Raw genomic sequence first — 57,671 nt, forward strand, 5'->3', positions numbered from 1 at the left:
CGTAGACCGGCGTCACCAGATGCGCGGGAAGAAGCCACGACTTCCGGGTGGCGCTGATGTACAGGCCGTCACGGGAATCGTTGATGCCCGTGGTGCTGCCGAGCAGCGTGCCGTTGTCGGACTCCAGGCGCAGCGCGCCGGGGCGGCGCAGCCAGGCGCGGACGGTACCGCTGCCGGGAGTTTCGGTGTATTCGAAGCGCAGGGACTGCCATTTCCACGGGGACGAGCGGCACAGGTTGCGAAAGGAGGCGGCCGACGTGGGCGTCGCACCGCCGCCGTGTTCCTGCCGGTGTTTGGCGTCCCAGGTCCCCATATCCACAGTTTACGCGCGGCCCCGGGCGGCCGGCGGGCCAATCCAGTAGCATCCGAGAGTGATCCAACGACTTGACGGACTATGGGAAGCGGCACCACTCGCGTTCTGGCTGCTGCTGGCCGCGTGCGCCTACTTCGCCGTGATGGCGGTGCGGCTCACGGTCATCGACGTGCGGCACCATCTCCTGCCGAACCGGATTGTCTTTCCCTCCTATGGCATTGCCGGTGTGCTGCTGCTGGGGGCGGTGCTCACCCTCGCGACGGTGGAACCGTCCGGACTGCCCGACGGCGCGGCCCGCCTTTTCGGGGTGCCCGCGCTGAGGATTGCGGCCGGGGGAGCGGTACTGTGGCTCTTCTACTTCGTGCTGCGGCTGGTGTATCCGCCCGGCATGGGCTTCGGGGACGTGAAACTCGCCGGCGTCCTGGGGCTGTACCTGGGCTACCTCGGCTGGCCGCATGTCTTTGCCGGGACGTTCGCAGCGTTCCTGCTCGGCGGCCTTTGGAGCATCGGCCTGCTGGTACTGCGGCGCGGGACGCTCAAATCGGCCATTCCGTTCGGGCCGTTCATGCTGGCGGGGGCCGCGGCGGCGATGGTCCTGCTGCCCGCGGGTTAGCTGCGGGCAGGGGCATTGGACGCGGTGCGGCGCGGGCACCGGTCCGGCTAGGCTAAACCTATGCCGGCACCCGAATTTGTCCTGAAGCTCCGGGAAAAAATCGGCCACGACCCGCTGTGGGTTCCTGCTGTGCGGGGTGTGGTGTTTAACGACGACGGCCACATCCTGCTGGGCCAGAGGTCCGACAACGGCAGGTGGACCTTGATTACAGGGATGCTGGAGCCCGGTGAGCATCCCGCGCCCGGACTGCTGCGGGAGATCTTCGAAGAGACCGCCGTCGTGGCCGAAACGGAGCGGATGGTGTCCGTCGGTGTAGTAGGGCCGGTGACGTTCCCTAACGGCGACGTCTGCGATTTCCTGGACATCGTGTTCCGCTGCCGCCACGTCTCCGGTGAGGCGCGGGTGAACGACGACGAGTCCCTGGCCGTGGGCTGGTTTGCGTTGGACGGGTTACCGGATCTGCAGCCTGGAGACCGGGAATGCATCCGCCGTGCACTGCTGCCGGGGGACTCAGTCCACTACGAGCCCTGAGTTCCCCGGCAGCTCTTCTAAACCGTGGCGGATTGCCGCTGTGCCTCGAGAAGCTCGGCCTCCTCGCCGCCCACCGCCTCGCCGCGGGCCACCATGCCGGCGGTGTCCGAGAGCGGGATCTGCTTCAGCGTGATGGCCAGGAGCAGTGCAACGGCGATGAACGGGACGAGGTACCAGAACACCGGTGCCAGGGAATCGGCGTAGGCGTTGACGATCGCGTCGCGGAGCTGCCCGGGAAGCTGGCCCAGGGTCTGCGGATCCAGCGTCTTGGTTGACTGGGAGGCCTGGCCGGCCGACGCTCCGGCGCCAGTGAAGGCGTTCGTCAGGGACTCCGCCAGCCGGTTGGTGAAGATCGAGCCGAACACCGCCACGCCCAGGGCAGCCCCCACTTCGCGGAAGTAGTTGTTGGTGCTGGTGGCCGTGCCGATCTGGTCCGCCGGAACGGAGTTCTGCACCACGAGGACGATGACCTGCATGATCAGGCCGAGGCCGGACCCGAACAGGAACAGCTGGACGCAGATGATCCAGATGGGCGTCTCGGCCGACAATCTGGTGAACCACAGCATGGCGGCGATGGTCAGGCTGGCGCCAAAAATCGGGAACATCTTGTACTTGCCGGTCTTGGAGATGCGTACACCGGAGTAGATGGACGTTCCCATCAGGCCGGCCATCATCGGGAGCATGAGGAGCCCGGACTGCGCGGCGGAGGTGCCCGACGACATCTGCAGGAACGTGGGCACGAAGGCAATGGCGGCGAACATGCCCAGGCCCAAGGTGAAGCCGATGGCCGTGGAGTTCACGAAGATTCGGTTCCGGAACAGGCTCAGCGGGATGATCGGATCTTCCGCGCGGCGTTCGACGGCGACGAAGGCCGCTGCGGCGAGGACCAGACCGGCGCCGAAGGCCCAAGTCAGGGGCGAATCCCAGCCCTCGTCCTTCTTGCCCCCGAAGTCCGTGAAGAAGATCAGGCAGGTGGTGGCAACAGAGAGGAACAGGACGCCCAGGAAGTCGATCCGCTTTTCGGCTTTCTTGTTGGGAAGCGTCAGGGTGAACCAGGCGATGGTGAAGGCGGCGATGCCGATGGGAATGTTGATGTAGAAAGCCCACTCCCAGGTGAGGTGGTCAACGAAGAAGCCGCCCAGCAGCGGTCCGGCCACGGCCGAGAGGCCAAAGATGGCGCCCAGCGGTCCCATGTACTTGCCGCGCTCCTTGGCGGGAACGATGTCCGCGATGATGGCCTGCGAGAGGATCATCAGGCCGCCGCCGCCCAGGCCTTGGATACCCCGGAAGACGACAAAGCCCCAGAAATCCGTGGCGAAGGCACAGCCTACGGACGCAAGCGTGAACAGTGCGATGGCGACGAGGAAGAGGTTCCTGCGGCCGAGGATGTCGCCGAACTTGCCGTAGACCGGCATGACGATGGTGGTGGCGAGGAGGTACGCGGTGGTGATCCAGGCCTGGTGCTCGACGCCGCCGAGCTTGCCGACAATGGTGGGCATGGCCGTGGAGACGATGGTCTGGTCGAGGCTGGAGAGGAGCATGCCGGCGATCAGCGCGGAGAAGATGATCCAGATGCGTTTCTGGGTCAGCAGCAGCGGTCCGGCTGCGGCTTTGGAACTGACGGCGGTGCTCATGGCTGTCCTTCTGCGGAAGATGATTCAGGGAATTTGAGGGGCTGTGAGAAGAGCAGGCACGCGGAGGAGATGTTTTCCTTCAGCAGGTCCTTGTAGGAGCGGGTGTTGCCTTCGGAGAAATAGGCCATGCTGGTGTGCCGGGCAATGCTGCCCATGGCGACAACGGCCATGCGGACGACCGGGTGGTCCGGGGACACGCCTTCGCGGGCGGCGAGCACGCGGCCAAAGTGGGCTTCGCGTTCTTCGGTGGCGCCGATGATCTTGAGCATCAGCTGTGGTTCTTTTTTGATGACGCCGATCAGCTGGCGGGTTTCCTCTTCGGAAGAACTCATCCGTTCCGACATCCTCAGCGCCAGCGTCACCAGGTCCTGCAGCAAGGTGTTGGAGATCCCGCCGGGCGTGGAGGTGGATCCGGCGCCGCCGCGGATGAAATCGGTGAAGATTTCCTCGGGCATCTCGTCGTCCACGTGCCCCAGGATGGCGTCTTCCTTGGTGGGGAAGTAGTTGAAGAAGGTTCGCCGGGAGATGCCCGCCTGTTCACAGACATCCTCCACGGTGTAGCCGCTGAGGCCGCGCTCGGACGTCAGGGAACGGGCGACGGCGGTAATCGCTGCCCGCGTTGCGGCCCGCTTGCGCTCGCGGAGTCCCACGCCAATAATTGCACTGTCATTCACATAGTGAAGTTTTGCACTAATACTGGTTTAGTGCAATTTGGTCGACGGGTTCTCCCGCCGACGCAGTCGCAGCCATTCCCTAGGGGATGAGTTTTTGTCCACATATCGCGACTTCGGGAGCCTCTAAGTGGCGATATCTGGACAAAAACTCCAAGCAGAACGACGACGGCCGCCCGCCTTCGCTGGAAGGTGGGCGGCCGCCGTCGTACCTAAGGGAGGCGGTGGGGACTTATGCCTTGTGGGCCGGAGCCGTCATCGTGGTGACATCCAGTGCCTTGTCCAGGTCGGCTTCGGAAACCTTGCCTTCGCCTTCACCGACGAAGCCGAGCTTCTCGGTGGCCTGTCGGACGGTCAGGCCCTCCTTGACAGCGGTCTTGGCGATCTTGGCGGCGTTTTCGTATCCGATGAACTTGTTCAGCGGGGTAACGATCGACGGCGAAGCCTCGGCGAGGAAGCGGGCACGCTCGACGTTGGCGGTGATGCCGTCGATCATCTTGTCTGCCATGACGCGGCTGGTGTTGGCCAGCAGGCGGACGGACTCGAGCAGGTTCGCGGCCATGACCGGGATGCCGACGTTCAGTTCGAAGGCGCCGTTGGTGCCGGACCAGGCGATGGCGGTGTCGTTCCCGATGACCTGGGCGCAGACCATGATGGAGGCTTCGCAGATGACCGGGTTGACCTTGCCCGGCATGATCGACGAGCCCGGCTGCAGGTCCGGGATGGCGATTTCGCCGAGGCCCGTGTTGGGGCCAGAGCCCATCCAGCGCAGATCATTGTTGATCTTCATGAAGGAGATGGCAATGTTGCGCAGCTGGCTGGAGGCTTCGATGAGGCCGTCGCGGTTGGCCTGTGCCTCGAAGTGGTCGCGGGCCTCGGTCAGCGGCAGGCCGGTGTCGGTGGCGAGCAGCTCGATGACGCGCTCCGGGAAGCCGGCCGGGGTGTTGATGCCGGTGCCCACGGCGGTGCCGCCCAGCGGCACTTCGGCCACGCGGGGGAGCGCGGCGTTGATGCGTTCGATGCCGTAGCGGACCTGCGCTGCGTAGCCGCCGAATTCCTGGCCCAGGGTGACCGGGGTGGCGTCCATGAGGTGGGTGCGGCCGGACTTGACGACGTCCTTGAACTCAACGGCCTTGCGCTCCAGCGATTCGGCGAGGTAGCCGAGGGCCGGAATGAGGTCGTTGATCAGGGCCGAAGTGGCTGCAACGTGGACGGAGGTGGGGAACACGTCGTTCGAGGACTGCGAGGCGTTGACATGGTCGTTGGGGTGGACCACCTTGTCGCTGCCGGCTGCCTTCAGGGCGCGCGTAGCCAGTTCAGCGAGGACCTCGTTGGTGTTCATGTTCGAGGACGTGCCGGAGCCGGTCTGGAAAACGTCGATGGGGAAGTCGCCGTCGTACTTGCCCGTAGCCACCTCGTCGGCAGCTTCCGCGATCGCCTTGGCCAGCTCGCCGTCGAGCACACCCAGTTCAGCGTTGGCCTGGGCAGCGGCCTTCTTGACCCGGGCCAGCGCCTCAATGTGCGCACGTTCCAAGGTTTTTCCGGAGATCGGGAAGTTCTCGACTGCACGTTGCGTCTGCGCGCGGTACAGGGCGTTCACGGGGACGCGGACTTCGCCCATCGTGTCATGTTCAATGCGGAACTCTTCAGTGGAAGTCATGGGGCTAGCTTAGGACGCCCGGGCGCCGCACCGAAAACCGTGAACGGCTTGCTACAGGCGGCCCGCCCGGGCGCTTTGCGGAAGCTTTTAGAGGTCTCCGATTCCGGAAACAAGCTCCGCGCGGCCGTCGGCGAGGCTGTAGGACAGGCCGATCACCGCTGCCCGGCCCGACTCGATTGCGTCCGAAATCACACGCGAGCTGTCCACGAGGCGCTGTGAGGTCTGCTTGACGTGCTCCACCACCATCTCATTGACCTCAGTTTGGTCGTTCCGCAGGGAGGTGAGGACCGACGGTGTGATGCGCTCGACGAGGTCCCGGATAAAGCCCGTCGGCATCTGGCCGGTCTCGACGGCGGACTTCGTAGCGGTGACCGCGCCGCAGCTGTCATGGCCGAGCACCACGATCAGCGGCACGCCCAGCACGCCGATGCTGTACTCGAGCGAGCCGAGGACGGCGTCGTCAATGACCTGGCCCGCGGTCCGGACGACGAAGACGTCGCCGAGTCCGACGTCGAAAATGATCTCGGCGGCGAGCCGCGAGTCGGAGCAGCCGAAGATCACCGCGAAGGGATGCTGGGTCTCCACCAGGGATGAGCGCCGGGAAGCGTCCTGGTTCGGGTGCGAGGATTCACTGTTAACGAAGCGTTCGTTGCCTTCGCGCAGACGGCGCCAGGCCAGGGCAGGGGTCAGGTAAGTGGTCACGGCCCCACTTTACGGCGCGAGGCTCGCCGAGGGGGAAACGGTGACAGCGGGGTTACTTTCCAGGGATTTGACGACTGCGGCAGCCAGGACTGCGAATTCCTCCAGGTTAGCGTCGCCGGCCAGGACCACGGTGGTTCCGCGGTAGGCGAGCACCATGCTCTTCTCGCCCTTGCCCGTGTCATGGAGTTCCCACTCCCTGCCGCCGGCGTCGCGCGTGCCGGTGACCGGGGCGTTCTTGGTCTGCTGCACGAGCCAGCTGGGGTTGGCCTTGCTGGTCTGGGTCAGGCCGATGAATTTTTCCTTCGGGGTCACGTATCCGACCTCCCAGGCCGCAACGCCCGTGCCGCCGGCCGCCGCCCAGCGGGCGTAATTCGGGTGGAATGTGTCGCCCGCCGCGGGGGCCACCGGTGTGAATCCCGCCACACCCGCGGCGTTCTGGGCCACGGCGCTGACGTCGATGTTGGGGCGGAAGCCGTCCGACTTCGGGGACGGATTCATCAGGACGATGGGCAGGAACGCCGCGATGCTCACCAGCAGGGCGATGATCATTCCGATCACCGAGGCATTGGCCCGTTTCGCGGCTGCCGCGGGGATTACGGGCTTGATGGGCTGGCCGGCCGGCGAGGGGGAGGGGGCGGAAGCCTGCACGCGGCTCGAGGGGGCGGACTGGTCCTGCGTATCACTCACCCTTCTATAGTCGCCCATGCGGGGCCCGAACTCACATTCGAGCCGACGGCGGTGAGGCCCGCCGTCCGTTACGCGGCGTGGTCATCCCACCCCCGGGCCCCGCGGTGGCGACTATGATCAGTTACAGGGAATCACCGCGATGGTCGGCTCAGGCCTCGCGGGTCCAATGATCGCCACTCGAAGAAGAGGTTCACGTGTCACCAGCGTCCATGACCCAGAAGTACTCAACGCTTTCCCCGTCGCTCGCCGTCGGAATAGACGAGCCGGACCGCAACCTCGCCCTTGAACTTGTCCGCGTGACCGAAGCCGCGGCGATCGCCGGCGGCCACTGGGTTGGATTCGGCGACAAGAACAAGGCCGACGGCGCCGCCGTCGATGCCATGCGCTCCTTCCTCCAGACCGTCCACTTCAACGGCGTCGTGGTCATCGGTGAAGGCGAAAAGGACGAAGCCCCAATGCTGTTCAACGGCGAACAGGTTGGTGACGGCACCGGTCCTGAGTGCGACGTCGCCGTCGACCCCATCGACGGAACCCGCCTGACCGCGCTGGGCATCAACAACGCCCTGGCCGTCCTGGCCGTCGCCGAACGCGGCTCCATGTTTGACCCCTCCGCCGTGTTCTACATGGAGAAGCTGGTCACCGGACCTGAAGCCGCCGACATGGTTGATCTGCGTTTACCCGTCAAGCAGAACCTGCACCTGATCGCCAAGGCCAAGGGCGTGAAGGTCAACCAGCTCAACGTCATGATCCTGGACCGTGACCGCCACCGCCCGCTGGTCGAGGAGATCCGCGATGCTGGCGCGCGCACCAAATTCATCATGGACGGCGACGTTGCAGGTGCCATCGCGGCTGCCCGCTCCGGCACCGGCGTGGACGCCCTCATGGGCATCGGCGGAACCCCGGAGGGCATCGTGGCGGCCTGCGCCATCAAGTCCCTCGGCGGCGTGATCCAGGGTCGGCTGTGGCCGACCAGCGACGACGAGAAGCAGAAGGCGATCGACGCCGGCCACGACCTCGAGCGGGTCCTGTCCACCAACGACCTCGTCACCAGCGACAACTGCTACTTCGCCGCCACCGGCATCACCGACGGCGACCTCCTCAAGGGCGTGCGCTACTCCAAGGACAAGGTCCTGACGCAGTCGATCGTCATGCGCTCCAAGTCTGGCACCATCCGTTTTGTGGACGGCGAGCACCAGGCCAGCAAGTGGGAAGGCTACGCCCGCAAGAGCTAGCCTTTAGGGCTTTCCCAGCGCCTTTTAGCGCGAACGTACACTTGTGGCCCCGAATCCGACTGGATCCGGGGCCACAACTGTCCGTTCGCACAGGTCTTCAACGGATGGGGTTTGGGTTCCCGATGCCTGGCGCCGCAGCCGCACCTGCAACGTTGCCCTGACCTTCTCGAGAACGAAGGGCTTCTCGCCGTCAAGATCGTCCTTGAATATTCTGAGCTCCGTCCAGCCGAGGCGCTCCGTGGCTTCCTTGCGCTTCCTGTCACGTACGGCCTGGACCGGATCCGAATGGTGCCCGCCGTCGTATTGCAGCGCGAGGCGGTGTTCCGGATAGGCGGCGTCCGGCCACACCGCCGGTTGCCCGAACGCCCGCAGGCGGCAGCGTCCGAAGAAGTGAACGATCCTGCTACGGGATCCTGGGGCAGGGGTTTGAGAACCATGCTCCAGGGTTCGGGCTTAAGGATCCGTTCGCGCTCAGCGGGCGGGGCGCTTAATGAGGGCCTTGATGCCGTCGCGGAGTTTGCGCGCCACCTGGTAGGCCGCGTAGCGGGGCCGGTTGACGGGCAAGTCCCAGGTGCCGGGGTAGGCGATTTCGCGCCCGCCGAACGACTTCTTGAACGCGGTGAACCCTGCCCACTTGTGGTCGGGCTCCTCGGCCGGGGCCACGCCCCACAGGTCCACGTGCTTCAGGCCCTTCTCCTGGGCATCGGCCATGAGCGTCACCAGGAGGGGGATGCCTGCGCTGAGCTTGCGGTGGGTGTCATCCATGGCGGCGTGGGCGTACGTCCGGGTGTCCGCCGAATCGTAGGCCAGCGCTGCCGCCACCGGGCCGCCGTGCAGGTCGGCGATGAACAGCGTCGCCGCGCCCGCGGGCATGAGGGACGCGGCCACCTGCGTCAGGTACTCGTCGCTTTGCGGTTTGAAGCCGTTCCGGCGCGCCGTCATATGGAGGAAGTTCAGGAGCACGCGGATGTCTTCGGGGTCCTGCGTGGCGCGGAACGTAACGCCCTTCTTGTGGATGTTCCGATACAGGTTGCGATTGACCGGCTTCATCTCCGCCAGGACCTCTTTGAAGTCCCGGTCCAGGTCCACGATCCAGCTGAGTTCGGGCTGCTGGTTGACCGGGGCAGGCCGCAGGCCACGGCGCCGCAGAGCGTCCGCCGCCGAATCCGCATCCAGGCCGGCAGTGACCGGCTCGATCCGGATGAAGACGGCGCCGCAGGACGCCGCCAGGCCCCGGAGAGCCGTCAGCGCGGCGTCGAACGCCTCGACTGATTCCGCCACCGGGCCGTAGGGCGCATACAGGACCTTGCCCGCAGGATTCTTTTCCTCGATGGCCAGGAAGCTCCAGCCGGGTCCGGATTGCCGGTGCACGCGGCGTCCCAGCGACTTCTGGAAATCCTCCCAGGCCTTCGTTTGCAGGAAGTACTCCACAGGGATCAGGCCTTCATCGAGGTGGTCACGGCGAAGGCCACGGCGTTCTCCAGGGCCCCGGACATGGGATGGACGTTGACGGGCGCGTCGGCGGCCGGCAGGAAGGCACTCGCGCCGCGGTCCAGCTGCAGGTCGCCCTTCGGCGAGTCAAGGATCACGGACCCGGCCACGACAATAACCACCGCGGCGCCAGACTGTGCCAGCGGAACGGGTTCGCCGTCCGGCAGCAGTTCGATCCGCTGGAGCTGGAACTCGCGGAACGGCGGGCAGTACAGTTCCTGCCCGAGTCCGGAGGTCTCCGCCCGGAGCATGGGCACCGCCACCGATTCGAAGGCGATGGTGTTCAGCAGCTCGGGAATATCGATGAACTTGGGCGTCAGTCCGCCGCGGAGCACGTTGTCCGAGGACGCCATCACCTCGACGCCGAGGCCGTGCAGGTATGCGTGCACGTTTCCGGCGGGCAGGTACACCGCTTCGCCCGGCTCCAGTGACAGCCGGTTCAGCAGCAGGGAGATCAGGACGCCCGGGTCGCCGGGGTACTCGCCGTGAAGGCTCAGCACCGTGGAAAGCTCCTGCTGGTAGGGCGCCATGGGCGCACCCGAGGACAGCACATCCACCACCCGGGACGTAGCTTCCTGGATTGCCCGGCCCCCGGCGATCAGCCGTTCGAACGCCGACCTCAGCGCCGTGGCCTCCTCGGGTTGTGAGAGGTCCTCGATGACGTCCTTCAAGAGCTGCGGCACACCGTTGCCCGGGAGCTCCAGACAGCCTGCCAGGTGGAGGAAGATGTCGCGGGACTTCTCCGGTGCACGGAAACCGCACAGTGCATCGAACGGGGTCAACGCGAAGATCATCTCCGGTTTGTGGTTGTCGTCACGGTAATTGCGGTGCGCAGCGTCGGCCGGCACGCCGTCGGCATTCTCGCGCGCGAAACCGGCTTTCGCCTGGTCAAGGCTCGGGTGCACTTGAAGCGACAGCGGCTTGGCCGCGGCGAGGATCTTGGCCAGGAACGGCAGGCGCGGTCCGAATTCGGCCACCGACTCAGATCCCAGGAAATGTTCCGGGTCTTCGCCGATGAGTACGTTCAGCGGTGCCGTCGTGCCGTCCGGCCGGCTGGCCACCGACGGCGAGTCAGGGTGCGCGCCGATCCACAGCTCAGCTTCCGGTCCGCCTGACGCCGGCCGGCCAAGCAGGCCGGCGATCGCCGTCGTCGATCCCCAGGCATACGGCCGGAGGACGTTGTCGATTTCGTACAAAGCCAGGTGTCCTTCTCTCTTGCAGCAGGTGGGGCTTAAGGCTTAAAGGGCAGCGCACTGGCCGTTGGTGGCCACGAGGTCGCGGATGGCCTGCTCGTTGCCCTCGCGCTTGAACTGGTTCAGCATCTCCTCCGTGATCGGTTCCCCCTCAGGGGTGGTGGTCACCGGGGTGAAGTCCGACGACGACGATGGTGCCGGTGAGGGGGTGGTGGCCGGAAGGCCCGCCAGGGGACCTGCTGCCCGACCCGCCGCGGAGAGACCGCTGCCAGGCACGGAATTGGGCTGCAGCACAGTGTCCTGGAGCCCGGTGTCGTTCGCCGAGGCGGACGGCGACGTTTCGGAGCTGGCTGAAGCGAGCAGCTTCTTGACGCGGTCATGGATCTGGTTGAAGTCGGGCACCGTGGAGAAGGACGCATCGAAGTCCGGCGGCCCGATGGTGAGCCTCTTGACTTCCGTGCCCTTGGCCTTCATGGCCAAGTCGACGAAACTACCGAGCTGGCTGGAGGAGATGTTGGAATCAACCACCTTGGTGCCGGCGTTGGCGATGTCCTCGAACTTTGCCAGCAGGGTTGCCGGGTCCAGCTGTTTCAGCATGGCCTGCTGAACGCATTGCTGCCGCGCGATCCGGGCGTAATCGTCCACGAACTCGCGGGACCGGCCGTACCAGAGGGCGTGATATCCGTCCAGCTTCTGGTCGCCGGCCGGAATCCAGCCCAGGGGCATGCCGTGGATGCCATTGGCCTCGTCGATCATGTCGCCGCTGATGGGTACCCAGCCGCCGGCCTTGATCCGGATGCCGCCCATCGCGTCGATCAGCTTCGCGAAGCCGTCCATGTCCACCAGCACATAGGCCTGCACCGTGATGCCGAGGGTGCCGGACACCGCTTCCAGGGTTGCCTGCGCTCCGGGGTCGGCAACGCCGGGGTAGAGGTCCTTGTGCTCGTTGGTGACCTCTGTGTTGATGGCGTTGATGAGGCATTCGTCGCCGCAGTTGTAGCCTTCGGGATAGATCTGCCGCATGGGCGAACCTTCGCTGAACTGGGCGTTCTGCAGGTTTCGCGGCACCGAGATGATGGCGGTCTGGCCGGACTTGGCATCGACGCTGAGCACGGACAGGCTGTCCGGGCGGCGTCCGGTGCGGTCTGCACCCGCATCGCCGCCCATCATGAGGAAGTTGTAGCGGCCGTCGACGGGCTCAATGGCCGGTCCGGCGTTGAAGATGCTTCCGATCGCATTCCGGCTGACATTGAGCAGGTAGGCGGCGTAGCCCAGTGATCCGCTGCTCACCACCATGGCCAGAACAAGCGCAATCACGACGGCGGGCCGCATCCGGGCGGGCAGCAGCACCGGCCGGATGAGACGCAGGGTGTTGACGAACAGCACCAGCCAGCCCACCGCCAGCGCGGCAAGGATCAGGACGATGAGCAGCGAGGCCACCGGATTGGTGATGATGTTGATCAGCAGGGTCCGGTTGGTGAACAGCAGTACCAGGGCAATGACCGCGAGCAGCCAGGCGCCCAGCGTCACGCGCAGGGCGATCCGGCCGATCTTGCGGTCCCCGGCCACGATCTGCGCGCTGCCGGGCACCAGCAGCGTGAGCAGGATCAGCAGGAACGCGCGCTTGGTCCGCACAGGTTCGGCGGCACTCGACGGGTTACGGACGGGATCCGTCAGGAGGCCTTGGGACGGCAGTTCGGTATTGGACATGGCAGATCCCTATCGGCTGCTCCGGAGAGCCACGTTTGCCTCGGAGAAGACTTCGTTGACTTTCTGGCGGAGGTTGGCACCTTTCCGGCTCGCGACGTCGTTGAGTTCCTGGGCGAAGTCCAGGAGTTCGGTGCGGAGACGGGCGGAGAGGTCGTCGGTGCCGGAAGCCAGCATGCGGACGGCGAGCAGGCCTGCGTTCCGGGCCCCGGCGATGGAGACGGTGGCCACCGGAACCCCGGCGGGCATCTGCACGATGGAGAGCAGGGAATCCATGCCGTCCAGCGTCTTTAGGGGGACCGGAACACCGATCACGGGCAGGGGAGTGACGGAAGCCAGCATGCCCGGCAGGTGCGCGGCACCGCCTGCGCCGGCAATGATCACGCGGAGGCCGCGCTCGTGCGCCGTCTGTCCGTAGCGGATCATCTCGGTGGGCATGCGGTGGGCGGAGACAACATCCGCCTCGAACGGAATGCCGAACTCGGCCAGGGCATCAGCCGCCGCCTCCATGATGGGCCAGTCTGAATCCGAGCCCATGACGAGGCCTACCAGGGGAGAGGGGGCGCCGGTTTCCGGTGCTGCAGCGGATTCGGGGCTCATGGGGTCTCCTCGGTGGTGCCTGCCGCGGCCGGCAGTCTGCCGTCACGGATGATGTTTGCCACGGTGGTGGCGCGCTGCCGGAGGGAGTCGACGTCCGCGGCAGACGCGCTCACCAGGTTAACGTGGCCGATTTTCCGGCCGGGACGCACGGACTTGCCGTAGCAGTGGACCTTGGCGGCCGGTTCCGCCGCCAGCGCGACGGGGAACGCGGAGAAGAGGTCCTGGTTGTCGCCACCCAGGAAGTTCTTCATCACGGCAACCTGGCCCAGGACGTCAGTAGCGCCGAGCGGCAAGTTCAGGACAGCCCGCAAGTGCTGTTCGAACTGGCTGGTGACGGAACCGTCCTGTGTCCAGTGTCCGGTGTTGTGGGGGCGCATCGCCAATTCATTGATCAGGAAGCCGGCGCCGGTGCCGGGCGTCTCGAACATCTCCACGGCCATGACGCCGGTAACGCCGAGTTCATTGGCGATCCGGAGGGCAGCCTCTTCGGCGGCTGCAGCCACCTCAATGGAAATGTTCTGTGCCGGTGCGATCACTTCGTCGCAGACGCCGTCCACCTGGATGGTGTGGACCACCGGCCAGGCACGGGATGCCCCGTCCGGGGTACGGGCCACGAGCGCAGAGAGCTCGCGGCTGAACTCCACCTTGGCCTCGGCGAGGAGCGGGCTCATGGCCTCGAACCAGTCGGCGGTTTCCGCGGCTTCCTCCGGCGAGCCGACGATGCGGACGCCCTTTCCGTCGTAGCCGCCCCGCGGGGTCTTGAGCACCACGGGCCAGCCGATCCGGTCCCCGAAGCTGATCAGGCCGGCGACGTCGTCCACTGCGGCCCACTCGGGGTTGGGCAGTTCGAGGCGGTCGATGGCCGCGCGCATGACCAGCTTGTCCTGGGCGTTGACCAGCGCGTCGGGGCCGGGCTGGACGTTCACTCCGGCTTCGATCAGGGCATAGAGGTGATCGCCCGGAACGTGCTCGTGGTCAAAGGTCATCACGTCCAGGCCCTTGGAGAATTCCATCAGGGCCGCGAGATCCTTGTAGTCGCCCACGGGGGCGTTAGGGACAGCGGAGACCGCGGATACGTCTTCGCCCTCAGCCAAAACACGGAGTTCAAAGCCCAGGGCAGTGGCGGCAGGGGCCATCATGCGCGCAAGCTGGCCGCCGCCAACCACGCCGATTACTGGAAAAGTCACATCTTCCAGCCTACAGAAAAGGAGCGCGGTTGCCGTCTTTCATGGCTGGGAAGGTCCAGGAGTCGCCCAAATTTGGTGGCACGTCTGCTGATAGGACCGTCCGGTGCAGGGTCGCTTTGAGGTTACTCCCGGCAAACGGGGCTAAAATGGGAGCTTGGCCCATCGGCCCCCACTATTCAGACGGCCACGGAGGGTCATGATTTACACACTTGCAGAGCGCATCCGGGGACTCGCCTCGCTTTTCTGGCGCGAGGTGGCGAAGTTCGGTGCCGTGGGCGGTGTGGCGTTTATCATTGACAACGGGCTGACTTACTACCTGATGCACGGGCCCATGACGGACAGCGAGGCCAAGGCCCGCTTTGTGGGTGCCACCGTCGCCACCGTATTTTCCTGGATTGCCAACCGTCTCTGGACGTTCCGGCACCGCCGCCAGGCCAACGTCGTGCGTGAATTCCTGATGTTCATCCTCATCAACGGCATCGGCATCGGCATCTCCACCGGGTTTACGGCCCTGGCGAAGTATTCGCTGGGCGTCACGGACAAGAACATGCTCTTCGCTGCGGGCGTGGTGGGCATTCTGGTCGCAACGGTGGTCCGCTTCTTTGCCTACCGGTTCCTCGTGTTCAACCAGGAACTGGACCAGGAGCCGGAGTTCTCGCACGACCACGAGATCATCGAGGTCCACCACCACTCCGCCCAGCCGGCGGAGCGCGTCCTGGAACCGGACGTGGACGACCCCGAGCGGCCCGTCCGGCCAAACTAGTCCCGGCAGCCCGACCCAGGGCGCCCAGGCGTCACTCAGTCGCCGTGGATCCGCTCGGCAGTCAGAAGCTTCTCCGTCAGCTCCACGTCGCCATGGACCAGGACCACTGAGCCGTCGCTCTTCCACGCGCCCAGCGCGTTGGCCAGCGCCGCCTCGAGGCCGTCGGCGGCGCGCACCAGGAGCCGCGCGCTCGGCTCGTGTCCCGCGGCAAACTCGGACAGGAGGGCTTCGTGCCGGACTGCACCGTCCGAGTTCCGAACCGCGGGAGCCCCCGGATCGGGGTCGTTGTGGGCCATGAACACGTCACCGTGTGACCTGACCTCCGCGGCATAGTCGAGAACTCCGGCGGGCAAGTCGCCGGGCCACCGCATCGCCAAGGCCGGCAGCGGAACGGCGATGACGGCGTCGAATCCGCCCTCTGCGGTGTCCGGCTCGGACGTGGCGAGCAGGTCCGCCTCACCGGATCCGAGGACCACCTCCATGCCCAGCTGCCAGGCGGCGAGGGCCCAGATCATGGATTTCCAGTGCGCGGGCAGGTCCAGCCGCAGCCGCATGCCCGGTTCGGCGTCGAGCTCGTCCTGGAGCAAGTTGCTGGTCTTTGCGACCCAGTTGTCCAGTACGCGGCCGGAGAGTTCCACGCGCTCCGCGTCGGGGCCGTACCAGGTCAAGCGCGGTGAGGTGGAGTGGCCCGAGCGCAGGGCAGTCAACAGGTCAGTGGCCGGGATGTTCATGGCTTCATCTTGCCACGCCTTCTTGCGTGATCTCCGGCACAAGAGTTTATAACATCGTTTGCCTTGACGCCCCGGCTGACGGCAGAATTGCCGGAATTGCGCGCGCGCCCGGCAGGATACTAAGGTTGCTGTCAATTTCCGGGCGAGCGCCGGGCGGCGCGGGCAAAAAATTCCCGGGCGTGGCGCGCCTGCTGATTGGCCCGGACATTGATTATTATTCCGTCCCGGCTTGACTCCCCACTACTTACACGCGTGTAATTAGATATCGAAAAGCCGCGGCGAACTCTAAGGGACACCACGTAGTGTCCCTGAACGTCGGGCCGGGGGCCGCACTACTCAGGAGGGGACGCCATGGGGCAAGCGGAGCGTATGCATGATGATGCTCATGTGGCCGGCCAGGCCACAGCAAAGTACAGGTCTCGGGGGGTACCCAGTGACTGGTACGTAGATCCGGCTGATCCGGACGCCGCAGAGCGGTACAACCTGGACACGTCTGCCTCTTTGCAGGACCAGGCCACAGCCTTCCTGGCCCAGCATGACGCCCTCCAGAATGAATCCCTGCTGGCCGGGCAGCCGGGGCAGGACGAAGACGATCTCGATCCCCCCATGGAAATCCGGAACCCGGCATCCTCCACGTTGGCCCAGCCGGTGTGGATCGGCTTGCCGCTGCAGCAGGATTTCGACGACGAAGGCGAGCTCGGGTGGCAGACTGATGCCCTCTGCGCCCAGACCGATCCGGAGGCTTTTTTCCCGGAAAAGGGCGGTTCCACACGGGACGCCAAGAAAGTCTGCGGAGCGTGCAGCGTGCGGTCGCAGTGCCTGGAGTACGCCCTGGCCAATGATGAACGGTTCGGGATTTGGGGTGGCCTCTCCGAGCGTGAGCGCCGACGGCTGAGGAAGCGAGCAGTCTAATTCTTCAGGAAGTACACGTCACTGCCGTTGTGGTAGCCCACAACGGCAGTGACTATCTGCCCAGGACACTTTCAGCGCTGGCCGCACAGACCCGGCCTGCGGACACCGTGATCGGGGTGGATACCGGCTCACAGGACAATTCGGCTGCCCTCCTGCAGCGCGCCGTCGGCGATGCCAATGTCATCACCGTCAATGGCGGCAAGGCAGGGATGGGTGCTGCAGTGCGGGCCGGACTCGCCGCCTTGGCTCCATGGAGCCGGCAGGGCAGACGAGACCGGTCCGAATGGATCTGGCTGCTGCACGACGATGCGGCACCTGCCCCGGAAGCGCTGGCCGAACTGCTGTATGCAGTGGAGCGCGCCCCGTCCGTTACTGTCGCGGGCTGCAAGCAGCTGGACTGGAACGCCAGGCGGCGCCTGATCGACGTCGGGCTTTCCACCAGCCGCTGGGCTGAGCGGCTCACGCTCATCGAGGCGGACGAACTCGACCAGGGCCAATACGACGGACGTTCCGACACCTTCGCGGTCAACTCCGCCGGCATGCTGGTCCGGCGCGACATTTGGGAGCACCTCAAAGGGTTTGACCCGGCTCTCCCCGGCACGGGCGACGACGTCGACTTCTGCTGGCGGAACCGGCTGGCCGGACACCGGGTGGTGGTGGTTCCCAGCGCGAGGATGTTCCATGTGTCCCACCGGCCGCATGCCCTTGGCACGGCCTCGGCCGCGCGCAGGGCGCAGGTGCACCTGCGGCTCAAGCACGCCCCGCTGTGGGCGCTGCCGCTGCACGCTGTCGGCGCCCTCTTCGGGAGCCTCCTCCGGCTGATTTTCAGCATCGCCGTGAAGGATCCCGGATACGGCTTCTCGCAACTCCTGGCAACAGCCGCAGCCCTCGCCAGGCCCGCCGCCCTCGCCCGGGGGCGGCGCAACGCTGCCCGCACCCGCCGTGTCCGCCGTTCCGTGGTCAAAGCGCTGCAGACCGAACGGCGCGAAGTGTGGGGCCACCGGCGCTCTCTGATGGAGGCCTTGGGCGCAGACGACGCCGGGGCCTCCGAGGACAGCAATGATCCGCTGGAGGAACAGCCCAGCGGCGACTCGACAGACGACTTCGCGGCTCTGTCGACGAACGAGCGGGGCTGGGTGGGCAACGGTGCCGTCGCCGCGGTGATTCTCGCCACCGTGGCGTCCTTCGCCGGCCTTGCCGCGCTTTTCCAGGCCGACGCTGCCGCCGGAGGCGCACTCCTGCCCGTCTCAGCCCGGCTGGAGGACATCTGGCACCGCGCCTCCAGCTGGTGGATCGGACTGGGCGCCGGACTTCCGGGGCACGGCGACCCCTTCGGCTATGTCCTCTGGATCCTCGGCCTGCTGGGCGGAGGCAACGCGAACGGCGCCGTTATCTGGCTGCTTCTGCTGGCCATGCCGCTCTCCGGCCTGGCTGCCTGGTTCGCCTCCGGCGCCCTGACTTCCTACCGCCGGTTCCGGCTGGCGGGTGCGCTGGTCTGGGCAGCAGCGCCAGCCCTGCAGGTGGCTGTCAACCAAGGGCGCCTCGGAGCCCTGCTGGCGCACGTCATGATGCCGCTGCTGGTCCTGGCGCTGCTGCGGGCCACCGGTTCCGCTCTCGGACGCGGCCGCTTCGCCCCCGTTCCGGCCGGCAGCCCCGCGGACCAGCCGCCGGCCAAGCCTGGAGTCAATGGCACGCCGTCGTGGACGGCAGCCGCAGCTGCCGGGCTGGCGCTGGCGGTCATCACCGCCGCAGCCCCGTCGCTCCTGCTGCCGGCCGCCGTCGTGATCATTGTCCTGAGCCTGCTGCTGGGCAAGCGCGGACGCACGCTCTGGTGGGCACTGCTGCCGAGCGCTGCCCTGTTTGTACCGTTTGCGCTGTCTACCCTCGACCGGCCCAGGGCCCTGCTTGCCGACCCCGGACTGCCGCTGCCCTTCGAGGCCGCTGCGGTGTGGCAGCAGATCCTGGGCCAGCCGCTCGGTTTCGACCCGGCCGGCGGTCTCTCCGGGCTGCCGCTCTTTTCCGGCGGCTCCGTCCCCTGGGCGTTGCTGCTGGCCCTCCTGATCGGAGCCCCGCTCCTGGCGCTGGCTGTAGCCGCGCTCTTCGTTCCGCTCCGGATCCACCCGGACCGCCGCGGCCGTGTCGCCAGGGCCCTCTGGGCCGCGGCGCTGGTGGTGCTGGCCGGCGGATGGCTGGCAGCCCACGTCGCCACCGGGGCCGGCCCACAGGCCCTCGTGACGCCTTTCACCGGTCCTGCAGTCTCGGCCGCCGTGTTCGGGCTGCTTGGAGCGGCCATCATCGGCGGCGACGGCCTCCTGGCGCTTGCCGGTTCCGGAACAGACAACGGGTCCCGCGGCGGCAGAGTGCGGCACGCCGCCGTGGCCCGCGGTGCCGCGGCGCTGGCGCTGGTGCTCCTGCTCGCCGGACCGCTGGCCGGGCTGGCCGTCTGGACGGTGCAGAATGTCGTTCAGCCGGCCGACGCCGCGGTGCACACTGAAACTGCCGACCTCGGGGCGCCCCGGCTCGTGGGTCCCACGGACCCGCGTATGCTGCCCGCCACCGCTGTGGACCGCGGTGAGGGACCGGAGCAGACCCGGACGCTGCTGATCAGCACCGGCGAGGACGGAACGTACAGCGCCACCCTTATGCGCGGCGGCGGCACGACGCTCGACAGCCTCTCAACCATCGCGGCCGCCCGGGACATCCTGGGCAACCCCGGGCAGGAATCGGTCCGCGACGACGACGAGGTCACCGCGGCGCTGCGCACCAGCGTGGCAACCCTGGTGGCTGCCCGCGGGGTGGACCCGCGGCCCGAACTGGAGCGGCTCGGCGTCGGATTCGTCGTCCTGCGCGCCGCTGATACTGCGGCCCAGCTGACCGCCAGCCGGATGGACGCGGTCCCCGGGCTGACAGCCGTGGGGCCCACTGACTCGGGCTGGCTCTGGCGCGTGACACCGCTGAACGACGCCGTCCTGCAGCCTGCCGACGTCGCCCACCGTGTGCGCATTGTGGACAGCAAGGGTGCCACGATCGGGTTGGTCCGATCGGACCTGACCGGAGCCCAGGCTTCGGTGCCCAAGGGGCCTGAGGGCCGGCTGCTGGTGCTCGCCGAGCGGGCAGATCCCGGCTGGACTGCCTGGCTCGACGGCCGCAAACTGACCTCCACCACCTCCGGCTGGTCCCAGGCCTTCACCCTGCCTCCGCAGGCCGGCCAGGTGACAGTCCGGTATGAAAGCCCCTGGGCGCTCTGGTCCGGCATCCTCCAGGCCGCCGTCATTGGCCTGACGGTCCTGCTGGCGCTCCCGATGCCGGCACGGCGCCCCAACACCGGCCTGTCCAGGGACGAAGGCTCCCTGCGTAAGGAATACCAGAATGCATGAGGAAGAGAACGACGGCGGGACGCCGGCGAAGCGGGGCAGCGGACCGGTAGTCCCGGCTACTGGAAGCAACGCTTCCGGAACCAGCGCTGCCGGAACCCGCGCCCCCGGAACCCGTGCCCCCGGAACCAGGTCCAGCGGTGCCAGCCGCATCGCCGGCCGCCGCGGCATCGTGGCCGGAGTGCTCTCCGGTCTGGCCATCCTCGCCGCCGGCGGAGGCCTTGCTGGCGCAACCGCCCTCGCGCCGCAGCCGTCGGCAGCCAGGCCGCTCGACGCTGCGGAAGCGGCTGTGCCGGCCGGAAGCGTGCAGGACGTCTGCCCTGCTCCGGCGCGGCTCCTCGAAGGAACGCCGGTCGGGACCGACCCGCAGTTCAGCCCCGAATCCGCTACGGCAAAGAGCACCGTGTCCGCAGCGGTGGTCAGCTCGGCGGGCGGCAGCCTTCCCGGCAGCGCGCTCTCCGCCCTGAAGGGGCCCGAGCTGAGGCGGATCGCCAAGGCGCCCGGCTCGGCGACGGCTCCCGGACGCTCCGCCGGAGTACTTGCCGGGGTTGTAGAAGGGGAAGCCGTGGACGGCGTCAGCGTGCTGTCCGCGGACGCGCTGGCCAACCGGCAGCCGGCGGCGGCAGCCCTCATGGCCTACACGGCAACCGACGGGGACCTGCAGGGTTCGGCGGCAGCCGCCTGCCAGGCGCCCTCGAACGACCTCTGGCTCGGCGGCGCCAACACTGCGGTGGGCCGCAGCAGCGTCCTCAACCTCACCAATGCCTCCACCACCCCTGCAACGGTGAACCTCGAGCTTTACGGGAAGACCGGCCAGGTCAAGGCCTCCGGCAGCCGCGGCCTGCTGGTGGGACCGAAGTCGACGCGCTCCATCATCCTGGCCGGTCTCGCTCCCGGGGAAGAACGGCTGAGTGTGCACGTCCGGAGTACGGGCGGACCCGTCAGCGCCTTCATCCAGCAGAGCGTGCTGCGCGGGCTGACCTCCGGCGGCGTAGATTTCATCGCACCGGGGGTTTCGGCGGCTCCCTCCCAGGTGATGACTGGCATCGACGTCCAGGACGCCGGGGACGTGAAGTCACTGACCGGCCAATCCGGTTTTGACGACGCCGGCCCGTCGCTGCAGATCACTGTTCCCGGGCCGTCGGACGCCGTCGTGGAGGTGAAGCTGTTTGGCCGCGCCGGCCAGCAGGCCCTCCCGGGAGGAGGCGTTGTCACGGCCAAGGCCGGCACCGTCACCGAGGTTGCCCTCTCCGGCGTTCCCGCCGGCCAGTACACCGTTTCGGCCACGTCGGACGTCAGCATCGTGGCCGCCGCGCGCGTGAGCCGGGGGCTCAAAGCCAGCCAAAGCCTGGACTTCGCATGGTCGCCCGCCACGGCCCAGCTGGGCAGCCAGCACGTGGTCCCCCTTCCCCAAGGCGGGGAGCGGCTGCTGGTCTTCGGAGCCTTGGGTGACAGGGCCACCATTTCCTATGCCCCGGTTACAGCCGACGGGAAACTCCGCACGGCAGCTACCGCGGACATCGCCGCCGGCACCACCACCACCCTCAAGGCAGCCGACCGGATCGGGGACTCCGCCGTCGTCGGCTATCTGGTGTCCGCCTCCGGCGGAGCCGCCTACGGCAGTGTGCTGCTGGAACGGGAAGGCCGGAACGATGTCTCCACCGTGGCCATCGCCCCGGGCGCAGAGGGACAGGAAAAAGTGCCGGTGACGCTGGGCTACTAGCCGCGGATTACGCCGTGGGCTGGAACCGATGGTGCCCGGCCTAGTAGCGCCGGCGGTAGACGGGGTCCAGCGTTTCCGGGGCCACACCCAGCATCTCGGCGGTGTGCTCCACCACCACATCATGCACCAGATCCTGCAGTTCCTCCTTGACGGGGCAGGCCTGTTCAACCACGCGGCGGTACAGCGTGATCGTGGGGCCCTCGTCCTCGGTGGCGGGGGTGTAGCAGCCCAGGGGAGCGGGCGAGCCGTCGGCCAGCAGCTGTTCCAGGTTCGGCGGGATCTCATCAACGGCGAACCGGACGCCGTCGAGCGGCTTGCCCCAGATGTCATGGAGCCGCTGGGCGGAGTCCATGACGAGTTCATCAAACCTGTCCGACCGGCTCCGGTAGCCGGGGAGGGTGGGCAACAGCAGTTCACCCCGCAGGCCGCGGCCGTGCCGGTTGCGGCGGCGTTGAGCGAAGCTCCGGCCAGCGGGAGCGTCGGCAGCGTCCCGGGGCGCACCCGGGTCAGCCAACCGGACCGTGAAACCCGACGAATGGTGCGATGACTGCATATACAGACTCTAAACCCGCCGAATGATTTGCGCGACATAACCCGACCGGAGCCCCGCTGCCGCGGCGCGGGCCGCCGTCAATGTCGGGAAAACGGCCGGAAGCGGAGTATTCTGTGTCTTCGTGGGTGCAATACGTCAGTGTTCCAGATCAGCCTGCCGCCAGTCAGCGGTGGCCACTTTGACGTACGTCTACGCGGACTCTACGGCCGTCCTCGGCCCGCTGGCCACCTACGCGGAGCCGCACTGCTACGACCTTTGCGAGCAGCACGCCGGTTCGCTGACCGTCCCGCGTGGCTGGGAAGTGCTCCGCCTCGCCATGCCCTCGCAGCCGCCCCAGCCCGGTCCCGACGATCTCCTCGCCCTGGCCGACGCCGTCCGTGAGGCCGCGTCCCGCCCGGCGTCCCCGGCCCCGGGGCAGCGCGCCGCCCACTCGGCGCTGGAAGCGCCCGCCGCAACCGAAGGCACCCGCCGCGGCCACCTGCGCGTCCTGCGCGAACCGTCCTGACGCCGAACTGGCGGTAGGCTGGAAGCTGAAATCCGTCAGCCACAGCGCTTGTGCCCAGCAGGGAGCATCCACCATGCCAAAGATCAGTCCTGAACTGTTGTCCGTTCTGCGTTGCCCGGTCACCGGATCGTCTCTGACCCAGGAGGGCGAGGAACTCGTTTCGACGTCGGCGGCGGAGAGCGGTGAACGGCTGCGGTACGTCATCGAAGACGGCATTCCGCTGCTGCTTCCCCCGGAGCTCCGCGCCGCAGCCACGGCCGCCCGGTCTGACCAGCACGACGCCGGCCCCGCAGCGGCCGCCCCCACCGCCTAACACCCAGCCAGCACCACAGAAGGCTAGTCGCCGGATACAGCAAAGGATTCCCATGACGTTCGATTACAAGGTTGCCGACATCTCCCTGGCCGAAGCCGGGCGCCACCAGATCCGCCTCGCCGAGCACGAGATGCCGGGGCTCATGTCGCTGCGCCGGGAATTCGGACCCACCCAGCCCCTCAAGGGCGCCCGGATCGCCGGGTCGCTGCACATGACCGTGCAGACCGCAGTGCTCATCGAGACCCTCACGGCACTCGGCGCCGCGATCCGCTGGGCCTCCTGCAACATCTTCTCCACCCAGGATGAGGCCGCAGCCGCCGTCGTTGTGGGCACCGGCACCGTGGAGGACCCGCAGGGCGTTCCCGTGTTTGCCTGGAAGGGCGAAACGCTGGAGGAGTACTGGTGGACCGCTGAGCAGATCCTCACCTGGCCCGGTGCTGACACGAACCCTGAGCTGGGCCCGAACATGATTCTCGACGACGGCGGCGACGCCACGCTGCTGCTGCACCGTGGCGTGGAGTTTGAGGCGGCGGGCGCCGTTCCGGCAGCCGCCGCCAACGACCCCGAAGAATACGGGATTGTCCTTGACGTCCTGCGCCGGACGCTGGCCGAGGACCCGAAGAAGTGGACCCGGCTCGCCGCCGGCATCCACGGCGTCAGCGAGGAAACCACCACGGGCGTGCACCGCCTCTACCAGCTGGCGGAACAGGGCAAGCTGCTTTTCCCGGCCATCAACGTCAACGACTCCGTGACGAAGAGCAAGTTCGACAACAAGTACGGCATCCGGCACTCGCTGCCGGACGGCCTCAACCGCGCCACCGATGTCCTCATGGGCGGCAAGGTCGCCGTCGTCTGCGGTTACGGCGACGTCGGCAAGGGTGCCGCCGAGGCGCTCCGCGGCCAGGGAGCCCGCGTGATCGTCACCGAAATCGATCCCATCTGCGCACTGCAGGCCGCCATGGACGGCTACCAGGTGGCCAAGCTGGAGAGTGTGCTGGACCAGGGCGACATCTTCATCACCACCACGGGCAACAAGGACGTCATCATGGCCGAGCACATGGCCGGCATGAAGAACAAGGCCATCGTGGGCAACATCGGCCACTTCGACAACGAAATCGACATGGCGGGCCTCGCCCGGATCCCCGGTATCCGGAAGGTTGAGATCAAGCCCCAGGTCCACGAATGGGTCTTCGGTGGAGACCAAGCCGACGACACCCGGTCCATCATCGTCCTGTCCGAAGGGCGCCTGCTGAACCTGGGCAACGCCACCGGCCACCCGTCGTTCGTCATGAGCAACTCCTTCGCCAACCAGACCATCGCCCAGATAGAACTGTTCACCAAAAAGGACCAGCCCGAAGGTGAGCGGGAATACGAAAACCAGGTCTACGTGCTGCCCAAGATCCTGGACGAGAAAGTGGCGCGGCTGCACCTCGGCGCCCTGGGTGTTGAACTGACCGAGCTGTCCAAGGACCAGGCCGAGTACCTGGACGTGGACGTGGCCGGCCCCTTCAAGCCGGAGCACTACCGCTACTAAAAGTGGCCTGCCACGGCGCACCGCAGTGCGCCGTGGCCGCTGCTGAGCTTCATGGCAACCCGGCGCGCCGTGGGTCTCCGCGTCAGGGGCAGCACCGCCATGCGATAAAATTGACTGGTCAGCGTTGCCGCTGGGCACACGGACGGGTGCCGATCGGCAGCCCGGTGGGACACGGAGAAACCAGTCATGACGGAAAAGAACAACCGGAAAACCGGCAAGATCATCGCCGTCGTTGCTATTTGCGCTGCGGTTGCCGCCGGCGGAATCGGCGTCGCCACCGCTCCTGGCTGGGCCAACCCCGCGCCCCAATCCGAGGCCTCCAGCCCCGTGCGCAACGAGCCGGGCCTGGCCACCCCCGTGGTCAAGGCCGTGGAACTGGGTGTGACACCGCTCGATGGCGCCAAAGGCGTAAACCCCGCGGTGGCCCCCTCCGTCAAGGCGGTCAACGGCCGCGTCCAGGACGTTGTGCTGGTGCCGACCGCCGGGGGAGAGGCCGTCAAGGGCACTGTCAGCGCCGACGGCAGCACATGGACAGCCGTGGACCCGCTGCTCTTCAACACCCCATATAACTACGGCTACACCATCGTGGATGAGGCGGGCCGGGAAACCAAGAAGGCCCAGACCTTCACCACCGTGGAGGCCGCCAATGAGGCGGATGCCGCCGTGTACCCGGAGAACGGCTCCACGGTCGGCGCAGGGCAGCCCATCGACATCGTGTTCAGCGAACCGGTCACCAACAAGGCAGCGGTTGAAAAGGCCGTCAAGATCACCGTCTCCTCCAAGCAGCCCGTCGCCTGGCACTGGTACTCGGACCAGAAGGTGCGCATCCGCCCCGAGAAGTTCTGGGCCTCCAACAGCCAGGTCACCGTGGACATGAAGCTGTTCGGAGTGGACTTCGGCAACGGCATGATCGGCAACTTCGACGCAAAGGTGCAGTTCAAGGTGGGCCAGCAGCGCCTGGCAGTGGTGGACGACAACACCAAAACCATGCAGGTCTACTTCGACGGCAAGCTGGTCAGGACCGCACCCGTCACCCTGGGCGGTTCCGACTGGCTCTCCCCGTCCGGCTACGCCGTGATCATGGAGCAGGAACGGAATTCCAAGTTCAACGCCGGGAGCATCGGCCTGAAGCCCGGCGACAAGGGGTACTACCCGCCGCTGACCGTGGAGTATGCCAACAGGCTCACGTCCTCCGGCGTCTATGTCCATCAGGCGCTCGAGTCGGCATGGGGCTACGTGGGCGTATCCAACGTCTCCCACGGCTGTGTCGGGCTGTTGCCCGTGGACGCTGCCTGGTTCTTCAACAACATGAAGTCCGGCGACGTCGTCCAGGTCCTGAACACGGGCGCCGCGCCGGTGGAGCCGCTCGAGGGCTACGGCGACTGGAACATTCCCTGGGCCCAGTACGCCAAACGCTAGGCCCAGTCCGCCAAACGCTAAGCGCAGCACGCCAAGCGCTAGCTGTCGCGCGACGCCGTGAACGGCAGCCGGTGCAGCCGTTCCCCGATCCTGTTGCTTTGTGTGCGTGCCGCGCCGAGACGGCGGAGTTCGCGGATGCGGCGTTCGGCCAGGACCGCCGCCAGGTAGTCGTCGGGAGTGGTTCCTGGCGGCGGTGACGGTGCCACATACGCGGACATTTCGGTGGCGAGGGCTGCAGCCATGCCGCTGCGTGACAGTGGCGACATCCGTGGCGCCTGGCGCATGAATTGAGCGGCACGCCGTCCCAGGGCGTCCGGAATGCGGCCGATGTCCGCGGCTTCAGCCCAGGCGGCCAGGTGCCGCGGGGTGACGGGGACGATTGAGGGTTCCACCGGAACCCGGCGCCGCAGCGAATAGGTGCCCGCCACAATGTCGCCCAGCCGGCGGGACCTGCCGTCGAAGAGGGCGACGCTGATTGCAACACCGCCGAAGGTCAGGTAGATCTCCAGGAAGCCGATCAGCGCCCGGATGACCGCGTGGCGGAAACGGATGGCCCCGCCGTCGTCACGCACTATCCTCAGCCCGGCCGCCAGTTTCCCGAGCGACAGGCCCCGGGTCAGGGTCTCCACCGTCGCCGGGACAATGACGAAGCACAGAACCACGCTGACCAGGGTGAGTGCCCCGGCTGCCGCCTCGTCCAGTTCATCCCGGGCGGCGCCCATTGCCATGAGTACCGCTATCAGCAGCGCGGAATGCACCACGACGTCGAGCAACAGGCCGAGGGAGCGGGCAGCGAAGGACGCAGGACGGAGTTCAAGGACGACTGCCTCGCCTGTGATGAGTGGACCCAATTCCTGCCCCGTACGTCGTTCCGGCCACCGGTCGCCTAAAGTCTAGTTCGCCGCAGGCTAGGGTAGGAGCGTGGACATGGACGCCTTCTCCGCCGTCAACTCTGACACATGGTCGCGGCTGCACCACCTAGCGCACCAGCGGCGCCTGAGCGGTGCCGACGCCGATGAACTGCTGCGCCTGTACCTGGTGACCTCCGCCCACCTCTCCCTGCTCCGTTCCACCGGGCCGGAAAGCGGCTTGTCCGCATCCCTCTCTGCCACTTTGGCGCAGGCGCGCACCCGCTTCACCGGGGCACGGTCGAACTTCATGGAGGACATGGCGCAGTTCTTCGTGCTGGCGCTCCCGGCCGCGCTTTACCGGATCCGCTGGCTGACGGTCGCCTGTGGCGCCGCATTCTGCCTCGTCGGCTGCGCCTTCGCCCTATGGATTGGCACTTCGCCCGAGGCCCTGCGTGCCGTTGCCACGGAATCGGAAGTCCAGCGGTACGTGGAGCAGGACTTTATTGACTACTACTCGGAGAACCCGGCGGCGTCGTTTGCCGGCGCCGTCTGGACCAACAACGCGTGGATCAGTGCCCAGGCCGTTGCCTTGGGCATCACCGGTTTCTGGGTGCCCATGATCCTGTTCGCCAACGCCCAGGGCGTGGGGGGTGGCCGCCGGGATGTTCGCCGCGGTGGGAAAGACGGACGTGTTCTTCAGTTACATCCTGCCGCACGGGCTCATGGAGCTGACGGCAGTATTCGTGGCCTGCGCGGCAGGGCTGAGAATCTTTTGGGCGATGGTGTCGCCGGGCACCCGGACCCGGTCCCGCGCCGTCGCAGCAGAGGGCCGGTCCATGATCACGGTGGCGCTTGGCCTCGTCCTGGTGCTCTTTGTCTCAGGCCTCGTGGAGGGTTTCGTTACGCCCAGCACTTTGCCGGTGTGGGCGAAGATCAGTATCGGCGCGGCGGTGCTGGCGGCATACTGGTTGTATGTGCTGGTCTGCGGGGGACGGGCCTACCGCGCCGGCGCCCGCGGCGACCTGGGCAGTCAGGACGCCGGCTATACAGAACTTGCAGCCTGATTATTACCGCCAGCTGATTATTCCTGCCGTGGCGGGGTGGCACATCGCGGTGCCGGAGCGGCTGACGGTAGGCTCTTGGGGAGATACAAAGCGCTGCCCGGCCCCGGTAATCCCGGTGGCCACGGAGCGTGGACGCCTACGGAAGTGAAGCTGCAGTGAAAGACAATACTCCGACCCCGTCCGGACGCCTTGATCCGCGGCTCGATCCGGCGGCGCGCCCCGCTCTGGATCCCGCGGAGGACCCCGACGAGCCGGCGTTTGATTGGATGCAGCCCGCGCCTGCAGCACGCGCCGCTGAGGGGGAGGGCGCCGCCGGTTCTGCAGCGGCCCAGCCCGAAAGCCGTGCCGACCGCAAGGCGGCGGAGGCGGCCGCCACCGAGGGTGCCGGGACAGACCGTAACGCGGAGGCGGGCCAGGACGCTGCGACAGATCGGAAGATGGCGTCACGCCAGCCGTCTGCGGCCGGTTCCTCCACCATGGGCACCCACTACAGCGAGCCGCTCCCCACCTCTGCCCTGCAAGTACGCCCTCCGCAGGAGGAAGTGGAACGGCGCAACGCCGAGCGCGAGCAGGCAGCCAGGGCCAAGCCGGTGCTGCCCCGGTTCCTCCAGGTCCTGCTGGCCATTTTCTATCCCGTCATCCTCCTGGTCCTGGCCGTGCGCGCCGTGACCAGCCCGCTCTTCCTCTGGGTGGAGTACCACCGCCCCGGTTTCCCCGGGGACGGCTACGGCTTCAACGCGGACGACCGCATGACCTACGGCTCCTACGCCGTGGACTACCTGAGCAACTGGTCCGGTCCGCGCTACCTGGGCGAACTGGTTAACCGCAGCGGTGAAAAACTGTTCAAGGACGGCGAGGTCGCTCACATGGCCGACGTGAAGCTCGTCTTCCTGTCCGCGTTCGGAGCCGGGGCACTGCTGATCCTGATCAGCATCATCGCCATCATCTACCTGCGGCGGCGCACGCCCGGCGGAGTGCGCCGGGGGCTGTTCGCCGGCTCCATTGTGACGCTGGTGCTCATCATCGGTTTGGGCACCCTCGCCGCCCTCGGGTGGCAGCAGTTCTTCACCGAGTTCCACCGCATCTTCTTCGCTGCCGGCTCCTGGACGTTTGCGCTTGAGGATACGCTGATCCGGCTCTTCCCCGGGCAGTTCTGGGTCGACGCGGGCTTGGTCATCGCCGCGCTTGTCCTGATCACAGCGGTGGTGACGCTGATCCTGACCTGGCCCACCCGCAGGCGCCGCGGGCTGGCCCCGGCCAGGAAGGGCCGCAAGGGCGCCGATGTTGAGGGCGATGCAGAGGGCACCGACATGAAGGACGACGCCGGCGCCGACGAGGCTCCGCAGACAGGCAACGTCCGTCCCGTGAACCTGTAGCGGCCTTTCGGCAGGGACGACTGTTCAGCCGTACAGCTCCTCGATTTCCGCTTTATAGTCTTTGACGACGGCGGCCCTCTTGAGTTTGAGGGACGGTGTCAGGTGCCCGGACTCCACGGTGAAGGCTGCATCCAGGACCCGGAACTTGCGGATGGATTCGGCCTTGGACACGAGGCTGTTGGCCTGGTCCACCGCTTCCTGGATGGCACTGCGCACCGCTGGGTCCGTGCGGGCTTGCGCGGGGCTGAGCAGGGGAAGGCTGCGCGCCGTGCACCAGTGCTCGAGGCCCTCGGGGTCGAGGGTGACCAGGGCAGAAATGAAGGGCTTCCCGTCACCCACCACCACGGCGTGGCCTACGAGCTGGTGTTCGCGGATCTTCTCCTCGAGCGGGCCCGGCGCGACGTTCTTACCGGCGGCCGTGACCAGCAGGTCCTTTTTGCGGCCCGTGATGGTGAGGAACCCGTCGGCGTCCAGGGAGCCCAGGTCCCCTGTGCGGAAGAAGCCGTCGGCGAAGGCCTCGGCGTTGGCCGCCTCGTTGGCGTGGTAGCCCTTGAACACGCCGATGCCCCTGACCAAAACCTCACCGTCCTCGGCGATGCGGATGGTGGTGCCGGGCGCTGGGATTCCGACCGTGCCCACTCGGGTGAGGCCGGCAGTGTTCACGGTGCACGGCGCTGTGGTCTCCGTCAGGCCGTAGCCTTCGAGCACGGCTATCCCCGCACCCCTGAAGAAGTGCGTATCGCGGGCGTTCAGCGGGCTCGCGCCGGAAACGGCGTACTCCATGTTCCCGCCGAACACCTGGCGCAGCCGGGGATACACGAGGCGGTCGAACAGTGCGTGCTGCGCCCGCAGCATGGCGCCCGGCCCGCTGCCCTTCCCGTGCCGGGCGGCATCCAGTGCCTCCGAGTAGCGGACCGCCACCCCTGCGGCTGCGCTGAAGAGCCGCGACTTCCCGGCATTCCTCGCCTTCTGCTCCGCTCCGGCGTGGACCTTCTCGAAGATGTGGGGGACAGCCAGCAGGAAGGTCGGCTTGAAGGTTCCCAGATCATCAAGCAGCTGGCTGGCTCCGGAGGTGTGGCCGAGAGTCACGCCGGCCGTGAGGCACACCACCTGGACGGCCCGGGCCAGCACGTGGGCCAGCGGCAGGAACATCAGTGTCCTGGCGTCCTCCCGCTGCAGCAGTTCGGGGAGGACGGCCACGATGTTCCTGGCAACCAGGGCAAAGTTTCCATGCGTGATCTCGCAGCCCTTGGGCCTGCCGGTGGTGCCGGAGGTATAGACGAGGGACGCCACGTCCTGCAGCGCGGCTGCCGAGCGGTGCCGCTCCAGCTCGGCGTCCGTCACCCCGGCCCCCGCGGCGGCGAGGCTGGCAAGGTTGGGGGCTTCGCCGTCGTAATCCATCCGGACCACCGGCACCAGGCGGCCGGCCAGGACGCTGGAGGCGGACAGGACCTGCTCCAGCAGCGACGCCTTCTGGCGGTCTTCGACGAAGACCCGCCCGGCGCCGGAGTCGGACAGGATCCACTCAACCTGGCTCGCCGAGGAGGTTTCGTAGACGGGCACGGTCACACCGCCGGCAAACCAGATGGCGAAATCCACCAGCGTCCATTCGTAGCGGGTGGCAGAAAGGACGGCGACGGTGTCCCCGGGGGCCAGGCCGCCGGCAATGAGGCCTTTGGCCAGGGCTGTGACCTGGTCAAGGAAGTGCCCGGCGGTGATGTTCTGCCAGCCGCTGGCGTCCCGGCGGGCGTAGACGGCGTGCGAAGGATTGTCCCGGTAGCAGTCAAGGAGCAGGTCGGTGACGTTGCTGCTGGCCTCCAGTGCAACCATCAGTTCCGTGCTTGCTTCCCTCACAGGCGGGTCTCCATTTCGTTGATGATCACGTCCGGGCTCCACCTGCAATCGTGCCTCAGATCCAGGAAGGCATCCACATTCTGAGCCGCCAGTCCTGGTACGTGATCATTTCGGCGGTCCAGACCGGGTAGAAGAAGGAGGAGATCAGGACCGCAGCCACAAGGAACAGGGCGACGCCGTACAGCCCCGAGCGCCGGCGCCACGGCGGGTCGGTGGTTTTCCCCAGTACCAGGCCCAGGCAGTACACGAGCGCCAGGACCAGGAAGGGTTCGAAGGACACCGCGTAGAAGAAGAACATGGTGCGTTCCGGGTACATGAACCACGGCAGATAGCCGGAGCCGACGGCGGCCAGTACGGCCCCTGCCCGCCAGTCGCGCCTGCCCGCCCACCAGAACAGCAGGATGACGAGTGCAATGGCGGCGCTCCACCAGATCAGCGGGTTGCCGACGGACAGGATGGCCGAGGTGCAGCCAGCGAAATCGCAGCCGGGGGTGCCCTGCTTGGGGGACTCGTAGAAGAACGAGGTGGGCCTGCCCATCACCAGCCAGCTCCAGGCGCTCGCCTCATAGGGGTGCTCCGAGCTGAGCCCCTGGTGGAACTTGTAGGCCTCCAGGTGGTAGTGCGCCAGGGACCGCACGGAGTCCGGCAGCCAGCCCCATTCCGCGCTGGGATTCGTCTCCGCCCACCGCCGGTAGTAGGCATCCGTGGACCTGAACCATCCCGTCCAGCTGGCGGCGTACGTCACGGCGGCCACGGGCACGATGCTGACGAATGCCAGGAGCCCGTCCTTGATGATTCCGGCGCTGATCCAGCCGCGGACGCCGGCGGTCCGTCGGGCGCTCAGGTCCCAGAACACCGTCAGGAGCCCGAAACCGGCCACGAAGAACAGCGCCGACCACTTGGTGCCGACTGCCAGGCCTAGGCAGATGCCTGCCACAATCCGCCACCAGCGGACGCCCAGCCACGGGCCGGACAGCAGCTGGAGCGGGGATGGCCTGCCGGTGGGGGAGGCGGCCGCCTGCCTGCCGAACCTGGCTGCCAGCCGGCGCCGGCCGTCGTCGCGGTCCAGCAACAGCGCGCCGAACGCCGCCAGGACCCAGAACATCAGGAAGATGTCCAGCAACGACGTGCGGGACATGACCAGGTGGTGCCCGTCGACGGCGAGCAGCAGCCCGGCTGCGCCGCCAAGGATCAGGGAGCCGAAAAGCTTCTGGGCTATCAGCGCGAGGAGGGCCACGGACAGGGTGCCCGTCAGCGCCGCGGCGAACCGCCAGCCGAAGGGGTTGTCGGCCCCGAAGAGCCACATGCCTGCGGCGATCATCCACTTGCCCACGGGCGGGTGCACCACGTATTCGGGCGTGTTCAGCAGCACGTTGGGGTTGCCGGCCACGAACGCGTCGTTGGCCTTGTCCGGCCAGCTCCGCTCGTAGCCGCTCACCAGCAGCGAGTAGCCGGCCTTGACGTAGTACGTCTCGTCAAACACGAGGCTGCGGGGCACATCCAGCCGGACGAACCTCAGGACGCCGCCCACGGCGGCCGTCAGGGCGGGAACCAGCCAGAACCAGAGCCGCAGCGACGGCGGGTAGTCCCGCCAGGTGCGCATGCCGCCGATCAGGCGCCGGGTGAGGGCGTCTGCCGTGAATGCCTCCGAGGGGCGGCTGATCCAGCGCTTCCCGTGCGGGCCACGGTCTTCTGTGGCGGGTGCGGAAGCCGGGGTAATTGCTGGTTCGGCCCCGTCAGGCCGCACGAAGGTCTGCGTCACGAGCCCATGCTACCGTTTGCGGCTTGGAGAACGCCGGACGGCAGTAGGCTGGATCCGTGGACCATGAAGCGAGCACCGCCCCTGACAGCAGTTCCGACCCCGCCAGCAATTCAGAGGCTGCCGACACCGCCGGCAGAAGGGAGCAGGACCTCCGCAGCGGCGGTCCGGGACGGATTGTCCTGGCGGCAACACCCATCGGCAACGTAGGCGACGCTTCCGCCCGGCTCGTGGAGCTGCTGGCGACGGCGGACATCGTGGCTGCCGAGGACACCCGGCGCCTGCACCGCCTGGTGCAGAGCCTGGACGTCAGCGTGAGCGGGCGGATCATCAGCTACCACGAGCACAACGAGGCCACGAGGACCGCGGAACTCCTGGAGCAGGTCCGCTCCGGAAAGACCCTCGTCATGGTCACCGACGCGGGCATGCCCGCAGTCTCTGACCCCGGCTTCCGGCTGGTCGAAGGCGCGGTGGCGGCGGGCCTCACCGTCACGGCCGTCCCCGGGCCGTCGGCCGTGCTCACCGCCCTGGCACTGTCCGGCCTGCCCACCGACAGGTTCTGTTTCGAAGGGTTCCTGCCCCGGAAGGCCGGCGAACGCGCCGGCCGCCTGGCGGATCTCGACGCCGAACGCCGCACCATGGTCTTCTTCGAGGCGCCCCACCGGCTTGAGGCCATGCTACGGGCGCTGCACGAGCGCTTCGGCCCGGACCGGCGCGCGGCGGTGTGCCGGGAACTCACCAAGACTTACGAGGAGGTCCTTCGCGGCTCGCTCCGCGAGATGCTGCAGTGGGCGGAGGCCAATGAGGTGCGCGGCGAGATCGCCGTGGTGGTGGCAGGTGCGCCGGAGCGTGCGCCTGGCTCGCCGGAGGACGGCGTCGCCGCCGTCAATGAGCTCGTGGCCAAAGGTGTCCGGCTCAAGGAAGCCGTCGCTGCTGTCGCCGAAGAAACCCGCGTGAGCAAGCGGGAACTGTACTCCGCCGTCCTCGCGGCGCGGTGACATACCCGCTCTGGTGAGCCCGCCGCAGCGGTCCTGATGGGCCAGCTGCAGCCGAACGGCGGTGCGCTCCCAGCGGCCTGCACCACGCTCCCAACCGCCCGGCGAGACGGGCGGAGCCGCCGCCACCCGGGCTGTGCAGCTGCACAACGAACCGCGGGACGGGCAGTGCGCCGATGCGTAGACACTGCCGAGACACGGGCAGTACCGTGGCTTTTAATCCAGCCAAGCAAGCAGCGGGCGGCAGGCGGCGGCACGCCGTATGCAGGAGCTGCACATAACCGGCAATCCGATTGCTGACGAGGGAGTCACCGTGTCTGTTACTACACAGTCCACTGCTACCGCAGAACGCGAAAGCGAATTGCTCGCGTCTGTTCCCACCGGCCTGCTCATCAACGGCGAGTGGCGTCCAGCCGCGTCCGGCAAGACGTTCGACGTCGAGGACCCGGCCACCGGGAAGACGCTGCTGAGCATCGCCGACGCCTCGGCCGAGGACGGCGCCGCTGCCCTGGACGCGGCCGCCGCCGCGCAGGAGTCCTGGGCCAAGGTGCCGCCGCGGGAGCGCGGCGAGATCCTGCGCCGGGCCTTTGAACTTGTCATCGAGCGGGCCGAGGACTTCGCGCTGCTGATGACCCTGGAGATGGGCAAGCCGCTCGCCGAAGCCCGCGGCGAGGTCACCTATGGTGCCGAATTCCTGCGCTGGTTCTCCGAGGAAGCCGTCCGTGCCTTCGGCCGTTACTCGGTCTCCCCGGACGGCAAGTCGCGCCTGCTGGTGACAAAGAAGCCGGTGGGCCCGTGCCTGCTGATCACGCCGTGGAACTTCCCGCTGGCCATGGCCACCCGCAAGATCGCCCCGGCCGTCGCTGCCGGGTGCACGATGGTGCTGAAGTCCGCGAACCTCACCCCGCTGACCTCCCAGCTGTTTGCCGCCGTCATGATGGAAGCCGGCCTGCCCGCAGGCGTCCTGAACGTCATCCCCACGTCCACTGCCGGTGCCACCACCGGCCCGCTGATCAAGGATTCCCGGCTGCGGAAGCTCTCCTTCACCGGCTCCACCGAGGTTGGCCGGCGCCTCCTGTCCGACGCCTCGGAGACGGTCCTGCGGACCTCGATGGAGCTCGGCGGCAACGCCCCGTTCGTGGTGTTCGAGGACGCCGACGTCGATGCCGCCGTCGCGGGCGCCATGCTGGCGAAGCTGCGGAACATGGGCGAGGCCTGCACCGCGGCCAACCGCTTCATCGTGCACGAGTCAGTCGCGGACGAGTTCGCGGAGAAGTTCGCCGCGAAAATGAAGGAGATGACCACCGCCCGCGGGACCGAACCCGAGTCCAAGGTAGGCCCGCTGATCGACGCCAAGAGCCGGGACAAGGTCCACGAGCTCGTCACCGATGCCGTTGCCTCCGGCGCGAAGGCTGTCTTGGGCGGCGCGCCGGTGGAAGGACCGGGTTACTTCTACCAGCCCACCATCCTCAAGGGTGTCACCGAGGGCACCCGGATCCTGTCCGAGGAGATCTTCGGCCCGGTGGCCCCGATCATCACGTTCTCCTCCGAGGACGAGGCCGTGCGCCTGGCGAACAACACCGAATACGGGCTGGTGGCCTACGTCTTCACAAGGGACCTGAACCGCGGGATTCGGATGGGCGAACGGCTCGAGACCGGCATGCTGGGCCTGAACGCCGGCGTCATCTCCAACGCCGCCGCACCGTTCGGCGGCGTCAAGCAGTCCGGCCTGGGCCGTGAAGGCGGCCTCGAGGGCATCGAGGAATACCTCTACACCCAGTACATCGGCATCGCCGACCCCTACGCCGGCTAACAAGGCAGGCGCCGCATACACCGGACACACCGAGCGCAACACCACAACGCACTGGCCCGCAGGAATCCTGCGGGCCAGTGCGTTTCTTACAACGGGTAGTTGTCGCGGCGTTTAGCGGGCCGCGGCCCGGACGCTTGCGTACTCCTCGCGGGAGACCGGAGTGGCGTCCGGTGATCCCAGCTCGTTGAGCGGAATCCGGTGCGTCTCCCTGGCCGACCAGGCCGCAATTGCCCCGATAACTGTGATGCCGAAGCAGATGGACCCGACGGTGAGGGGAACGTTTGCCGAACCCGGGGGAGCGACCACCGCGAAGAGGCTCGGCAGGAAGGACGTGATCAGGAGCCCGATGTTCTGCGAGATGGCGAACCCGGTAACCCGAGTCCGGGAGGGGAAGAGCTCCTGGAAGAAGCTGGCGAAGGTGGCGTTCCAGACCTGGTACAGCGTGCCCCACATCAGGATGGCCAGGACGATGGTCAGCGGCACATTGTTTTGGCTGACCGCATACAGGTACCCGTAGGCCAGCGCACCGGAGCCCAGCGAGCCGACGATCATCAGCGGCCGCCGTCCGAAGCGGTCCGACAGGTCCCCGAACCAGGGGATAAGGGCCAGCGCGACGACGTTGGCAAGCACCGGGATCCAGAGGTAAACAGTGGTGCTCATGCCGATGCCGTAACCCGGCTGCGTGGCGTAGGCTGCGCCGAAGACGGCCACGGTGACGCCCACGACGTTGACCAGCGTCATGCAGACCGCCCGCACGACGTTCAGCCCACTTTCCCGCAGCACCTGGACCACCGGCATCTTGGGAACGTCCCGGTGCGCCTTCTCCTCCACAAAGACGGGCGTCTCCTCGACCCGGCGGCGGATGATGTAACCGGCGAACACCACCAGGGCGCTGAGGAGGAACGGGATGCGCCAGCCCCAGGCGTGGAAGTCCTCAGCGGACAGCACGGCTGAGAGCGGAAGGAAGACGGCGGCGGCGATGATCTGTCCGGCCTGGGTGCCCTGGAGGGCGAAGCTTGCATAGAAGCCGCGGCGGCCAAACGGTGCATGTTCCACAATCATGGCGCTGGCCCCGCTCAGCTCCCCGGCCACGGCGAATCCCTGGATGAGGCGAAGGACCAGCAGCAGGGCCGGGGCCAGGATGCCAACCTGCTCGTAGGTAGGTAGCAGGGCGACCGCGAAGGTTGAGACGCCCATCAGCAGCATGGCCAGGACCAGGACGTTCTTGCGGCCGTGCTTGTCGCCCCACTGGCCGAGGACGAATGCTCCGATCGGGCGGGCGATGTATCCCACTGCGTAGGTGCCGAGCGAGGCGATCAGCGCGACGGTCGGGTTTCCGGCGGGGAAGAAGATGGTGGGAAACACCAGGGCGGCGGCCTGGGCGTAGATGAACCAGTCGTAGTACTCAAGGGCGCTGCCCACCCAGCCGCTGGCGGCAGCCTTCCTGGTGCTGCTCGACCGGCGCGAGCCGGACTGTTGCGGTTCAGCCGAAGTCCGCAGCTTGTGTGTGTCGCTCTTCATGTCGTCCTCCTTTGGACAATGGTGTGCTCCGCCGTATCAACCCCGTCGCTGGGTGTCGGATCAGGCGGGAAGGTCGCGCTCGCGTCGCCAAAGCCGCTGCGGTGCGCAGGCATTTTTGTATGGGCGCCACACCGTGGAAACGGCTTGGAATGCGCTTTCCCGTCTCTCAAAGATAAGGTGGTGCCGGTCACATGTCAAACGTCGTCGGCGTGGTGGCAGGCGGGGCGTCCGCGGGGAATGGCCTGAACCTAACTGGCGTTCGCAGGCGATGAGCCTTTGCGCGGGCGGCTATCCTGCCCGGAGGCGGCGGAGGCCGCTGCGGGTCCTGCGCCACAGCACCGATGCGGCGTGTCCCACCCAGGACGCCGCCCGGCCCATGACGCCGAAAGGCCATCTGGCCACGGATCCCCAGCGGAAGAGGACCGACGGCGGCAGCCAGTCGGCGCGGAGCCGGCCGACTATACCGGCATTGCGGCGCAGCGCCTGCCGCACTTGGCCGATGTGTTCGACCGCGGCTTCCTCCGGAAGGCCGTGGCGCGTTCCGTCCTGGCCCACGGGCCGGCCGTACTGGTGCCGTTCGTAGGCATCCGTCAGGACCGTCACGGCATGGACAGTCTGGGCATGGAAAGTTCGGGCGTCGTGCCCTGGTCCGCTGCCGGTATCTGGTGCGCCGCCGGGGTTTGATTCGGTCCGGAGACCCATGGCCGGGGAGCCGCGCAGCCGGGCCGAGAATGTCCGCGGAGTCTCGCTAGGCACAGAACGCACGCCGTAGTCAGTGGCCAGGTCCTTGAGCTCCGACCAGACGAGCGGCGGCTCGGCCAGCCGGTTCCTGCCGGTGCCCGTTCCCCTCAGGCGCCTTGCCCGGATGCCACCGCGCACCATGCGGGGTGAGGCGGCCAGGAGGACCAGCAGCAGAACCCCGGCGGCGGTGTAGAGAGCGGGCGCCAACTGGTTCCCGGCGTCGGCGGTTCCGCTCCCCGGAAGGGGGAGGGGGGCCGGTGCCGGCGCCGACGACGGTGCTGTGGCGCCATTGCTCGGCACTAGGCCGTCATTATTCTGTTCGTTGGTGCTGCCTCCGCCGGACGTCGAGGAGTCCTGCGCATAGGGCGGCACTACGCCCCGTGAGGGAGTGGGCTCGAACGGAACCCAGCCGAGGCCCTGGAAGTACAGCTCGGGCCAGGCATGGGCGTCGCGGGCGTCGACTTCGTACTCCGGGAGCGCTCCCTGGCCGGCGACGGACACCGTGGCGCCGGTCTGCCTGCCCGGCGCGTAGCCGACTGCGATCCTGCTCGGGATGCCTTCAAGCCGGGCCATCACAGCCATGGCGGAGGCGAAGTGGATGCAATAGCCGCTCTTCTGGGTCAGGAAATCCGCCAGGACCGACAACCCGTTTCCGTCATACCCGCCCTGGACGGGTGACTCCAGGGAATAGGTGAAGTCCGGGCCGCGCAGGAACCTCTGGATCGCCATCGCCTTGGCATAGGCTGAGCGGCTGTCCGCGGTGACGGACTCGGCGGTGGTCCGGACGATGTCCGGAACATTCGACGGCGGCCGGATGAACTCCTCCGGCACGCCCTGGACGGGAGCGGAGGACGCATCCAGCAGCTCCGTGGTCAGCTTCGGCACCGAGGACTGCACCACATACTGCTGGTCCCGGGAGTTGGTGTCGGTGCCTTTGATGCTCAGGGTCGCAGGGTCCCAGCTCCACCGCCCGGTCAGCCCGTTGACGGATTCGGGGGCGTACGGGGCGGGAAGGTAAGGGCTGGTGAAATCCCCCGTGTTGACCACCGTCACCTGCCGGGTCTGTTCGGGTGCCAGGATCTCGTGTCCCGCGTCCATCCGTCCGGTGCCTGCCCGGCGGTTCGCGTTGCGGTCGTCCGGGGACCAGGACTCGCCGTCGAAGCGGTCCACCGTGACGGAGCGCAAGTAGAGCGGTGTAGTGGAGTTGGTGGCGTAGGTGATCCTGCCCTCGCCCGTCGGGGTGCGCAGGCTGTTGCCGAGGCTGATCATGGGGTTCAGTCCTGTGGCTGTGCCCCAGGGGTTCAGCCGGGAGCCCTGGGGGAACGTGCCCTGGTCGAAGCCGGGAACCACAAGCTGCAGCACCAGTGTGACCACCAGCGCCACGCCGCCGGTCAGGGCTGCGCGCCTGACCTGGCCAGGGTTGCGGGCCGTGTCCGCCTGCGTCCGGGCATCGGGGGCAAACCACTGGCTGCACGCGAGGATCACCAGGTAGCCGGCCGCCGTCGTCACGAATCCCAGCCATCCGACGCTCTGCGGTTTGATCATGGCCGGAACAACCAGCACCGCCAGCAGGCCAAGTCCGCTCGTGGCCGGCATGCCCAAGGGGAGGGCAAGCGCATCCACGAGGATGACGACGAGTCCGAGCGCGGCGCATGTCACCAGGACGATGCCGGCATTGGGTGCTACCGGCGAGCTCTCCGCGAGCACTGTTTCGCTGGCCCGGCGGAGGTGCCTGCCCAGCGCGTCGAAGGTGGCCTGCGAAGGTAGGAAGCCCGCTATGCTGTCGCGCCGGAAGAACGTGAACGTCAGGATGAGGGCCAGGGAGGCAAGGCCGCCCGCGGCCACCAGCAAGGGCTGGGCCCGGAACGTGCGGAGCAGGGCCATAGTCAGCGAGACCACCACCACCGTGGTCAGGACAGGCAGGAACCATGCCCAGCCCCTCAGGACCCCGTTGAGGGACAGTGACGCGCCGCAGACGGACAACGCCACTGCGCCGGACATGACCCAAGGAAAACCACCGGCCCCGAACCTTCCGCTGCCGGGGGAGTCCGGAACGGGCTGCGGCTGGACTTCGGCCTCCGCCTGCCGTTGTGGCGTCAGCGTCATCGCCCCACCTCCGCCCCGCGGCGGACGTCCGCCGCAGCCGTCCACATGGCGGCGTCGCCCTCGTCGAAATACATCCAGGCGGCCGGCAGCGAGGTGGAGGCCTCGACGGCAACAGCGCGCCAGCCGCCCGCTCGCAGGGCCTCGAGCACGTCGTGGCACTCAGCGGGTTTGTCCGTAATCACCACGGCAAACGCGTTGGCGGCGTAGCCGGCTGCGGGGGCGAGGGCCCGCGCCTCCGCGAGTGAAATCTTCCCCAGCAGCGCCAGGAGCGGGCCGCGCATCCGGTGGGCGGCGAGTTTGTCCATGAGCCGGTCATCAAAGACGGACTGGGCCGGATCGGCACTTCCTGCATGTTCGCGGCGGGCGGTGTCGTGTTCCCTGCGCGGGTGGTGCGGGCCGGTCAGCTGGATCGCCGCCAGGCTTTCGGCGATGGACTGGAGGCCGGCCGCGCCGCTGTACTCTTCGTTGTCAGGCTCAGGGGCCGACGACGAACGGTGGAAGGCAGGCTCGCCCGCCGCGTCCAAGAACCGCAAGGAGTAATTGAGTTCGGCAAGGTGGGCGCCCACGGACATGGCCGCCGTGACAGCCCACTCAAAGGTGTCGCTGGTGACGAGGTCGCTTCCGTCGTCGCCTTGGCTGCCGAACACGGAGCCGTAGCCCGAGGAGTGGCCCACGAACCGGTGGTCCAGGATGACCGTGGCCTCGGGGGTGGTGACCGATTCCTCCTGCCGGACCATCAGGGCGCCGTGCCGGGCGGTGGCCGGCCAGTGCACCCGGCGCATCGGATCGCCGTGCCGGTACTCGCGTGTCATGACGTCGTCGTCGCTGGGATTGGCCCTGGTCCGGGTGGCCGTGATGCCGTCGTTGCCGCGCGCGCCGGCAAGGCCCGTGGACGGGAGTTCGACGGCGGCCGGCGTCACGGTGAGGGTGTCGCCGTCGTCGATCGAATGCCGGTGCAGTGACAGCCCGAACGGATCCGTAAACTCGGCGGTGACGGGGCCGATGGTGAACTGTCCGCGCTTTCCCGACCGCAGGTGGTACTCATAGCGGCTGGTGCCGCCCGAGGCGGACCTGGCGGGGAAGCGGAAGGCCGGGGATTCACCGAACCGTGGCGGCAACCGCTCCTCCATGATGACCCGGCCTGTGCCCAGCCCGGTCCGGGCGACGGCAAGCCGGACCGTGGTGACCGAGTCTGTCTCGACCGTGGAAGGGCTGAACTCCCGGTACACCCGGAACCGCGGTTTGACGACCCTGATGCCGGCCAGTGAAACGAGCGGCAGGACAAGCAGCAGGACGCCGAGGGCAAGAAGGTCGCGGCGGCCCATGACTTGGGCGCCGAGCAGCGAGACGGCGCCGGCCGCCAGGAGTCCCCAGCCCCGGGAGCTGAAGAGATGTCGTGGGAGGCTGTCCAGCAGTGCCACGGTGATGGTCCTGACTAACGGCTAGGGCGGAGTTCGGGTGCGGTCCGCCCGGAGTTTGCCGTGTCCGTCATCTCCTGGCTGACGGGGATCCGGGCAAGCACGCCGCGGATCACGCCCTGCGGGGTCTCGCCAGTGCTGGCGGCTTTGCGGTCCAGGATGATCCGGTGCGCCAGCACCGCCTCGGCAACGGCGACGACGTCATCCGGCAGCACGAAATCCCGGCCATCCAGCGCCGCCGTCGCCTTCGCTGCCCGGAGCAGCTGCAGCAGGGAGCGCGGGCTCGCGCCCAGGCGCAGCATGGCGCTGTCCCTCGTCGCCCGGCCGACGGCCACGGTGTACTCCTTAACGGCTTCGGAGACGAACACCTGTTGGACTGTGGCGATCATTGCAGCCACATCCGCTGCCGTGACGACCGCCTTCACCCGGGCAAGCGGCGACGTGGCCTGGTGGGTCTCGAGCATCTCGATCTCAGAGTCCTTGTCCGGGTATCCCATGGAAATCCGGGCCATGAAGCGGTCCCGCTGGGCCTCAGGGAGCGGATACGTCCCCTCCATCTCGATGGGGTTCTGGGTGGCCACCACCATGAACGGCTCGCCGAGCTTGTAGGAGTGTCCGTCCACCGTGACCTGGTGCTCCTCCATGCATTCGAGCAGGGCAGACTGCGTCTTGGCGGAGGCCCGGTTGATCTCGTCGCCAATGACGATGTTCGCGAACACGGCGCCAGGGCGGAATTCGAACTGGCGCGAGGACTGATTGTAAATGGAGACGCCGGTGACATCCGAGGGGAGCAGGTCGGGTGTGAACTGGATCCGGCTGACGGAACAGTCGATGGTGCGGGCCAGGGTCTTGGCCAGCAGCGTCTTGCCCACCCCGGGGACATCCTCCAGCAGCAGGTGGCCCTGGGCGAGCAGGACCGTCAGCGCCAGCTTTGCAGCCTCGGCCTTGCCGTCGATGACCGTATTGATGGCCGAGAGGATGCGTTCGCTCGCGGCGCGGAAGGCCGGAGCTTCCAGGGGAACAGACTTGTGGCCGTTATAGGGGTTGACGCCGCGCGCAGTACTTCCACTGAAGCCCTGTCCGCCGGGAAGTGCTTCGTCGATTGTGATGCGTCGGTGCGGTTCCATCGGCAACCTTTCAGCCCAGAGTGAAGCGGAACGAAGCGGCGGAGGCCTGCCGTTGCCCTCGTTGGGCGCTCACATCCGTCAATACCAGCGTACTAACACAACTGCCGTGGCTAACAGAGAGTTCCCTGTAAATCTCCCGGTAATCCCAAGCGTAATCTCCGGGTGGTGCCAGGCGGAAAGAGGCAGGGTGATGCCAGGCGGGAAAGGCGCAACCGGGCGGTGGGAAAGGCGCACCGGGCGGTGGGAAAGGCGCAATCGGCTGGCCGCTAGGCTGGAGGAATGCGGCATTCCCTAACTCCCCGGCCCTACCGGGCGCCCGGCAGCGACGGTTCCGGCAAGCGCGGGTTCCCACCGGCACCCGAACCGTTGCCCGTTCCCGTGATGGACAACCACACGCACCTGGACTTCCCGACTGATGATGTCCGGGTGGACATCGCGGCAGCCCTCGATGCAGCCGAAGCGGTGGGTGTCTGTGGCGCCGTGCAGGTGGGCTGCGACCTCGAATCCTCAAGGTTTACCCTGCGCGCCGTTGACCTGGATCCGCGCCTTTTGGGGGCCGTGGCCCTCCATCCGAATGACGCGCCGGGCTATGCGGTTCGCGGTGAGCTTGAGGACGCCCTGGCGGAGATCGAGGAGCTCGCCGGCCACCCCCGGGTACGCGCCATTGGCGAAACCGGCCTGGATTTCTTCCGCACGGAAGGGGAGGGGCTGGCGCATCAGCGTTACTCCTTCCGCCGGCACATCGACATCGCGAAGCGGCTGGACCGGACCCTGCAGATCCATGACCGCGACGCGCACCAGGACGTGGTCCAGGTCCTGCGCGAGGAAGGCACCCCCGAACGGGTGGTTTTCCACTGCTTTTCCGGGGACGGGGAGCTCGCCCGGATCTGCAACGACGAAGGATGGTTCATGTCCTTCGCGGGGACACTCACCTTCAAGAACGCCACCAACCTCAGGGCTGCGCTCGCCGTGGCGGATCCGGAGCTGGTGCTGGTTGAAACCGACTCGCCGTTCCTTACTCCGCACCCACACCGCGGCCGCCCCAACGCGAGTTACATGGTGCCGTACACCGTGCGGGCGATGGCGGAATTGACAGAAACGGACCTGGCCGAGCTGTGCGGCCAAGTGAGTGCAAATACGGTGCGGGCGTACGGATCCTGGGAGTGAACCACGGCGGGAACTGAGCCGTAATATGCATACCTGGTAGGCATGTATTTTGGAGGGTTTATAACGCTTCGGTTACAGTGAAAAACTATTAGCCGGGGTCGGGGAAGGCCTCCGGATGATGTAACTCACTTTCGTGACCGGCAGGGCGCCCTTGGATGCCCTGCCATGTGAGTGTGGCGACGCACAAGCCTGCGGCGTGCTCCGGCCTGTCCGGAGCCCACCATCTCGGTGACAGCCGCGGATCCCCCTGTGCGTTTTTCCCCGTGCCCGGATGGCTCAAAAGTTACGGGCAATCGTGGTCAACTTCTTCTCGTCAGACGGCAAGTTCAGTTTTATCAAGGTCGGCACGCAACTGGTGGTGCTCTCGGCCCTCGTACTGGGGCTCGTTGCCTTTGTGGGCAGCAACAAGACAGTCACCCTGAACGTCGACGGGAAAGTTAGCTCCGTCCAGACCTTCGGCGGCACCGTCGGACAGGTGGTGAAGAGCGCGAATGTGGAGCTGCACCCGGCCGACCGCGTGTCTCCCGCGTTGGACTCCAGTGTTGCGAACGGCTCCGTCATCAACGTGAACATGGCGAAGGCCGTGAAGGTCAGCCTGGACGGTGCAGAAAAGACGGTTAGCACCACGGCGCAGGACGTGGCGGGGCTCGTGACCCAGCTCGGCGTTGCCAGTGCCTCTGAGCTCTCCGTGCCGAAGGACGCGCAGCTGGCCGTGGACGGTTCGTTCGTGGCCATCTCGACGCCGAAGACCCTCAGCATCATTGCCGACGGCAAGGCCAAGAAAACGACCACCACAGCCGCCAACGTCGGTGAGGTCCTCAAGGATGCCGGAATCCGGCTCGCCGCCGCGGACCGGACGTCGCAGCCGGCACACGCCCCTGTGGTCAACAACATGGTGATCAAGGTGTCCCGCGTTGCCGGCAAGACCACTACCGTCACCGAAAAGGTCGCGTTCGAGACGCTCACCGCGGACAGCGCCACCCTCCCCAAGGGTGAGGAGAAGGTCACCCAGGCCGGCGTGCCCGGTGAGACCACCCTCACCTATAAACTCGTCTTGGTCGATGGCCGTGAAGCCTCCCGGACGCTCGTCTCCAAGACCACCACCCGCGAGCCGGTAACCGAAAAGATCACGGTCGGCACCAAGGAAGAGCCCAAGCCGGCAGCCGCCGCCGCCGAGGCCGAAAGCGGGAACACCGGGGCAGCGGCCCCCGCAATGATGAACGTGGCCATGTGGGACAAGATTGCGCAGTGTGAATCGGGCGGCAACTGGTCCATCAACAGCGGCAACGGATACTACGGCGGCCTGCAGTTCGACGTCCAGACCTGGATTGGCTCCGGCGGGGGCGCCTACGCTCCGAACGCCAGCCAGGCTACCAAGGCACAGCAGATCGACATCGCCAACCGTGTCTATGCCGACCGCGGCCTTCAGCCGTGGGGCTGCGGCTGGGCAGCCAGCAGCTAGCGGCCGGCAGCAACCGCTGGCGCAAGTAAAGCCTCGCCGCTGCGGCAGCTGACCACAGCCGCGGCGGCCGCGAAGGCCGGGTCCGGAACCTCGGGCCCGGCCTTCGCCGTCCCCGTGCACATATGGCCCCTTGCCATATGCGGCGCCGGGATAGGATACCTAGGTGACTGACCCGACCCCCTCCGCCTCCGGCACTGCGCCCGCTCCACTGTTCGGTGCCTCCGATATCCGCAGGCTGGCCGGGGAGGTCGGCGTCCGCCCCACCAAGACGCTCGGCCAGAACTTCGTCATCGACGGCAACACCATCCGCAGGATCGTGGCCACCGCCGGCATCGGACCCGACGAGACGGTCCTCGAAATCGGACCCGGGCTGGGGTCGCTGACGCTGGGGCTCCTTGACGCCGCCAAGGCGGTGGTCGCCGTCGAAATTGACCCCGTCCTGGCTGCGAAGCTCCCGGAGACCATCCGGCAGTGGCGGCCCGACTCCGCCGATGATTTCCACCTGGTCCTCGCCGACGCCATGAAGGTGACCGAGCTGCCGGCCGAGCCCGCAGCGCTCGTCGCCAACCTGCCGTACAACGTCGCGGTGCCGGTGGTGCTTCACCTGCTGCAGCACTTCCCGTCGATCCGCCACGGACTCGTCATGGTTCAGGACGAAGTCGCTGACCGGCTGGCTGCTGGACCCGGAAGCAAAATTTACGGCGTGCCCTCGGTCAAGGCCGCCTGGTACAGCAGCATGCGCAAGGCCGGCGTCATCGGCATGAACGTCTTCTGGCCCGCGCCCAAAATCCAGTCCGGGCTCGTGGCGTTCACCCGGCGTGAACCCCCGGCCACCACCGCCCGCCGCGAGGAGGTCTTTGCCGTCATTGATGCTGCGTTTGCGCAGCGCCGCAAGACGCTCCGTGCAGCCCTGGCCGGGTGGGCCGGCAGCGCCGCCGAAGCGGAACGCTGCCTGGTAGCGGCCGGCGTCGACCCCACCGCGCGGGGCGAAGTGATCGACATCGCCGCGTTCGCGAGGATCGCCGAAGCCCGCGCGGCCGCGGACGCCTGATGGCGCTCCAGGGCGTGCGGGGGCGCTTCGCGGCACGGACCGTCCGGGTCAAGGCTCCGGGAAAAGTGAACGTCTCGCTGGATGTCGGGCCGCTGCGGCCGGACGGCTACCACTCCGTGGCCAGCGTCTACCTTGCTGTGTCGCTGTACGAGGAAGTTGCGGCCACCAGCACAACATCCGAGGGCATCACGGTCAGCATCAGCCCGGACAGCACGCTGGACCTCGACGGGGTGGACATCCCGCTCGACGAACGGAACCTCGCCTACAAGGCAGCCGCCATCATGGCCGATGTGTCGGAACACTCCACCGGGGTACATCTTGAAATCACCAAGCGGGTGCCCGTGGCAGGCGGTATGGGCGGCGGTTCCGCGGATGCTGCCGCCACACTCCTGGCCTGCGACGCGCTGTGGAACAGCGGCCTGTCCCGGGACGAACTCGCCCAGCTCGCCGCCGAGCTCGGAGCGGACGTTCCGTTCGCCCTGCTGGGCGGCACGGCCGTGGGGCTGGGCGTGGGTGATGAGCTGTCGCCCGCGCTGGCAAAGGCCCAGACGGACTGGGTGCTGGTGACGGCCGAGTTCGGGCTTTCCACGCCGGAGGTGTTCCGCACCCTGGACCGGCTCCGCGATGCCGAGGGCGTGGACGGCGACGAGCCCACGGCTGTGGACCCCAAGATCCTGCAGGCCCTGCGCAGTGGCGACGCCGATGCCCTGAGCCGGGTTCTGCTCAACGACCTCCAGCGGGCGTCCATCGAACTCGCCCCCGGGCTCCGGGACACACTGGGCCTGGGCGAGTCCTGCGGAGCCATTGCCGGGATCGTTTCCGGCTCCGGGCCCACCGTGGCCCTGCTGGCGCACAATCCAGAAGCGGCGGAGAACCTCGCCGGGGAGCTGCAGCACAAGGGGCTCAACGCACTGGCCGTCCACGGCCCCGTGCCCGGCGCGCGCATCATCTCCGATACGCTCCTTTAATACCTTCCAACCAATACATCAGAAAGCAGTTCCCCGTGGCACACCTGCTCGGCGGCGAGAACCTCACAGTCTCGTACGCAACCCGCACCGTTCTTGACGGCATCACCCTTGGACTCGAAGAGGGTGACCGGATCGGGATGGTCGGCAGGAACGGCGACGGCAAGTCAACGCTGATGCGGCTGCTGGCGCTGCGGTCCACCCCTGATTCGGGCCGCGTGACCAAGCGCAGCGAGGTCAACATCGGATACCTGGACCAGAGTGATGTACTCGACGGCGACCTGACGGTTGGTGCCGCCATCGTCGGCGACCAGGCTGACTACGAGTGGGCGCGCAATCCGCAGATCCGCGAGGTCATGGGCGGACTGGTGTCCGACGTTGACTGGCACGCCAATGTGCACGCACTCTCCGGTGGCCAGAAACGGCGCGTGGCCCTGGCAAAGCTGCTGATCGAAGACCATGACGTGATCATGCTCGACGAGCCCACGAACCACCTCGATGTCGAAGGCGTCGCCTGGCTGTCCCGGCACCTGAAGACCCGGTGGCGGGCCAACCAGGGCGCGTTCCTCGTGGTTACCCACGACCGCTGGTTCCTCGACGAAGTCTGCAACAAGACCTGGGAAATCCACGACGGCATCATGGACCCGTTCGAAGGCGGCTACGCGGCCTACGTCCTGGCCCGGGCCGAACGCGACCGCGCCGCGTCGGTGATGGAAGGCAAGCGCCAGCAGCTCGTCAAGAAGGAACTCGCCTGGCTGCGCCGAGGCGCCCCCGCCCGCACTGCAAAGCCCAAGTTCCGGATCGAGGCAGCCAATGCCCTGATCGCCGACGTCCCGGAGCCGCGCGACTCGATGGCGCTGAGCAAGATGGCCACGGCACGCCAGGGCAAGGATGTGCTCGACCTCGAGCACGTTTCCCTGGACTTCCTGGGTGGCGACGCAGGGCAGAAGCTTTTCGACAACATCACCCTTCGCCTCGCACCGGGCGAGCGGCTGGGGCTGGTCGGTGTCAACGGCGCCGGCAAGACCACGCTCCTGAAACTCCTCAACGGCGAAATCCAGCCCACCTCCGGCAAGGTCAAGCGCGGCAAGACGGTTGTCACCGCCGTACTGACCCAGGAGGTCAAGGAGCTCGACGACGTCCAGGACCTCCGCGTCATCGAAGTGATCGAACGCGAAAAGCGGTCCTTCAATGTTGGCGGCAAGGAATTCAGCGCCGGTCAGCTCGTGGAACAGCTGGGCTTCACCAACGAGAAGCAGTGGACCCCGGTCAAGGACCTCTCAGGTGGCGAACGCCGACGGCTCCAGCTGCTGCGCCTCCTGGTGGGTGAGCCGAACGTGCTCATGCTCGACGAACCCACCAACGACCTCGACACGGACACCCTGGCCGCCGTCGAAGACGTCCTGGACGGCTGGCCGGGCACGCTGGTTGTGGTCAGCCACGACCGCTACCTGCTGGAGCGCGTCACGGACCACCAGATGGCTTTGCTGGGTGACGGCAAGATCCGCGCCCTGCCCCGCGGCGTGGACCAGTACCTCGAACTGCGCGAAGGCACCCTGGCCGGCTCCACCATCACCGGCGGCGGCAACCCCGTCACCGGTGCCAGCGGCAGTTCGGCGCCGGCCGCCACCTCCGGCGCGTCCGAAGCCGAGAAGCGCGACGCCCGCAAGGCCAAAAACCGCATCGACCGCCAGCTGGGCAAGCTGACGCAGCAGGAAGACAAGATCCACGCCCAGATGGTCAAGAGCACAGCCGACAACGACTTCGACGCCATGGCCGAGCTGAACAAGAAGCTGAAGGCCCTGGCCGAAGACCGCGAAGCCCTGGAACTCGAGTGGCTCGAGGCCCTGGAAGTCCTCGGCGAGTAGGCGGTTCCGAGTTTTTGTACAGATATTGGGCGCTAAGGGGCTCGGAAGTCCCATTATCTGTACAAAAACTCCACCAGGTGCGGAGCAGGGCGGAACCCAGACGACGGTCTGCCGGACTATGCCTCGCTGCGGAGTTCCGGGTCCTTTTTGAGGCCGGTCAGGCCGTTCCAGGCCAGGTTGACGAGGTGTGCGGCGACGGCCCGTTTGTCGGGCTGGCGGGCGTCCTGCCACCACTGACCCGTCATCGCCACCATGCCCACGAGCATCTGCGCGTACATGGCGCCGTCGGCTGCGCTGAACCCGCGGCGGGCGAATTCATCGGACAGGATGTATTCAACGCGCGCGGTCACGTGTGAAAGCAGCGTGGAGAAGGCGCCTTCGGGCTGGGACGGGGGAGCGTCGCGCATGAGGATGCGGAAGCCGTCGGTGCGTTCCTCGATGTAGGTGAGCAGGGCCAGGGCAGCGCGCTCCACGAGGACCCTCGGCTTGGCCTCCTGGGTGAGTGCGTCATTGATGGCGGCGAGCAGGATCCTGAACTCGTACTCGACGACCTGCGTGTACAGGCCTTCCTTCGAGCCGAAGTGCTCGTAGATCACGGGCTTGGAAACGCCGGCAGCGGCCGCAATCTCCTCGATGGTGGTGCCGTCCAGCCCCCGCATCGCGAAAAGGGCCCGCCCTACTTCGACGAGCTGGGACCGCCGCTGGGGTCCGGTCATCCGCGACCGGGGGATGCGGCCAGCGGCTGCGTCGGGCCTAGCTGGCAGGTTCCCCGGACCGTCAGTTGTCCCTGTGCTGTTGCTCACGGTCCAATCATGCCTTATGTCAAGCGGCGGGCAGGGGCGGCGGCGGGTCCCGGCGCGGTGCCCCGACCGTCGCCGGCGCACCGGATGAGCCGCGGTCGCACGAGCGTCAACGTTCGTGGCAGAATTGGTTCTCGTGCCCGGGCTTAGCTCCGGGCATGGTCCGCCCTGGTGTAATGGCAGCACCCCGGCCTTTGGAGCCGTGGAGTATAGGTTCGAATCCTATGGGCGGAACAGCTGCATCAGAGGCGTCCAGTAGGATGAACCCTGTTGCCGGTTCCGGGCACGGGCCCGGACACCGCCGCGCGGGCAGCCGCGGATGCAGCACAGCGCAACCGAGCAAGGAGAGCCCGTACGTGAGCCCCGAGAAGTCCGGCCCAGCCGCCGTTATCGTCCTAGCTGCAGGTGCCGGTACCCGGATGAAATCCCGTACCCCGAAAATCCTCCACGAAATCGGCGGCCGCTCCATGGTGGGCCACGCCCTGCTCGCCGCCCGCAGCATCAGCCCCGAGCGCCTGGCCCTCGTGGTCCGGCATGAGCGGGACCGCGTTGCAGCCCACCTCAGGGAACTTGATCCCGACGCCGTGATCGTGGACCAGGACGAGGTCCCCGGCACCGGACGCGCCGTCGAAGTTGCCCTCGAAGCCCTGGACGCCAAGGAGCCTGTGGCTGGAACCGTCGTAGTCACCTACGGCGATGTCCCGCTGCTGACCGGCGAAATGCTCGCCGAACTCGTGTCCACGCACGAGCGCGAGGGCAACGCGGTCACGGTGCTCACCGCGATCCTGGACGACGCCACCGGCTACGGCCGCATTCTCCGGGGCGAAGACGGCACGGTCACGGGCATCCGCGAACACAAGGACGCCACCGACGCCGAGCGTGCGATCCGCGAGATCAACTCCGGCATCTACGCCTTTGACGCCGTTGTCCTCCGGGACGCCCTCGGCCACGTCACCACCGACAACTCGCAGGGTGAAAAGTACCTGACCGATGTCCTCGGGCTGGCCCGCGAGGCAGGCGGCCGCGTGGCCGCCGTCGTCACGGCCGACCGCTGGCAGGTGGAAGGCGCCAACGACCGCGTCCAGCTGGCCGCCCTCGGCGCGGAGCACAACCGCCGGATCGTGGAAGCATGGATGCGCGCCGGTGTTACCGTCGTTGACCCCGCCACCACCTGGATCGACTCCACGGTGACCTTGGCGGAGGACGTCCGGATCCTGCCCAACACCCAGCTGCACGGCGCCACCACGGTGGCGCGGGACGCCGTCGTCGGCCCCGACTCCACACTGACGGATGTCAGTATCGGTGAGGGCGCCAAGGTAACCCGGACCCACGGATCCGGCGCGGAGATCGGCGCGGGCGCCAGCGTTGGCCCCTTCACCTACCTGCGCCCGGGAACGGTCCTGGGCGAGACAGGCAAGATCGGCGCCTTCTACGAAACCAAGAACGTCAGGATCGGCCGCGGCTCCAAGCTGTCCCACCTGGGCTACGCCGGGGACGCAGAGATTGGCGAGGACACGAACATCGGCTGCGGCAACATCACCGCGAACTACGACGGCGAGAAGAAGCACCGCACGGTGATCGGCTCGGGCGTGCGCACCGGCTCCAACACAGTATTCGTCGCTCCGGTCACGGTGGGGGACGGTGCCTACAGCGGCGCCGGAGCCGTGATCCGCAAGGACGTGCCCGCAGGTGCCCTGGCGCTGTCCATGGCAGCACAGCGCAACGCCGAGGGCTGGGTCGCGGCCAACCGCCCCGGCTCGCTGTCTGCGGAACTGGCAGAAGCCGCCGCGGCCCGCGAAGGCCGCAATGAGACCTCAAATTCCCCCGCATCTACAGAAGAGGGCTAGCAACCATGACCGAAATTACGGCTCACGGCGAGAAGAAACTGGTGCTCGCCGCAGGGCGTGCACACCCGGAGCTTGCCCGGGAGATCGCCAAGGAGCTGGGCACGGAACTGCTGCCTGTGGACGCCTACGACTTCGCCAACGGCGAGATCTACGTCCGCGCCGGGGAGAGCGTCCGCGGAACCGATGCCTTCGTCATCCAGGCGCACCCCGCGCCGCTGAACAACTGGCTCATGGAACAGCTGATCATGATCGATTCGCTGAAGCGTGCCTCCGCCAAGCGGATCACCGTTGTTTCGCCGTTTTACCCGTACTCGCGCCAGGACAAGAAGGGCCGCGGCCGCGAGCCGATCTCCGCCCGTCTTGTGGCCGACATGTACAAGACGGCCGGCGCCGACCGCATCATGAGCGTGGACCTGCACACCTCGCAGATCCAGGGCTTTTTCGACGGTCCGGTGGACCACCTCATGGCCATCCCGCTGCTGGCGGACTACATCCGTACCCGGGTCAGCGCCGACAACATCACCGTGGTCTCACCCGACACCGGCCGCGTGCGTGTGGCCGAGCAGTGGGCCGAGCGCCTCGGTGGCGCTCCGCTGGCATTCGTCCACAAGAGCCGCGACCTGACCGTGCCCAACCAGGCCGTGTCCAAGACCGTGGTAGGCCAGATCGAGGGCCGCACCTGCGTGCTGATCGACGACATGATCGACACCGGCGGAACCATCTCCGGCGCCGTGCAGGTGCTCAAGAACGCCGGCGCTAAGGATGTCATCATCGCCGCCACGCACGCGGTGTTCTCCGACCCCGCCGGCAGGCGCCTCTCCGAGTCCGGAGCCCGCGAAGTAGTTGTCACCAACACGCTGCCCATCCCCGCTGACAAGCGCTTCCCCGAGCTCACCGTCCTGTCCATCGCGCCGCTCATCGCCCGGGCCATCCGTGAAGTGTTCGACGACGGTTCGGTCACCAGCCTGTTCGACGGCAACGCGTAAGGCCGCTGTTTGAGCTGGGCCCACGCTCAGTGGGCTTGTGGGGACCAACCCCGGTTTCGACAAGCTCAACCACCGGGGCCCGGCCCGTTTTCAGTAAACAGGCCGGGCGCTGGTAAGCTTTGTCCCGATACCTTGGCGAGGGAGAGCACCGGAAATCCGTATGCGCGGAACACCGGATTGCTGGTCTCCGTTATCGACTGGGTCTGAATCACCCTTCTGGTGGGGCCGCCTTCGGGCCGCCCAGCGTTGAAGGTCACTCCAGACCTCCGCCCTTGCTGAAACAATAATTGCTACCAGGAGATTCATATGTCTGAGCAGAAGCTCGCAGCAGAAGCCCGCACCGAATTCGGCAAGGGCTTCGCCCGCCGCGCCCGCATGGCCGGTCAGATCCCCGCCGTGATCTACGGCCACGGCGCAGAGCCCATCCACATCACCCTCCCCGCCAAGGCCACCACCCTGGCCGTGCGCACCGCGAACGCCCTGCTGTCCCTCGACCTCAACGGCGAGGGCCACCTGGCCCTGGTCAAGGACATCCAGCGCGACCCGATCAAGCAGATCATCGAGCACATCGACCTCCTGACCGTCCGCCAGGGCGAGACGGTGACCGTGGACGTTCCCGTTCACCTCGTCGGCGAGCTGGCTCCGGGCAACGCCTACAACCAGGAAATGACCGTCATCTCCCTCGAAGCTGAGGCAACCCACCTGCCCACAGCCATCGAAGTCGACATCGAAGGCCGTTCCGCCGGCCAGCACATCCACGCCTCCGACCTCGTGCTGCCCAAGGGCTCGGTCCTGCTGGCCGACGCAGAGGCGTTGGTCGTCAACATCTCCGAGGCCACAGCAACGGCCGCAGAGGGCGAAGCCGAGGAGGGCGCCGCGGCAGCGGCTCCGGCCGAAGCAGCTGCTGCCGAGTAATTCGGCACAAGACCTTCCCGCGCCACACAGGGCGTGGACCGGTGGCCGGGTCCTTTTCGGGCCCGGCCACTGCCGTCCCTGCCTGCCCCGCATGCATGCAAAACCCCCGCCTTAGGATTGATTCATGACTGACACTTGGCTGATCGTAGGCCTTGGCAACCCCGGACCCGAGTACAGCGGCAACCGGCACAACGTCGGCCAGATGGTGCTGGACGGACTGGCCGGGCGCATCGGTGGGAAGTTCAAGGCGCACAAGGCCAGGGCCCTGGTCCTGGAAGGCCGGCTGGGTATTGGCGGTCCCCGGGTGGTACTGGCGAAGCCGGGCACGTACATGAACGTCTCCGGCGGCCCGGTGTCGGCTCTGGCCAGGTTTTACGACGTCGAGCCGTCCCGCGTGGTGGCCGTCCATGACGAGATCGACATTCCCTTCAATACTGTGAAGCTGAAGATCGGCGGCGGCGAGGGAGGGCACAACGGTCTCCGGGACATCTCCAAGGCCCTCGCCACCAAGGACTACCTCCGCGTCCGGGTGGGAGTCGGACGGCCGCCGGGCCGGATGGACACCGCCGACTACGTGCTCCGGGATTTCGGCACTGCGGAAAAGAAGGAACTGCCCTTCCTGCTCGATGACGCCGCAGATGCCGTCGAGCTCCTGGTCAGGGAGGGCCTGACGGCCGCGCAGCAGCAGTTCCACACCGCCAAGGTCTAGCGCCCTCCGCCTCGGTGTTTCCTCCCCACCGCACGAACCCTCAAGGTCGCATCAAGGTCTGCGAAATGTGAACGCAGTGCCCTGTATCCCTGCAAAGTAACGGGGTAGTCTACTTTCTAAGCGGGGGAGGCGATGGAGCCTTTATCCTGCCGGGCGGGATGTAAGGAAAAAGTTCATGTCAATTGAGCCACTGAGCTGGGGACGTGGGTCTACGGCGGGCGTGCTTGCGGGACCGGCGGGCGTCGCGGGCGGAACGGACCTCCAACGATGGTCGGTTCCGGCGCGCAGCGCAGACCTTGAAGCCATCCGCACTGCCCTGACAGATCCCGAGTCCCTGGGCGTAGTTATCACAGGTGCCCGCGGTGTGGGGAAATCCTCGCTGGCGCGCACCGCCGTGGCTGAGCTGGGTCCCGACACCTGGGCGCTTCAGCTGCGCAGCCCCCTGACCGGCTCACAAACCTCGTACGGCTGCCTCGCCTTCCTCCTGGCCAGGCTTCCGCAGTCGGCGCTGGCTTCCCCGACCGCTATCCTCCAGGGCATCACCTCCCTGATCCGGTCTGACGCCGCCGGCCGGGATTGCGTCATCACCCTGGATACAACAGGCCAGATCGATGACATGAGTGCCGGCGTCATCCTGAACATCATGCTGACGCACACCGCCCGCGTCATCGCCATCGCCCCCAGCACCAGCGACCTTCCGGCGGACTTCCACTGGCTGCTCACCGACCGGCGGCTGACGGAAGTCCGGCTGGACAACCTCAACGAACTCCAGACCCGGCAGGTGCTGCTGACGCTGCTGGGCCACCGGGTCTCGGCCTCGCTCGTGAGCACCTACCACGCCATCGTGGGCGGCAATCCGCTCCTGCTCAAGGCGCTCGTCACCGAGCAGCGGCAGTCGGGAAACCTCGTCCTGTCGGATTCTGTCTGGACCCTGCGGGACAGGGTGGTGCTCGACGGCGCCACCGGTCTGGATGACATTGTCCGGTCCCGCTGGTCCCGGGAAGAACCGGAAACCCGCGAGGTCATCGAAATGCTTGCCTGTGCGCGGCGTGTCCCTCTGGCAAGGCTGACCGAAGTTTACGGCACCGACACCGTGGCCGACATGGAGGACGCCGGGCTGCTCACGGTCGGCGTCACAGGGGACCGCTGGGTCTCCCTGCGGGAGCAGTACCTTGGGGACGTGGTGCGGTCCTGGCTGAGCATCTCCCGCCGTCGTGAACTCCGGACCCTGTTGCTGGGCGGCCACGAACCCGAGTTGTCCGTGCTGAGCATGGAGGAGCGCATAGAGTTCGCCGCCTGGACCAGGGAATGCCAGGCCGAACTGAGCCCCGCGATGGCGGTGGCGGCCGCTGAGGCGGCGGTGCAGCTCTTTGACCCGCGGTTCGCGATCTCCTGCGTTGAAGGCATCAAGAAAACGGATGACGTCTGGGTCGAAGCACAGCTGCACAAGGCAACCGCCTACCTGCTGCTCGACCTGCCGGTGCAGGCCATGGCCGCGCTGGAGGATATTTCCCGGGTACAGCTGGACGCGCTCGAGCAGGAGGCCTTCGCCCGGGTCGTGGCAGCCAAGACCCGGGTCATGGTCTGGCTGCCGGAGCTGTGCGACAACGTGCCGGACGAGCTGGCAGCTGCCCGCAAGCGGCTGGACGTTGCCACCGCAGTGGCATCCAGCTGGCCCGATCCGTTTGGCACGGCCGCCAACGTCATCACGCTGGCCGAATTCGAATACAAATCGTTCATCGGCGACTACGCCTCCATGGTCGGAAAGCTGGAGGAAGCCATCGACCCCGAGGTCAACAAGGACCCCGGCTTCAGGATCCAGGCGGCGCTGATCCTGATGCACGCCTTGTCGGCGGTCGGCCGGGAAATGGACGCCCTCCAGCTGATGCGCCGCGTGGGAGGACAGCTTTCGGACGCAGAGCCGCTGACCGGACTGCGGGAGCGGTTCGCCATGACGGCGTTCAACGTGCTGCTGCAGGCCGGCCAGTGGAAGCGGTGCCTGGAACTCGTCGGCCCGCCCAAGGGACAGGAGGAGCGCCGGCTGGCCTACCGGACGTCTGCCACGGAACTGGCCGCCGGCATCGCCTACCTTTTTTCCGGCCGCGGCGCGGTGGCCCTGGATTCACTGCTCTCCGCTGTCGCCCAGCTTGAGCTCCGCCCTGTACTGAACATGCTGCAGGCCGCCTACGCCGCCACCGCCTTCGCCTACGCCCAGATCGGCAACGCCGGGCAGGCGCACAAGTATCTCGACAAGCTCCGCGGGGTGCGCGGGCACTGCAACTTCGGCACCATGTTCATCACCGAGTTCTGCGCGGACATGGCCGGACGTTGGCTGGGCGACACCGACGCCGTGAAACGTCTGCTCAAGGCAGCACACCGCGACATCGATGCGGGCCGGTACACGCTGGCGGGCATCAGCCTGCTCGGAGCGACCGTGAACGGGACGGATGAGGACTTCCGCCTGATGGAGGAGGTGGCGGGCCACCGCCAGGGGACCCTCTCCGAGATCTCACGCCTCATCGCCGTAGGCACCCGCACCAAGGACGCCAAGGTTCTTTTGGAAGGCGCGCACCTGTGCGCGGAACTGGAACTCGACGCCGTGGAGGCCCGGTGCGTTGCGCTGGCCGTCGACTTTGCCCGCCACTCCGGCGATTCCGCCTCCGCCCGTGTTGCCCAGGCCCGTCTGGACAGCCTCACCGCCACGGTGCCCAGCCTTCCGATCGTTCCCAGCAGCGGAAGCCCGCTCCTTACCGCCCGGGAACGCCAGATCTCCCGGCTGGCCGGAAGGGGCGTCTCCAACCGGGACATCGCCCTGGAGATGGGCGTATCAGTCCGAACGGTGGAGGGCCACCTCTACCAGGTCTTCACCAAGCTTGGCGTGACATCCAGAGGTGATCTGCCTGGCCTCGTCTAACAGCTCCCCAGCACACAGCGCTTCGTTCAACACTTCGTCCCACGACGTCGCGTCCAATGGCCGGGGCGCTAAACCGGAATCCGAACTCCGGCAGCTAACCGGCCGCCGTGAGGTGATAGAGCATGTCTGCACCGTCATCCGCAGCCGTGCCAGCCAGGCGGTCTACCTGATGGCAGGCCACGGTATCGGAAAGACATCCGTGACTGACGCCGTGCGGGAGAAATTGGCGGCAGAGATGACCGTGCTCCGCATCCACGGCAGCTCCTCGCTGGCGAAGGTCCCCTACGGTGTGCTGGCGCCCTACACCTCCGGGC

At 67.2% G+C, this 57,671-nt stretch carries 47 protein-coding genes, 1 tRNA gene and 1 pseudogene (2 of these 49 only partly in view); 27 read left to right on the forward strand and 22 right to left on the reverse strand.

What is annotated here, in order from left to right:
* Positions 1–313 carry the 5' portion of a hypothetical protein gene (locus tag QFZ33_RS07855; RefSeq protein WP_307026348.1) on the reverse strand. 470 nt of this gene lie to the left of the window's left edge, so only the first 313 of its 783 coding nucleotides appear in the window; it begins with the start codon at positions 311–313; the stop codon falls past the left edge of the window.
* A gap of 58 nt (positions 314–371) precedes the next feature.
* On the opposite strand from QFZ33_RS07855, the gene QFZ33_RS07860 reads away from it, so the two are divergent.
* A complete protein-coding gene (locus QFZ33_RS07860; RefSeq protein WP_307026350.1) occupies positions 372–926 on the forward strand; it encodes a prepilin peptidase in 555 nt (184 codons plus the stop codon).
* Between the two features lie 60 nt (positions 927–986).
* The gene (locus tag QFZ33_RS07865; protein WP_307026352.1) at positions 987–1,457 is read left to right on the forward strand and encodes an NUDIX hydrolase; all 471 of its coding nucleotides are present in this window, start codon (positions 987–989) and stop codon (positions 1,455–1,457) included.
* Positions 1,458–1,474: 17 nt separating this feature from the next.
* Here QFZ33_RS07865 and QFZ33_RS07870 read toward each other — a convergent pair whose 3' ends face one another.
* The 5 genes from QFZ33_RS07870 to QFZ33_RS07890 all read right to left on the reverse strand — a co-directional run bounded on the left by QFZ33_RS07870 (position 1,475) and on the right by QFZ33_RS07890 (position 6,829).
* A complete protein-coding gene (locus QFZ33_RS07870; RefSeq protein WP_307026354.1) occupies positions 1,475–3,091 on the reverse strand; it encodes an MDR family MFS transporter in 1,617 nt (538 codons plus the stop codon).
* Positions 3,088–3,765 carry a TetR/AcrR family transcriptional regulator gene (locus QFZ33_RS07875; RefSeq protein WP_307026356.1) on the reverse strand — a complete coding sequence of 226 codons (678 nt, stop codon included), beginning with the start codon at positions 3,763–3,765 and terminating at the stop codon, positions 3,088–3,090. The genes QFZ33_RS07870 and QFZ33_RS07875 overlap by 4 nt, the downstream gene beginning before the upstream one ends.
* A 229-nt stretch (positions 3,766–3,994) precedes the next feature.
* Positions 3,995–5,422: a class II fumarate hydratase gene (locus tag QFZ33_RS07880; protein ID WP_102970672.1), complete on the reverse strand. Its 1,428-nt coding sequence runs from the start codon at positions 5,420–5,422 to the stop codon at positions 3,995–3,997.
* Positions 5,423–5,509: 87 nt separating this feature from the next.
* Positions 5,510–6,124, reverse strand: a complete 615-nt coding sequence (locus QFZ33_RS07885) for a carbonic anhydrase (protein WP_307026358.1) — start codon at positions 6,122–6,124, stop codon at positions 5,510–5,512.
* Between the two features lie 9 nt (positions 6,125–6,133).
* Positions 6,134–6,829 (reverse strand): DUF4245 domain-containing protein, encoded by a 696-nt coding sequence (locus tag QFZ33_RS07890; protein ID WP_307026360.1) that lies wholly within the window; start codon positions 6,827–6,829, stop codon positions 6,134–6,136.
* Between the two features lie 191 nt (positions 6,830–7,020).
* Between QFZ33_RS07890 and glpX the strand changes: the two genes are divergently transcribed.
* The gene (gene glpX, locus QFZ33_RS07895; RefSeq protein ID WP_214851222.1) at positions 7,021–8,043 is read left to right on the forward strand and encodes a class II fructose-bisphosphatase; all 1,023 of its coding nucleotides are present in this window, start codon (positions 7,021–7,023) and stop codon (positions 8,041–8,043) included.
* 24 nt (positions 8,044–8,067) lie between these two features.
* Here the strand turns inward: glpX and QFZ33_RS07900 are convergent, their stop codons facing one another.
* The 6 genes from QFZ33_RS07900 to QFZ33_RS07925 form a co-directional block, all read right to left on the reverse strand.
* The gene (locus QFZ33_RS07900; protein WP_307026362.1) at positions 8,068–8,391 is read right to left on the reverse strand and encodes an endonuclease domain-containing protein; all 324 of its coding nucleotides are present in this window, start codon (positions 8,389–8,391) and stop codon (positions 8,068–8,070) included.
* Positions 8,392–8,514: 123 nt separating this feature from the next.
* Positions 8,515–9,474: a lipid II:glycine glycyltransferase FemX gene (locus tag QFZ33_RS07905; RefSeq protein WP_307026364.1), complete on the reverse strand. Its 960-nt coding sequence runs from the start codon at positions 9,472–9,474 to the stop codon at positions 8,515–8,517.
* A gap of 5 nt (positions 9,475–9,479) precedes the next feature.
* Positions 9,480–10,730 (reverse strand): mannose-6-phosphate isomerase, class I, encoded by a 1,251-nt coding sequence (gene manA, locus QFZ33_RS07910; RefSeq protein WP_307026366.1) that lies wholly within the window; start codon positions 10,728–10,730, stop codon positions 9,480–9,482.
* A 42-nt stretch (positions 10,731–10,772) separates the two neighbouring features.
* Positions 10,773–12,437: an LCP family protein gene (locus QFZ33_RS07915; protein ID WP_307026368.1), complete on the reverse strand. Its 1,665-nt coding sequence runs from the start codon at positions 12,435–12,437 to the stop codon at positions 10,773–10,775.
* A gap of 9 nt (positions 12,438–12,446) precedes the next feature.
* A complete protein-coding gene (gene purE / locus QFZ33_RS07920; RefSeq protein WP_307026370.1) occupies positions 12,447–13,034 on the reverse strand; it encodes a 5-(carboxyamino)imidazole ribonucleotide mutase in 588 nt (195 codons plus the stop codon).
* Complete coding sequence (locus tag QFZ33_RS07925; RefSeq protein ID WP_307026371.1) at positions 13,031–14,221, reverse strand: 5-(carboxyamino)imidazole ribonucleotide synthase; 1,191 nt, start codon at positions 14,219–14,221, stop codon at positions 13,031–13,033. The genes purE and QFZ33_RS07925 overlap by 4 nt, the downstream gene beginning before the upstream one ends.
* Positions 14,222–14,417: 196 nt before the next feature.
* Here QFZ33_RS07925 and QFZ33_RS07930 point away from each other — a divergent pair, with 196 nt between their 5' ends.
* Entirely contained in the window at positions 14,418–14,984 is a 567-nt protein-coding gene (locus QFZ33_RS07930) for a GtrA family protein (protein ID WP_307026373.1), read from the forward strand.
* A 35-nt stretch (positions 14,985–15,019) separates the two neighbouring features.
* Here the strand turns inward: QFZ33_RS07930 and QFZ33_RS07935 are convergent, their stop codons facing one another.
* A complete protein-coding gene (locus QFZ33_RS07935; protein WP_307026375.1) occupies positions 15,020–15,715 on the reverse strand; it encodes a TIGR03089 family protein in 696 nt (231 codons plus the stop codon).
* Positions 15,716–16,066: 351 nt separating this feature from the next.
* Between QFZ33_RS07935 and QFZ33_RS07940 the strand changes: the two genes are divergently transcribed.
* The 3 genes from QFZ33_RS07940 to QFZ33_RS07950 are packed head-to-tail and all read left to right on the forward strand — an operon-like array spanning position 16,067 to position 21,724.
* Positions 16,067–16,627, forward strand: a complete 561-nt coding sequence (locus QFZ33_RS07940) for a WhiB family transcriptional regulator (RefSeq protein WP_307026376.1) — start codon at positions 16,067–16,069, stop codon at positions 16,625–16,627.
* 29 nt (positions 16,628–16,656) lie between these two features.
* A complete protein-coding gene (locus QFZ33_RS07945) occupies positions 16,657–20,004 on the forward strand; it encodes a glycosyltransferase (RefSeq protein WP_373427241.1) in 3,348 nt (1,115 codons plus the stop codon).
* Positions 19,997–21,724 carry a DUF5719 family protein gene (locus tag QFZ33_RS07950; protein ID WP_307026378.1) on the forward strand — a complete coding sequence of 576 codons (1,728 nt, stop codon included), beginning with the start codon at positions 19,997–19,999 and terminating at the stop codon, positions 21,722–21,724. Before QFZ33_RS07945 ends, QFZ33_RS07950 begins: the two co-directional genes overlap by 8 nt.
* Before the next feature lie 40 nt (positions 21,725–21,764).
* On the opposite strand, the gene QFZ33_RS07955 is transcribed toward QFZ33_RS07950, so the two are convergent.
* On the reverse strand, positions 21,765–22,277 hold the full coding sequence (locus QFZ33_RS07955; RefSeq protein WP_307026380.1) for a metallopeptidase family protein: 513 nt from the start codon (positions 22,275–22,277) through the stop codon (positions 21,765–21,767).
* Between the two features lie 121 nt (positions 22,278–22,398).
* On the opposite strand from QFZ33_RS07955, the gene QFZ33_RS07960 reads away from it, so the two are divergent.
* From QFZ33_RS07960 to QFZ33_RS07975, 4 genes are all read left to right on the forward strand, one after another.
* Entirely contained in the window at positions 22,399–22,782 is a 384-nt protein-coding gene (locus QFZ33_RS07960) for a DUF3499 domain-containing protein (RefSeq protein ID WP_307026382.1), read from the forward strand.
* Positions 22,783–22,855: 73 nt separating this feature from the next.
* Positions 22,856–23,095: a Trm112 family protein gene (locus tag QFZ33_RS07965; protein WP_307026384.1), complete on the forward strand. Its 240-nt coding sequence runs from the start codon at positions 22,856–22,858 to the stop codon at positions 23,093–23,095.
* A 52-nt stretch (positions 23,096–23,147) separates the two neighbouring features.
* Positions 23,148–24,629, forward strand: coding sequence for an adenosylhomocysteinase (gene ahcY, locus QFZ33_RS07970; RefSeq protein WP_307026386.1), 1,482 nt, complete (start codon positions 23,148–23,150; stop codon positions 24,627–24,629).
* A 186-nt stretch (positions 24,630–24,815) separates the two neighbouring features.
* Positions 24,816–26,048 carry a L,D-transpeptidase gene (locus QFZ33_RS07975; protein ID WP_307026388.1) on the forward strand — a complete coding sequence of 411 codons (1,233 nt, stop codon included), beginning with the start codon at positions 24,816–24,818 and terminating at the stop codon, positions 26,046–26,048.
* 38 nt (positions 26,049–26,086) lie between these two features.
* Here the strand turns inward: QFZ33_RS07975 and QFZ33_RS07980 are convergent, their stop codons facing one another.
* Positions 26,087–26,899, reverse strand: coding sequence for an RDD family protein (locus tag QFZ33_RS07980; protein WP_307026390.1), 813 nt, complete (start codon positions 26,897–26,899; stop codon positions 26,087–26,089).
* Positions 26,900–26,969: 70 nt separating this feature from the next.
* Between QFZ33_RS07980 and QFZ33_RS07985 the strand changes: the two are divergent.
* Together QFZ33_RS07985 and QFZ33_RS07990 are read left to right on the forward strand one after the other, a co-directional pair.
* Positions 26,970–27,963 (forward strand): annotated as a pseudogene (locus tag QFZ33_RS07985) (stage II sporulation protein M).
* Between the two features lie 155 nt (positions 27,964–28,118).
* Positions 28,119–29,339, forward strand: a complete 1,221-nt coding sequence (locus QFZ33_RS07990; RefSeq protein ID WP_307026392.1) for a TIGR01906 family membrane protein — start codon at positions 28,119–28,121, stop codon at positions 29,337–29,339.
* Positions 29,340–29,363: 24 nt separating this feature from the next.
* Here QFZ33_RS07990 and QFZ33_RS07995 read toward each other — a convergent pair whose 3' ends face one another.
* Together QFZ33_RS07995 and QFZ33_RS08000 are read right to left on the reverse strand one after the other, a co-directional pair.
* Complete coding sequence (locus QFZ33_RS07995) at positions 29,364–31,193, reverse strand: AMP-dependent synthetase/ligase (RefSeq protein WP_307026394.1); 1,830 nt, start codon at positions 31,191–31,193, stop codon at positions 29,364–29,366.
* Positions 31,194–31,248: 55 nt separating this feature from the next.
* Complete coding sequence (locus tag QFZ33_RS08000) at positions 31,249–32,955, reverse strand: dolichyl-phosphate-mannose--protein mannosyltransferase (RefSeq protein ID WP_307026395.1); 1,707 nt, start codon at positions 32,953–32,955, stop codon at positions 31,249–31,251.
* A gap of 173 nt (positions 32,956–33,128) precedes the next feature.
* Between QFZ33_RS08000 and rsmI the strand changes: the two genes are divergently transcribed.
* Positions 33,129–33,950 (forward strand): 16S rRNA (cytidine(1402)-2'-O)-methyltransferase, encoded by an 822-nt coding sequence (rsmI, locus tag QFZ33_RS08005; protein ID WP_307031714.1) that lies wholly within the window; start codon positions 33,129–33,131, stop codon positions 33,948–33,950.
* 259 nt (positions 33,951–34,209) lie between these two features.
* Positions 34,210–35,760 (forward strand): NAD-dependent succinate-semialdehyde dehydrogenase, encoded by a 1,551-nt coding sequence (locus QFZ33_RS08010; protein WP_373427242.1) that lies wholly within the window; start codon positions 34,210–34,212, stop codon positions 35,758–35,760.
* Between the two features lie 111 nt (positions 35,761–35,871).
* On the opposite strand, the gene QFZ33_RS08015 is transcribed toward QFZ33_RS08010, so the two are convergent.
* The 4 genes from QFZ33_RS08015 to QFZ33_RS08030 form a co-directional block, all read right to left on the reverse strand.
* Positions 35,872–37,281: an MFS transporter gene (locus QFZ33_RS08015; RefSeq protein WP_307026398.1), complete on the reverse strand. Its 1,410-nt coding sequence runs from the start codon at positions 37,279–37,281 to the stop codon at positions 35,872–35,874.
* Between the two features lie 288 nt (positions 37,282–37,569).
* The gene (locus QFZ33_RS08020; RefSeq protein ID WP_307026401.1) at positions 37,570–40,128 is read right to left on the reverse strand and encodes a transglutaminase family protein; all 2,559 of its coding nucleotides are present in this window, start codon (positions 40,126–40,128) and stop codon (positions 37,570–37,572) included.
* Positions 40,125–41,549, reverse strand: coding sequence for a DUF58 domain-containing protein (locus tag QFZ33_RS08025; RefSeq protein WP_307026402.1), 1,425 nt, complete (start codon positions 41,547–41,549; stop codon positions 40,125–40,127). The genes QFZ33_RS08020 and QFZ33_RS08025 overlap by 4 nt, the downstream gene beginning before the upstream one ends.
* 14 nt (positions 41,550–41,563) lie before the next feature.
* Positions 41,564–42,673: an AAA family ATPase gene (locus QFZ33_RS08030; RefSeq protein WP_214850182.1), complete on the reverse strand. Its 1,110-nt coding sequence runs from the start codon at positions 42,671–42,673 to the stop codon at positions 41,564–41,566.
* A 279-nt stretch (positions 42,674–42,952) separates the two neighbouring features.
* On the opposite strand from QFZ33_RS08030, the gene QFZ33_RS08035 reads away from it, so the two are divergent.
* The 5 genes from QFZ33_RS08035 to QFZ33_RS08055 all read left to right on the forward strand — a co-directional run bounded on the left by QFZ33_RS08035 (position 42,953) and on the right by QFZ33_RS08055 (position 49,186).
* Positions 42,953–43,840, forward strand: coding sequence for a TatD family hydrolase (locus QFZ33_RS08035; RefSeq protein WP_307026404.1), 888 nt, complete (start codon positions 42,953–42,955; stop codon positions 43,838–43,840).
* A 271-nt stretch (positions 43,841–44,111) separates the two neighbouring features.
* On the forward strand, positions 44,112–45,302 hold the full coding sequence (locus QFZ33_RS08040; protein WP_307026406.1) for a resuscitation-promoting factor: 1,191 nt from the start codon (positions 44,112–44,114) through the stop codon (positions 45,300–45,302).
* A 163-nt stretch (positions 45,303–45,465) separates the two neighbouring features.
* A complete protein-coding gene (rsmA, locus tag QFZ33_RS08045; protein WP_307026408.1) occupies positions 45,466–46,353 on the forward strand; it encodes a 16S rRNA (adenine(1518)-N(6)/adenine(1519)-N(6))-dimethyltransferase RsmA in 888 nt (295 codons plus the stop codon).
* Positions 46,353–47,321 carry a 4-(cytidine 5'-diphospho)-2-C-methyl-D-erythritol kinase gene (locus QFZ33_RS08050; RefSeq protein ID WP_307026411.1) on the forward strand — a complete coding sequence of 323 codons (969 nt, stop codon included), beginning with the start codon at positions 46,353–46,355 and terminating at the stop codon, positions 47,319–47,321. The genes rsmA and QFZ33_RS08050 overlap by 1 nt, the downstream gene beginning before the upstream one ends.
* A gap of 35 nt (positions 47,322–47,356) precedes the next feature.
* Positions 47,357–49,186 carry an ABC-F family ATP-binding cassette domain-containing protein gene (locus QFZ33_RS08055; protein ID WP_307026413.1) on the forward strand — a complete coding sequence of 610 codons (1,830 nt, stop codon included), beginning with the start codon at positions 47,357–47,359 and terminating at the stop codon, positions 49,184–49,186.
* Positions 49,187–49,302: 116 nt separating this feature from the next.
* Here QFZ33_RS08055 and QFZ33_RS08060 read toward each other — a convergent pair whose 3' ends face one another.
* The gene (locus QFZ33_RS08060; protein ID WP_307031716.1) at positions 49,303–49,902 is read right to left on the reverse strand and encodes a TetR/AcrR family transcriptional regulator; all 600 of its coding nucleotides are present in this window, start codon (positions 49,900–49,902) and stop codon (positions 49,303–49,305) included.
* 246 nt (positions 49,903–50,148) lie between these two features.
* Between QFZ33_RS08060 and QFZ33_RS08065 the strand changes: the two genes are divergently transcribed.
* The 7 genes from QFZ33_RS08065 to QFZ33_RS08095 form a co-directional block, all read left to right on the forward strand.
* Positions 50,149–50,220: transfer RNA gene (locus QFZ33_RS08065), tRNA-Gln, on the forward strand.
* Between the two features lie 122 nt (positions 50,221–50,342).
* The gene (glmU, locus tag QFZ33_RS08070) at positions 50,343–51,833 is read left to right on the forward strand and encodes a bifunctional UDP-N-acetylglucosamine diphosphorylase/glucosamine-1-phosphate N-acetyltransferase GlmU (RefSeq protein ID WP_307026415.1); all 1,491 of its coding nucleotides are present in this window, start codon (positions 50,343–50,345) and stop codon (positions 51,831–51,833) included.
* 5 nt (positions 51,834–51,838) lie between these two features.
* Positions 51,839–52,819: a ribose-phosphate diphosphokinase gene (locus QFZ33_RS08075; protein WP_102970707.1), complete on the forward strand. Its 981-nt coding sequence runs from the start codon at positions 51,839–51,841 to the stop codon at positions 52,817–52,819.
* 306 nt (positions 52,820–53,125) lie between these two features.
* The gene (locus tag QFZ33_RS08080; protein WP_307026418.1) at positions 53,126–53,734 is read left to right on the forward strand and encodes a 50S ribosomal protein L25/general stress protein Ctc; all 609 of its coding nucleotides are present in this window, start codon (positions 53,126–53,128) and stop codon (positions 53,732–53,734) included.
* A 124-nt stretch (positions 53,735–53,858) separates the two neighbouring features.
* On the forward strand, positions 53,859–54,443 hold the full coding sequence (gene pth, locus QFZ33_RS08085) for an aminoacyl-tRNA hydrolase (RefSeq protein ID WP_307026420.1): 585 nt from the start codon (positions 53,859–53,861) through the stop codon (positions 54,441–54,443).
* Between the two features lie 175 nt (positions 54,444–54,618).
* On the forward strand, positions 54,619–57,357 hold the full coding sequence (locus QFZ33_RS08090; protein WP_307026422.1) for a LuxR C-terminal-related transcriptional regulator: 2,739 nt from the start codon (positions 54,619–54,621) through the stop codon (positions 57,355–57,357).
* Positions 57,335–57,671, forward strand: the 5' portion of a protein-coding gene (locus tag QFZ33_RS08095; RefSeq protein WP_307026425.1) for a LuxR C-terminal-related transcriptional regulator. The gene runs 2,429 nt beyond the window's last position; the window shows 337 of its 2,766 coding nt (coding positions 1–337); the start codon lies at positions 57,335–57,337; the stop codon falls past the right edge of the window. The genes QFZ33_RS08090 and QFZ33_RS08095 overlap by 23 nt, the downstream gene beginning before the upstream one ends.

Origin of the sequence: Arthrobacter globiformis (assembly GCF_030815865.1) — a bacterium.
GTDB lineage: Bacteria > Actinomycetota > Actinomycetes > Actinomycetales > Micrococcaceae > Arthrobacter > Arthrobacter globiformis_B.

What these genes read in the sequence shown, in the direction of transcription:
- QFZ33_RS07865 (WP_307026352.1), top strand. Translation starts at nt 987, where the DNA reads ATGCCGGCACCCGAATTTGTCCTGAAGCTCCGGGAAAAAATCGGCCAC.
- QFZ33_RS07870 (WP_307026354.1), bottom strand. Translation starts at nt 3,091, where the DNA reads ATGAGCACCGCCGTCAGTTCCAAAGCCGCAGCCGGACCGCTGCTGCTG.
- QFZ33_RS07880 (WP_102970672.1), bottom strand. Translation starts at nt 5,422, where the DNA reads ATGACTTCCACTGAAGAGTTCCGCATTGAACATGACACGATGGGCGAA.
- QFZ33_RS07890 (WP_307026360.1), bottom strand. Translation starts at nt 6,829, where the DNA reads ATGGGCGACTATAGAAGGGTGAGTGATACGCAGGACCAGTCCGCCCCC.
- glpX (WP_214851222.1), top strand. Translation starts at nt 7,021, where the DNA reads ATGACCCAGAAGTACTCAACGCTTTCCCCGTCGCTCGCCGTCGGAATA.
- QFZ33_RS07915 (WP_307026368.1), bottom strand. Translation starts at nt 12,437, where the DNA reads ATGTCCAATACCGAACTGCCGTCCCAAGGCCTCCTGACGGATCCCGTC.
- purE (WP_307026370.1), bottom strand. Translation starts at nt 13,034, where the DNA reads ATGAGCCCCGAATCCGCTGCAGCACCGGAAACCGGCGCCCCCTCTCCC.
- QFZ33_RS07930 (WP_307026373.1), top strand. Translation starts at nt 14,418, where the DNA reads ATGATTTACACACTTGCAGAGCGCATCCGGGGACTCGCCTCGCTTTTC.
- QFZ33_RS07935 (WP_307026375.1), bottom strand. Translation starts at nt 15,715, where the DNA reads ATGAACATCCCGGCCACTGACCTGTTGACTGCCCTGCGCTCGGGCCAC.
- QFZ33_RS07940 (WP_307026376.1), top strand. Translation starts at nt 16,067, where the DNA reads ATGGGGCAAGCGGAGCGTATGCATGATGATGCTCATGTGGCCGGCCAG.
- QFZ33_RS07950 (WP_307026378.1), top strand. Translation starts at nt 19,997, where the DNA reads ATGCATGAGGAAGAGAACGACGGCGGGACGCCGGCGAAGCGGGGCAGC.
- QFZ33_RS07955 (WP_307026380.1), bottom strand. Translation starts at nt 22,277, where the DNA reads ATGCAGTCATCGCACCATTCGTCGGGTTTCACGGTCCGGTTGGCTGAC.
- QFZ33_RS07965 (WP_307026384.1), top strand. Translation starts at nt 22,856, where the DNA reads ATGCCAAAGATCAGTCCTGAACTGTTGTCCGTTCTGCGTTGCCCGGTC.
- ahcY (WP_307026386.1), top strand. Translation starts at nt 23,148, where the DNA reads ATGACGTTCGATTACAAGGTTGCCGACATCTCCCTGGCCGAAGCCGGG.
- QFZ33_RS07975 (WP_307026388.1), top strand. Translation starts at nt 24,816, where the DNA reads ATGACGGAAAAGAACAACCGGAAAACCGGCAAGATCATCGCCGTCGTT.
- QFZ33_RS08010 (WP_373427242.1), top strand. Translation starts at nt 34,210, where the DNA reads ATGCAGGAGCTGCACATAACCGGCAATCCGATTGCTGACGAGGGAGTC.
- QFZ33_RS08015 (WP_307026398.1), bottom strand. Translation starts at nt 37,281, where the DNA reads ATGAAGAGCGACACACACAAGCTGCGGACTTCGGCTGAACCGCAACAG.
- QFZ33_RS08020 (WP_307026401.1), bottom strand. Translation starts at nt 40,128, where the DNA reads ATGACGCTGACGCCACAACGGCAGGCGGAGGCCGAAGTCCAGCCGCAG.
- QFZ33_RS08030 (WP_214850182.1), bottom strand. Translation starts at nt 42,673, where the DNA reads ATGGAACCGCACCGACGCATCACAATCGACGAAGCACTTCCCGGCGGA.
- QFZ33_RS08035 (WP_307026404.1), top strand. Translation starts at nt 42,953, where the DNA reads ATGCGGCATTCCCTAACTCCCCGGCCCTACCGGGCGCCCGGCAGCGAC.
- QFZ33_RS08040 (WP_307026406.1), top strand. Translation starts at nt 44,112, where the DNA reads ATGGCTCAAAAGTTACGGGCAATCGTGGTCAACTTCTTCTCGTCAGAC.
- QFZ33_RS08050 (WP_307026411.1), top strand. Translation starts at nt 46,353, where the DNA reads ATGGCGCTCCAGGGCGTGCGGGGGCGCTTCGCGGCACGGACCGTCCGG.
- QFZ33_RS08060 (WP_307031716.1), bottom strand. Translation starts at nt 49,902, where the DNA reads ATGACCGGACCCCAGCGGCGGTCCCAGCTCGTCGAAGTAGGGCGGGCC.
- QFZ33_RS08075 (WP_102970707.1), top strand. Translation starts at nt 51,839, where the DNA reads ATGACCGAAATTACGGCTCACGGCGAGAAGAAACTGGTGCTCGCCGCA.
- QFZ33_RS08080 (WP_307026418.1), top strand. Translation starts at nt 53,126, where the DNA reads ATGTCTGAGCAGAAGCTCGCAGCAGAAGCCCGCACCGAATTCGGCAAG.
- pth (WP_307026420.1), top strand. Translation starts at nt 53,859, where the DNA reads ATGACTGACACTTGGCTGATCGTAGGCCTTGGCAACCCCGGACCCGAG.
- QFZ33_RS08090 (WP_307026422.1), top strand. Translation starts at nt 54,619, where the DNA reads ATGTCAATTGAGCCACTGAGCTGGGGACGTGGGTCTACGGCGGGCGTG.